Source organism: Helicobacter anatolicus, assembly GCF_021300615.1.
GTDB classification, from domain to species: Bacteria; Campylobacterota; Campylobacteria; order Campylobacterales; family Helicobacteraceae; genus Helicobacter_H; species Helicobacter_H anatolicus.
The window spans coordinates 1-57671 of the sequence record NZ_JAJTMY010000005.1 but is presented as its reverse complement, the minus strand read 5'-3'; the positions used below and the strand labels follow the sequence as shown (position 1 = coordinate 57671).

Sequence of the window (57671 nt, the reverse complement as noted above, 5' to 3'; positions counted from 1 at the left end):
AACCTTACTTTGATCTCCAGCATTAATTATGTTAAACATAGAAGTACCTAAAGTATTTAAAACAGCATTTGAAGTTCTAAGGACAATATTTGTAGCTCCATTGTTTCTATTAATCAGCGTCCCTGATGGAATTTCTGGAAGATTTCCACTGGTTACTTTTTTCATATCTGTAGTTGCAATGTAGTTAGGTAGCCAGATACTGTTTTCAAATATAATATTTGTATTGCTTTTATGTCCATCTGTGGTGATATTTCCTGCAAAGAATGAAAGATTTTTTAGATCCTCAGAAGTGTTAGTACTATTGGCTTTACTAGAGATCTGGATATTGGTTTGACTATTTCCGACAAAATTACTCTGCTTAACCCCAGTGGTTGTGATGTCTCCAATAATTCTATGGACAGGATTTGTATTTGTTGTGTCACTTTTAAAAGTAATTGTTGCTGTTCCTGCTGAAGTATTAATATTTCCTGTGATGGTATTAGAAATTTTTCCGTTGAAAGTTATGTTGTTTTTTGAGTTATAATTTCCTTCTGTAAGGATATTTCCTTTGATTGCATTTGTTTTAGTTTGGTTGCTAAAGGTGATTGTATTGCTTCCTTTAGAATCTCCTAGAGTACGATTTGCTGTTGCGATAATCTTACCCTCGATTGTATTTGTGGAGTCATTTCCTTGAAAATTAAGAATATTTTCTGCTGTTTTTCCACTTTGATTTGCATTTGCTTGGACTGCTATTCCTTGTGAATTTTCTTTTGTATTTTTGATTAGGCTTTGCATTCCTTTGAAGGTAAAAGTAGCTTTAGCGGCTCCTTTATTATTTTGCCACCATCCTGTATAAATTACTTCATTACCAGATTGCATTGTAGCATTCTTTTCAAAGATAGTTTCACTAACCCCTTGAATTGTCCAAATTTTTTGTGTAGTAGTGTCTTCTTTATAGATGAAGCTATTCTTCGCATTACTTGCAGCATTGACCATAATATCTGTTTTAAATTGTTTAGAAGAACTTCGTGCATTGGCTTTTGCTGAAGTATCTCCAAAAACAAGAGTAGTGTTGACACGAGAGAGGTTGTCAGCAGTTCCGATTTTGATTGTTCCTGTTACTCCCTGTTCAAAAGTCCCATCAAATTTGTTGTTATCGCCACTACCATAAATTGTTATATTCCCCTTAAATTCTCTTTCTGCAGTGAAATTGAAGGTTTTATTTTTCATTTCATAAAAATCAATAGTCATAGTATGGTCTGAAAAATCAAAAACTTTTCCTTTACCTAAAATATTTAGATTAGCCGTACTCATTTGCTCTTGAAAGATTATGGTGTTAAAATATAGATCTATTTGAGTGTATTCCTTTCTTTTCCCAAATATAAAGGAGAAGTCTTTTTTGAGATCACTTATACAGTTATGATGATTAATCTTGCAATTAGCATCATATGGAAACTCAGTTTTATCCTTATATAATATCAAACTTGTTACAGGGCTTGTCTGTGGATCAGTTTGAGTGTAATCTAAGTAGCCATCATTTGCATATGCATTCCCACAACCTAAAGTTAAAGCCAGTGAACTTGCTATAACTGGTTTGAAAAGTTTGAATTTTTTTATTTGGTTTGTTTTCATGATTATTTCTCCTGAAAAAATATATCATTAATTTTTAATAAAAAATATCTATTATATTACAGCATTTTAACAAATATTGAGCGGGGGGGGGGGTGTAAATTATTATAATTTTAGAGTTATTTTTAAGATTTGTAACAATAATTTAAATATTTATTAAATTTTGTCGTGTTATAAAATAGAAATGGTGTGCAAAGAATTATTAATGTTATGTTAGAGGTAAGATTCATTAAAACTTATCTAGTTTAAAAGAAAGCAATAAATCAATTATAAAATATCGATAATGCTATAAATAGATGTAAAATGTAAGATAGTTTTTTAGTAATGTATGAGGTAATTTTTGTAAGGGGGAGGGATCCCAATTAGGGATCAAAATGCAGGAATCACACTTCCTTGGTAAGTTTGCATGATAAAATCCTTTGTTTTTTGGCTATGGAGAGCCTGCATAAGTACTTGTATTTTTTGGGAATTTTTATTTTTTTCTTGTGTGGCAATCACATTTGCATAAGGAGAGCGACCATCTTCTTGCGCAATGGGATTTTGTAGGTGGTTTTGCAATGCGTAGTTGCCATTAATGATAATAGCTTTTACTTTTTTATCATCAATATTTTTTGCAAGCATTGCTGCTTCTATGGGGATGATTTTGAGATTTTTGGGGTTATTTGTGATTTCTTGCATAGTGGCATTGAGATTGTTTGGATCTTTTAGGGTGATAAGTTTTAGGTGGTCTAATAAAATCAATGCACGGGCAAGGTTGCTAGGATCATTAGGAATAAGGATAGTGTCATTTTCCTGTAAGGAATCTAAATTTTTGATTTGATGAGAATAAATAGATAGTGGTTCAATATGAATTGTACCTACGCTTATAAGATTTGCATTTTTTGCTGTATTGAATGCTTGCAAAAATGGGGCATGTTGGAAAAAGTTTGCATCAAGCGATCCATCTTTAAGTGCTTCATTAGGGGTTACATAATCTACATAAGACACGATTTTTAGTTCATAACCGAGTTTTTGTAATTCTGGCTTGATAGATTCTAGAATTTGGGCATGGGGGAGTGGGGTGGCACCGACTTTGATTGTATGTTCTTTATCTTGATGATTGTTACAACTATTTAGCAAAAAAGCAAAAAGCACAAAAAAAAGTAGTTTTAAGATTTTCATTTTTAATCCTTTAGAGATGAGATTTTAATTTTTTTACGATGTAATCACCAAGGGTTTGAATGATTTGCACCATAATAATGATAATAATAACAGTGTAGAATAGCACATCTGGCTGATTTGATTGATAACCCACGCGGATTGCTATATCTCCAAGCCCACCTGCACCAAGTGCCCCTGCCATTGCTGAATAACCAATAATATTGATAATAGCAATAATAAATGCGTGAATAAGTGAGGGGAGAGTCTCTGTAATAATCATTATAATAATATTAAATTTATTTGCCCCAAGACTAATACTTGCTTCAATAAGACCTTTGTCTATTTCAGATAATGCTCCTTCAAAAAGTCTTGCAATAAATGGAATAGTAGCTACAGATAGTGAGATAATCGCAGCATTTACCCCAATGCTTGTTCCAATCAATAATCGTGAGAGAGGTAAAAGTAAAACAATTAAAATAATAAAGGGAAAGGAACGCGTAATATTTACTATAAGCCCTAAAATTTTATTGACTAGTGGCATAGGTAAGATAGAGTCTTTTTGTGTGATAAATAAAAAAACTCCCAAGGGAAGACCAAAAAAGAGGGCAAAGAGTGATGAAAAAAATACCATTATCAATGTATCTAGTGTGCCCTCAAGTAATAAATCAATCATTATTTTTCCTTTGAATGGATTCTATTTCTACATTTTGTGCACGGATAAAAGCGAGTGCTTCTTCTATTTCTTCCCCCTGAATATCCAAAATCATTCTGCCAAAAGATTGCGAAGGAAGGGTATTAAAGTCTGCAAAATGGATATTAAAAGTTACTTTGAATTTTTGTAGAGCTTGAGAGATAATAGGAGAATCTTTTGCTTCATTGATAAATATAAGTTCATAAAGATTTGCAGAATCAGGGAGAAATTGTAAATAATCTTGATTTTTTTTATGCGGCATTGTTGCGACAAGTTCTTGTGTGATTTGGTGTTTAGGGTGTGAGAGAATTTTGGCTACCTCACCTTCCTCAATAATTTCACCTTTATTAATTACGCATACTTTATTGCAAATTGCACGAACCACTTCGATTTGGTGCGTGATTAAAACGATGGTAAGAGACATTTTTTGTTGGATATCTTTAAGTAGGGCTAGGATTGATTGGGTAGTTTTTGTATCTAGTGCACTTGTAGCTTCATCACAAAGCAAGATTTGTGGGTGATTTGCAAGGGCCCTAGCGATGGCAACGCGTTGCTTTTGCCCGCCACTTAGTTGATTGGGGTAGAAATCTTTTTTATCTTTTAGTCCTACTAGGTCCAATAATTCTAAGACGCGTTGAGCGCATTCTTCTTTTTTCCAACCTGCAATTTGTAGAGCAAAAGCAATATTATCAAAAACATTTTTTCTACTTAAAAGATTGAAATGTTGGAAAATCATGCCAATTTTTTGGCGTTGTTTTTGTAGAGCTTTAGGATTTAAATTAAGAATATTTGTATTATTAATCAAAACCTCTCCATTTGTGGGTTCTTCAAGGCGATTGATAAGGCGGATAAGAGTAGATTTTCCGGCACCAGAATAACCAATAATGCCATAAATATCACCTTTTTGGATTTGTAAATTAAGATTTTTAATCGCGCAAAATCCATTGGGATAGGTTTTTTGAATATTTTTTAGTTCTATCACAATTAGCTCCTGATAAATATTGAGGATTTTAATTAAATAAAGTAAATACAATATGTGTTTATATAATTTATATTTTATGTGAATGATTGTAGATAATTTTATGTAGGGCATAAGGAGAGTGATTTTATGGGGAATATTATGGAATATGAGTGTGTCTTTTTATTTTTTTGGTGGTGTGATGAGTAGTGTGAATTAAAATGCATATTTTTGCATGGGTCTGTGCTTTTTGTATTTTATAGGGGAGAAAATAGAAAAATATGCTATAATTTTTTTGCCTTTCTTCAGACTTATGCAATAGCATTTATAGGCAAAGCTTCAGGATGGGAACATAGCAGAGCACTTATATTTGTTATGTGCCGTAAGTATCTGGAGGAGGGTTTATCTTTTATACATTTATACAATTAGTTTTTCATGATTTATTATTTTGATTTGTTTTTATTTGCAGCATAATATCTTGTAAGATTTTTTGCAAGGGGTTGTTTGCATTAATAATGAGATTGCAAGTTTTTTCATAAATTTTTTGGCGTTGTAAAAAAAGTGCATAGGCCTTGTTTAAATCTGCAAAAAGTGGTCTTGTGTGGGAATCTTCTATGCGTTTTTGGATTATATTAAAATCTGCTTTAAGATAAATGATATAACCCATTTGTGTGATGTCATTATAAATGGGCATACCTCCGCCTGTAGCAATGACACTATAGGAATTTTGTCTATGGCTTTGAATGAATTCTTTTTCTAGATTCCGGAAATATTTCTCTCCATTTGTTTGAAAAATTTCTGAAATTTTACGCCCCTCTTTTTTTTCAATAAAGCAGTCCGAATCAATAAATTTATAATCAAGTAGAGTGCTTAATTTTTTTCCTATAGTGCTTTTTCCAGAGCCCATAAAACCGATAAGAACGAGATTATTGCACACTTAGAATATAGCCATCATCATTAGAAGTTATAGAATATTTATAGCGACCATCTAATGTGATATAAGCACGGAAAAAATCCTTATGTGCATTTAAAAAGATAGAGGAAAAATATTTTTGTTTGAGTTCTAAAAGCTCATCAGCATCAACGGCATCCTTACTAAAATCGATAACAATTCTAAAAGGTTCAGGCAAGATAAAATTGCGCTTCATTGTGCGTTTTGTGGTGATGTAGAGTTTATTGTCTTTGGCAAAAAAGATAATTTTTTTTGCAGAAAAATATTGCGTGTCCTCACTTTCATTGATTTTTGCATCTTTTTGTGTGATAGCAATAGGATAGTGCCAATCAATACTTTTATCAATCTGTAGGGTTTTTTCTTCCAAACCCCCATTGAGATTTTGATAAACAACTTTAATTTCTTTAAGAATTCTTGCAGTAGAAGGGAGTTTGAAATCAAAACTTTCAAAAGTTTTTTTGATTTCACTGGGGTCGCGATTAGAATCCATGTTAGGATTGATTGCGGATTCAAAGGGATTTTCTCTAGCATTAAGTATAAAAATAAAAAGTAGAAATACTGAAAATAAATGTCTCATGGTTCTAATCCTTTGATTTCAAAAAGCTCTTTTCTTAACTTTGCATTTTCCAAGCGTAATTCTAAAATTTCATTATCAAGTTTTTTTTCAAGATTTTGATTTTCTATAAGAATGCGTAAAGAATATTTGCCAGTCATCGTAATAGAGAGGATGTAAAAGCAAATAATGCCAATAATGCAAAGATAAATTAAAATTACACGCTTATGATAAATTTTTCTTAAAATTTCCAAAAAAATTCTCACTTTTTAAATAGGGTTTTTCCTAAATATTCAGAAATTACTAATTCTTCTTCAATTTCTAATAAACGATTGTATTTTGCAATTCTCTCACTTCTTGCAGTAGACCCTGTTTTAATTTCGCCTGTATTGAGTGCTACCGCAAAATCTGCAATAAAGCTATCTTCGCTTTCTCCGCTTCTGTGGCTCATAATGCATTTATAGTTATTGCGTTGGGCTAGGCGGATAGTTTGCATGGTTTGGCTGATAGTGCCGATTTGATTTGGTTTGATTAAAATTGCATTAGCAATATTTTGACTAATTCCTTCTTGTAAGATTTTTGCATTAGTGACAAATAAGTCATCACCTACAAGCTGAATTTTATTGCCTAGTTTTTGTGTGAGAAGTTTCCAGCCTTCCCAATCATCTTCGCTTAAGCCATCTTCAATTGATACGATGGGATATTTTGCTACTAATTTTTCATAATATTCAACAAGTTCTGCTGCGCTTAATTTTCTTCCTTCCCCTTTGAGATTGTATAAGCCATTAGATTCTACAAGTTCACTACTTGCAACATCAAGTGCAATAGCAATATCATCTTGCGGTTTATATCCAGCATTTTCTACGGCTTTTAGGATATACTCAATAGGTTCTTCATTGGTCTTGAGATTAGGTGCAAAACCACCCTCATCGCCAATACTTGTGATATGACCCGTATCTTTTAGAAGTTTTTTAAGATGATGATAGATCTCTGCACTTGCTCTTAATGCTTCTTTAAAATCAGAAAAACCAACAGGCATAATCATATATTCTTGAAAATCTACGGTATTATCGGCATGAGATCCGCCATTGATGATATTTAGCATTGGTGTAGGTAATGTGAGAGCATTTGCGCCACCTAAATAGCGATAAAGTGGAAGTTTTAAGCTTTCTGCACTTGCTCTTGCTACTGCCATACTCACACCAAGTGCAGCATTTGCACCGATATTTGAAAAATTATCTGTGTTATCAATTTCTTGCAAGATTCCATCAATTTGATTTTGATTATAAGGAGAGAGACCAAGAAGTTGTGTGGCAATTATCTTGTTGACATTTTCACAAGCTTTTAAAACTCCTTTACCTAAATATCTTTTAGGATCATTGTCTCTAAGCTCTAGGGCTTCTCTTTTTCCTGTGCTTGCACCACTAGGGACAATAGCACTTGCTTGTGTGCCATCAGAAAGGATAACATTGGCTTTTATGGTAGGGTTTCCACGACTATCCATTACTTCTTGCGCAAAAATATTTTCTATATATATCATTGTAAAATCCTTATTTTTTATTCTTCTTCAGGTTCATCAGGTAGAGGTAAAATCTCTTCTGTAGCACCGATTTGCTCTCTAATTTTTTGTGTAATTTCAGCAGCTAGGTTTTTGTCTTCTTTTAGTAATAATTTAGCATTTTCTCTACCTTGACCAAGCTTTTTGTCCCCATAGCTAAGCCATGCGCCACTTTTATCAATAATATCAAGCTTAATTCCATAATCAATAATTTCACCCTCACGGCTAATTCCTTCACCAAACATAATATCAAATTCTGCTTCTCTAAAGGGCGGCGCCACTTTATTTTTTACTACTTTGGCTTTGACGCGGTTACCAATTTGTTGTTCAGATTGCTTAAGGGTAGCAATTCTTCTAATATCAATACGCACACTAGCATAGAATTTTAGTGCATTTCCTCCAGTGGTAGTTTCAGGGCTTCCATATCCCATTGTGCCGATTTTCATACGAATTTGGTTGATAAAAATAAGGGTAGTATTCATTTTGTGTAAAACACCGGTAATTTTACGCAATGCATGGCTCATTAAACGCGCTTGTAGCCCTACATGTTGATCGCCCATATCACCATCAATTTCAGCTTTTGGGGTAAGTGCTGCTACAGAGTCAATAACAACTAAATCTACGGCTCCACTGCGTGTAAGTGTTTCTAAAATTTCTAAGGCTTGTTCGCCATTATCGGGCTGGCTTACCAAAAGATTTTCGGTATCTACGCCTAGACGCTTAGCATAATACACATCTAGCGCATGTTCTGCATCAATAAATGCGCAGATTCCGCCATTTTTTTGGCATTCTGCAACTATTTGTAAGCTTAGAGTGGTTTTACCACTAGATTCTGGACCATAAACTTCAATAATTCGCCCCTTTGGTACACCATTAATCCCTAATGCCATATCAAGTCCTAAAGAACCTGTAGAAATGGATTCTATTTTTTCAACTTGTTTATCTCCAAGTCTTACTAATGCACCCTTTCCAAAGGCTTTATCAATTTGTTTTAATGCAAGCTCAATGGCTTTTTGTCTTTTTTCATCTATCATAATAACTACCCTTGCAAAATTTTTAGTCTAAATTCTACCAAAAAAAGCAACGACTATAGCGTAAAAAATGGTGTTTTGGGTTTTTATTATGTTTATTAGTTATAATTTTGGATCAAAAATAAACTTAAGGAGTCTTTATGCAAAAAAGAATGATGTTAACTTTAGGGTTGTTTTGTGTAATGGCATATGCGCAAAATGGACATCATAATCATCATGCACATATGAAATCTACACAACTAAAATGTCCTGTTGTTGTCATGAAAGAAAAGCAGAAAAATCCTTCAGAGGAGATTCTTAATTTGATGCATGCACCAATGATGTGTGACAAATGGGTGGAAAGTAAGAATGTTGATAGAGACTTTTTGTTAAACATGATTCCGCATCATCAAGGAGCAATTTTTTCTTCTCAAGCATTGTTAAAATATTCTCAAAATAAAAAAATAAGAGAAATTGCAAAAAATATTATCAAAACACAAGAAGAAGAGATTAGGGCTTTTGAGAAGGTTTTAACTTCTTTAGATAATGAAGTAAGTATAAATTATGAAGCATTTAATAAAGAAGCAAAAGAAGCTATGGATATGATGATGCAAGAAATGGCAAAAGTCAAGCCTAGTGGAGATGTAGATAAAGATTTTGTACTTGCTATGATTTCGCATCATCAAGGTGCAATCATAGCTTCCGAGCAGATTTTAAAAGTTAGTAAAAATGCTAAAGTAAAGAAATTTGCAGAAGACATTATTAAAGAACAAAATAAAGAAATTGTAATTTTTAAAGATTGGTTAAAAACATTAAAATAAGGAGGTTGTTTTGAGAATAGCGGTTTTTGGCGGAGGTGCTTGGGGCAGGGCATTGGCTTTTGCGCTTTCTCATAAAAATGAGGTTTTTATTGTTTCAAGACAGAATCTAAAAGAAAAGCTTTCTTTATTACAATGCCCCTCTCCTGTTGTGCAAGTGGATTTTCAAGAATCTCTAAAGGCGGATTTATTTGTTAATGCAATTACTACATCTGCATTGCGTGGATGGTTTGAAAGTTGTTTGCTACCAAAAAATATTAAAATGCTTTTTGCTTGTAAGGGGATAGAGGTAGAGAGTGGAGCTTTTGTAAGTGATATTGCACAAGAATTTTTAGATTCTACAAATTTATGTTTTTTAGCAGGACCTTCTTTTGCTGCAGAAGTGCTGCAAGGACAATCTTCTGCGCTTTCTATTCATAGCAATAATAAAGAAGTCGCCAAAATTTTTGCACAATGTATGCCAGATTTTATTAAAACTTATATTGAACAAGATGTTATTGGTGGTGAAATTGCAGGGGCTTATAAAAATGTTATTGCAATTGCTAGTGGCGTTTGTGATGGATTGCAATTAGGAAATAATGCAAGAGCATCTTTGCTTGCAAGGGGTTTGGTAGAGATGCATCGTTTTGGTGCGGTTTTTGGTGCACATATGGAAACTTTTTTGGGATTATCTGGCGCAGGAGATTTATTTTTGACAGCAAGTTCAAAACTTTCAAGAAATTATCGTGTAGGGATTGCTTTAGCACAAAATAAAGATATCGAAGAAATTTTATTTGAAATTGGTGAAGTTGCTGAGGGGGTAAAAACTACAGAAGCACTTGTAAAAATTGCAGAAAAAAAAGGGATTTATATTCCTATTGCGCAAGAAATTTTCAAAATTCTAAAAAAGCAGAGTTCTCCACAACAAAGTCTTAGGAATTTGATGTGCTAAAACGCATTTTATTTTATTTTATTCCAATTTTTACACTTATTTTGGTATTTTTTTTCGATCGTTCTAGTATTGATTATAAACAAGGAATCCAAAATATTTTCACACATTTTTTATATCAAGAAGCATTAAATACAGATGGTTTGATTTTATATGAAGTGCGATTGCCTAGAATTTTTTTGGCCATTGGGGTGGGAATGATTTTATCAGGCAGTGGTGTGATTATGCAAAATATTTTTCGTAATCCTTTGGTAGATCCGTATTTATTAGGAGTTTCATCAGGTGCAGCATTTGGGTGTGCAGTTTGTATTGGAATATTCTCTCAAGAATTTTTAGGGTTTTTTGCATTTTTTGGTGCAGTGGGTGCGGTATTTGCTATTGTATTTTTTTCACGATTTACAAGTAAGACACCTGTGTCTTTGATTCTTGTAGGGATTGTTTTATCTTCACTCTTGAGTGCTTTGGCAGGTTTGATAAAATATTTTGTCACACCAGATAAGGCACAAGCCATCGCAATTTGGCTACTAGGGAGTGTTTCTTTGGCTACTTGGAGAGATGTGGGACTTGTATTTATTGTAATTTTATTGGGGTTTTTGCCACTTTTTTTATTGCGTTTTCAATTAAATGCACTTGCACTTAACGATATTGAGAGTAAAAGCTTAGGGGTAAATCCTGTTTTTTTGCGTACAGTGTGTATTTTTTTGGTGGGGCTTATGTGTGGCATTGCTGTGAGTGTAAGCGGGACAATTGGTTGGATTGGTTTGATTGTGCCACATTTTGTGCGGATACTTGTAGGGGCAAATTTGATAAAATTATTGCCGGCTAGCATATTTATGGGGGGATTTGTTTTGTTGTTGATGGATTTTTGTGCGAAAAATTTAAGTACAAATGATTTGCCTGTTGGTGCAATCTCTGCCATTGTTGGTGCACCTTTGTTTTTAGTATTTTTGATTTTAACACATAAATCTAGGACATTTTGATGGATATTTTTAGATTAGAAAATCTAAACATTACCCTATGGGGTAAAAAAATTTTAGAGCAAATTTCTTTGCAAGTACCCTCAAATTCTTTGATTGCGATTCTTGCACCAAATGGAAGTGGAAAGACAACTTTAATGCAAAGTATCCTTGGGATGCATGCAATTTCAAGTGGAGCTATTTATTTTAATGAAAAAGATTTTTTGTCTTTAAACTATTTGGAAAAATCAAAAATTTTGGCTTTTGTACCACAGGAGTTTTATTGTGCATTTGATTATAGTGTGCTAGATTTTGTCATGCTTGGTGGAATTAATCAGGCTAGTTTTTTGGATCATGAAAATAAAGAATTGCAGCACAAGGCTAAAAAGATTTTAGAGGAACTTGGGATTTTAGATTTGGCGATGCGAGGGGTTTTTACATTAAGTGGGGGACAAAAACAAATGCTACTTTTAGCAAGAGCACTGTTTCAAGAATCTAGAGTTTTATTGCTTGATGAACCTACCGCGTGGCTTGATTTAAAAAATCAATTTATATTTTTTAAGGTTTTGAAAGAGCAGATTAAAAAGCGTGGACTTTGTGTATTGATGAATATTCATGATCCTAATTTAGTATGTTTGTATGCAGATGGGGTAGTTTTTTTGAAAAATGGTAAAAAAATTTATGAGGGTAGTGTAGAGGATGGGATAAAAAGCACGACTTTGTCTTTGCTTTATGATATGCCTATTGAAGTGTTAAGATTAGAAGATAGAATCCTTGTAACTTATTGAATGGAATCCTTTTTGCTTAATTTTTTGAGAAATTAATTTTAAGGATTTTGCAAATGATGCGTTCTTTATATTCAGCAACTACAGGAATGCTGGGGCAACAATTACAAATTGATACGACTTCAAATAATATTGCTAATGTTAATACCGCAGGGTATAAAAAACAAAGAGCAGAATTTAATGACTTGTTTTATCAAAGTTTGCAATACGCAGGGACAGCGACAAGTGAAACAACGCTATCACCTACCGGTATTGAAGTGGGGCTTGGTGTGCGTGCAGGTGCGATTACAAAAATGTTTTCTCAAGGTAGTCCAAAAGAAACAGAAAATAATCTAGATGTAGCAATTACAGGTAAGGGGTTTTTTCAAGTACAACTTCCTGATGGGACGACTGCTTATACAAGAAGTGGAAATTTTAAGCTTGATGATAATGGAAATCTTGTTACTTCTGAGGGGTATGCTGTTATCCCACAAATTGCGATTCCTCAGGACGCAACACAAATTAACATTGGAAATGATGGTACTGTGAGTGTGGTGCAGGGGAATCAGGGGGCTAGTAATGTGGTTGGACAAATTGAACTTGCAAATTTTATTAACCCTGCGGGATTGCATAGTTTGGGGGACAATCTCTATTTAAATACAAATGCTTCAGGTGCCCCTATTGTAGGGGTTGCAGGGACCAATGGTATGGGACAAATTAAACAAGGATTTTTGGAGCTTAGTAATGTAAGATTGGTAGAAGAAATGACAGATCTTATTACAGGACAGAGGGCATATGAAGCAAATTCTAAATCCATCCAAACTGCTGATGCAATGTTGCAAACTGTTAATAGCTTAAAGAGATAAGATTAATTTAGGCTTTTGATTCTAAGTTTAAATTTTTTGTGATGCTATGCAAAGCATCACTTTTTAGTAAATTTATTTTTTGATATTTGATACAGGTATCCTAAGAGGGAAGATTTAGCTTTTAAAAAGAGATTCTAAAGCATCTGCCCCTAGTTTTGCGGTATTGGTACTATTTTCTTTAGTGGCATCAGATTCTTTATTTTCAATCTCCTCAATTTCAATATTATATCCTGTGAGCATGGAAACTAGTCGGATATTTACACCATTTTTACCAATTGCACGGCTTTTTTGATCTGACATGAGTTTAACTTTTGCTTTTTCTTCATCTTGTTTGATTTGCACACTAATAATATTTGCAGGAGAGAGGGCTTTTGTTATAAAGATTTCAGGGACTTCAGAATATTCAACACAATCAATATCTTCGCCATTTAGCTGCTTACCTACAGCATTAATTCTCACACCTTTGACGCCCACTGTAGAGCCGATAGGATCAATTTTTGGATTTGAGGTGTGGACAGCGACTTTGGAGCGTACTCCTGGGATTCTTGCAGATTTAAAAATACTAACCTCGCCATCTTTGATTTCTGGTACTTCTAACGCAAGGAGTTCTTCTAGCATTTTTGGTGTAGTGCGTGAGAGTTCAAGATAAATACCATTTTTATCCATTTTGACAAAATTTAAAATTGCTTGGACATTATCACCTGTTTTAAATTTTTCACCTTTGATGCGGTTTTTTAGTGGAAGAATGGCGCGAATATCGTTGATTTCTATAAAAGTATTTTGTGCTTCATCTACGTTAAGCACAACACCATTTACAAGTTTTCCAATTCTTTCTTTAAAAGATTTAAAAAGTTGATCTTCCATACTTCTTTGGAGGTGATATTCTAAATCTTGAAAGATTTTATTAACTGCGCTACGACTCATATTTTCTAAAGTGAGTTCAGATTTTATAATATCTCCAATACTAAGAGAAGAATCAATTTTTTTTGCTTCACTGAGACTTATATGATTTGCCTTGTCTTGTATGAGAATTGGATCATTATCTTGGCAAACTAAAACATTATGTACAAGTTTTAGGGTTTTTTCTTTTTGATTTTCTTCTACACTATAATCAATATCTTCCCCAATTTCTTGTTTTGCGGTTTTAATAATGAGGTTTTTCACAATATCTAGCACTAATTCATAAGGAATTCCCTTTTCGTAAGCCAGAATCTCGATAATGTCTAAAATTTTTTCCATAGATTTTCCTTTGTCTTTTTGTGTAGCGCTTAATGGATTAAAAAGCAAACTGAAGCATTTGAAATGGCGTATTATAACTAAAAAATGTATATTTTTAAATAGTTTAAAAATTCTTTAAGAAAATTAGAAAATTTATGCTAGAAAAGTGTAGGTTTAGGCTAATGCTTGTGCTATAATGGATATATGATTTGTATTTTTGATATTGAGACGATTCCAGATGTTGAGCTTTTGAGGGGAAAATTTTCAGAAGACTTGAGTGATATTGAGCTATGTGAATATGCCTTTAGGGAGCAAAAAGAAAAAACAGGTAACGAGTTTTTACCTTTGTATCTGCATAAAATTGTGTGTATTTCTAGTGTGCTTGCAGATGAGTATGGCAATTTTATTAAAGTGGGGAATTTTGGAAAACAAGAGGAAGAATCCCATATTTTACAAGAATTTTTGTCTTTTATGGATAAGGAAAATCCAAAGCTAGTGAGCTTTAATGGGCGTAATTTTGATGTGCCTACGATCTTGTTAAGAAGTATGCGTTATAACCTTACCGCCCTTACATATTATGAAGTAGATAATCCTAAATATAATAAAAATAAATGGGACAATTATCGTCAACGTTACAGCGAGAGATTTCACACAGATTTGCTAGATGTATTGGGGAATTTTGGAAGTGTACGAGGATTGCGATTAGATGATATTTGCCAGATGTTAGGCTTGCCAGGAAAATATGATATTAGCGGTGATGTGGTGCATAGTATTTATTATGATGCAAAGCTTAAACATTCACAAAAAATGGAAAAGATTCAAACTTATTGTCAAAGTGATGTTTTAAATACTTATTGGGTGTATTTGAAATATGAACTTTTAAAAGGTTCTTTAAGTAGGGAAGATTATTTTTCCATTTTACAAAGATTTTTAGAAAAAATTCCAAAAGATAAAGAATATAGCACATATTTTACTACATGTTTGCAAAAAGAGATTTCGCGTGGATGAGGTAAAAAAAGAAGAAATCATCATGGAAATTGAGCAGTTGCTTAATAATTTGTGTATGCAAGATGATTCTATGCAAACTTATTTTGATTATTCTATGATGAAAGAGCTAGACCAAGAGATATTATGGAAAATTAAAGAAAGCCTAGAAAAAAGAAAAAATTATATTGACAAAGATTGGCTTTTTGCTTTAGTGTGATGGGATTTGATGAGGTTTAAAAAAGTCTATATTGAACTTAGCGATATTTGTGGACTTTCTTGTAGTTTTTGTCCGCATCCAAAAAATCTTCGTAATACAATGTCAAAAACATTGTTTGAAAAAGTTTTGCAGGAAATAAGGGGAAAGACACAGAGAGTATGTTTGCATGTTTTGGGAGATCCTTGTAGATTAGGGGAATTAGGGGAGTATTTAGCATTATTAAAAAAATACCAACTCGGGGTGGACTTGGTGACAAGTGGGTATTATTTGTCACAAAAAGAGATTTTAGTAAAGCCGCCTGTGCATCAGATTGCTTTTTCTTTAGATGCAGGATATGATGGTAATAATCCTAAAAAATTGGACTATTTGGACAATGTGTTAGATTTTTGTAGTTTCCGAAAGATACAAAATAGTAAAACTTTTGTAAATTTGAGAATACAAGATTCTCGACAAAATCCAGAAGTGATTCAAAAAATTTTTGATTTTTTTGGATTAGATCAAAGGGTGCAGAATTTTTCTGCTTATCAAAGAATTAAGCTTGATGAGTATATTTTTTTAAATATTACAAAAACTTTTGAATGGGCAGATATTGAAGCAAAAAAGATAAATACTAAAAAGTATTGCCATGCTTTGCGTGAACAGATTGCAATTTTAGCAAATGGTGTGGTTACTCCTTGCTGTATTGATGCAACAGGGGAGATTGCTTTGGGAAATATTAAAGAACAGAGTTTGGAGGCAATTTATTATTCTTCGCGTGCACAAAATATTTTGGAGGGATTTTGTCGTGGTGAGCCTAGGGAGGAATTATGCAAGAAGTGTTTTTTCCCTGCAATAAGGCAAAATAGATTTTAAATTTTTTATTTAAAATGGTATGATTATAAGGATATTTTTAATTATGTGCATTAAGGATTATTATGTCAAATTTAGCTCAAGTAGATCAGGTTACATCCTTACATAAAAATAATGAATTACAGCTCCTTTGTTTTCGTCTTGAAGAGGATAAAGATTTATATGCAGTGAATGTCTTTAAAATTAGAGAGGTTGTCAAATATAATGGCACTCTTAATACTGTAAGTTTTGAAGATAATGCGCTTGTAGAAGGTTTAATTACAATTAGGAGCATGACACTTCCTTTGATAGATATGAGAAAATGGTTTCACTATGATTCTAATTTTCCAAATAGAAGTCTAAGGGAATATCAAATTAAAAGAACAGAAGATCAAGATGATGTGATTATGATTTGTGAGTTTTCTCGCTGGACAATTGGTGTGCGCATTTTTGAAGCAGATAGAATCTTGTCTAAGAAGTGGACAGAGATTGAGCAAGGAGTGAGCATTACAGGAGGTGCTTATAATAATAAACTTGTAAGTTATACAAGATATTTTGATGGTAGTTTGGTGCAAGTTGTGGATATTGAAAAAATGCTTGTAGATGTTTTTCCATGGATTGAAGATGAAAAAGAGTTGGAGCTTGATGGATTAAAAAGAATTGGTAGCAACAAAATAGTGTTGCTTGCAGATGATAGCCCAAGTGTTTTAAAAACTATGGGGCTAATTTTAGATAAACTAGAATTGAAACATATAGATTTTACAAATGGTGAAAAATTACTTGATTATTTATTTGATAAAAAAACAAATTTGTCAGAAATTGGTTTGGTAATCACAGATTTAGAAATGCCAAGGGTAAGTGGATTTAAAGTAATCAAACAAGTAAAGAGTAATCCTGAAACAGCACATTTGCCAGTGATTGTTAATTCCTCTATGAGTGGTAGTAGTAATGAGTATATGGCACTTTCATTAAAAGCGGATCGTTTTATTTCTAAATCAAATCCGCTTGAAGTAAAAGATGCGATACAAGATTTATTGCTTGAAAAATAAATTATGAAGCTTTTTTCTATCCCCTCTCCTTGTTATGTACTAGAAGAGGAAAAATTTTTAAAAAATTTAGAAATTTTAGATTCTGTACAAAAAAATAGTGGCGCAAAAATTTTACTTGCACTTAAGGGATTTGCATTTTTTCAGAGTTTTGGTTTAGCAAAAAAATATTTAAGTGGTACTACTGCTAGTGGGATACATGAAGCAAGGTTGGGGTATGAAGAATTTGGTAGTAGAGAAGAAGATAAGGAAGTTTGTGTATTTTCTCCTGCTTATAAAGAGCAAGAGATGGAAGAACTCGTAGAAATTGCCACACATATTATTTTTAATTCTTTTTATCAATGGCAGCAATTTAAACATATTATTGATAAAAAGAATTTTATTTTAAAAAAACAAGGTAAGCCATCAATTTTAATTGGCCTGCGTCTTAATCCTTTGTATAGCGAAGTATCTCCTGCAATCTATAACCCTTGCATTCAAGGAAGTAGATTAGGTATCACTCCTAGTGAATTTGAAAAAGGTGTAAAGGAGTTTGGGTTAGAGGGTATTACAGGGTTACACTTTCATACGCATTGTGAGCAAAATTCTGATGCATTGGAAAGAACTTTAGTGCATTTTGAAAAATATTTTTCAAAATATATAAAAAAGATGCAATGGGTAAATTTTGGTGGAGGACATCATATTACACGCAAGGATTATGATCTTGAACTTTTAAATCAAGTAATTTGTAATTTTAAAAAGCGTTATAATGAGATTGAAGTATTTTTAGAACCTGGTGAGGCTGTTGGCTGGGAAAGTGGATTTTTAATTGGTGAGGTAGTAGATCTTGTAAATAATGGTTTAAATATTGCTATTTTAGATATTTCAGCAACCGCACACATGCCAGATTGTTTAGAGATGCCTTATCGTCCAAGAGCAAGAAAGCTTAGCAAGGATTTTGGAGAAGAGAAAGATTTGGGTGAACGGGTAGGAAAATATTGTTATCGTTTTGCAGGGCCCAGTTGCTTGGCAGGAGATGTGATCGGGGATTATAGCTTTGATACACCTTTGCAAAGAGGTGATAGAATCATTTTTGAAGATATGATTCATTATACCATTGTTAAGAATACAACTTTTAATGGAATTCCTTTGCCTGCTTTGGGGATGATTGATAAAAAAGGGTTTAGACTTTTAAAAAGTTTTGGATATTCGGATTATAAAAATCGCAATGGATAATGATATTATTGTAGGTTTGGGGGGACATATTGACCATGGTAAAACCTCTTTGATCAAGGCTTTAAATGGTTTTGATGGCGATGAAAGTTTGCAAGAAAAAGAGCGGGGGATTACGCTAGATATTAGTTTTTCAGAGTTAAAACTCCCTAGACGAAGAGTGGCATTTATTGATGTCCCAGGGCATCATAAGTTAGTAAAAAATATGATTGCAGGAGCTTTTGGAATTGATATTTTATTACTTGTGGTGGCAAGTGATGATGGTATTATGCCCCAAACTATTGAGCATTTAGAAATTGCAAATTTTTTAGGGATACAAAAGGCAATCTGTGTAATTACAAAATGTGATTTAGTGAGTGATTCTACACATTTAGAATCTCTTAAAAAAGAAATTGAACAAGTTTTTGCTACATTTAAAAATATCTCTTTGGAGGGAATTTTAGAATTTAGTATTTATAACAAATTTTCGCAAGAAAAAATTTTAATGATATTGGATTCTTTGACTAAGCCACAAAAAAGTGATAAAGGGTTTTTTAGATATTACATAGATCGTAGTTTTTCACTTAAGGGGATTGGAAGTGTTGTGAGTGGAAGTGTTGTGAGTGGAAGCATAGAAGTGGGGCAAAAAATTTTTGTATGCGAATTGCAAAAGGAGGTGTCGGTACGATCTTTGCAAATGCATAATCAGCAGATTCAGCAAGCTTTTCCCTCTCATCGTGTGGCAATAAATTTATCAGGAATTAATAGTGCGGAATTACAGAGAGGGTTTTTATTAACACAAAAAGGTTTTATGCGTGGTTTTGATCGTATTGATGTGATACTTTATGGACTTAGAGATGAGGATATTCATAATAAAACTTTACATCTTTTTATTGGAGCAAAAAAATGTAGAGCTAGAGTAGTGATTTTAAAGCAAGATTCTAAGGGAAGTTTTGCAACACTTTGTTTAGAAGAAAAAATTTTTGCTATTTTTAAAGAATGTTTTATTTTAAGAAATGAAACAAGCAATGTTGCAGGAGGCAAGGTATTAAATCCTATTACCGATCCTATTAAAAAATCTCAAAAGATCTTGCTTTTAGAGGCATTACTGCAAGAAGATTTTGCAACGGCATTTTATGAAATTACACAAGCACATAAAAGGGGATTTGGTCTTATTTCTGCAACACAAAGGTTTGGACTGACTCATGAAGAGGCTTTAGAAATTGCTAGAGATATTAAAGATGCATTTTTAGATTCTAAAAATTTGGTGCTTTATCATCAAGAAAGTTTAGCGCTTATTGAAAAAGAAGTTTTGCAGATTTTTACAAAAAACCCTTTGGCACTTTTATCGGCCAAAAGTTTAGCACTTAAAATTGTTTGGGCAAGCGAGTGGGTGCTAGATCATATATTAAACCAGCTTCTAGAGCAAGGAAAAATTGAAAAAAATAATGGTTTATTTATTGCAAAGGATAATAAAATCAAAGACCTACAAGCTTATGTAAGTGATAAAATTTTTACATTATTGTTACAAGAGGGAAAGACACCTCAAGCCCCTTATAATTTGTATGATTCTTTGGATATAGATCGTGAGATTGGAGATCGAGCATTTAAAAAGCTTTGTGCAGCACAAAAAGTTGTGCGTTTGCAACACAATTTATTTGTTCCTAGTGCAATTTTACAAAATATTGTTACTTCTTTGCGTGATTTGATACAAAAATATGGTTATGTAGATTTGATGGTTTTAAAACAAGAATGGGGAATTAGTAGAAAATATTTGATTGCTTATCTTGATTATTTAGATCGTTTTGATGATATCATAAATCAAGAAGGGAGGAGAATGTTACGCTATACATAGGCTTGTTTCTTATTTGCAGCAACTTTTTGTATAATACCTATTTATAAAGTTAAGGATAAGTGAATTCATGAAACATTTGATAACAACACCAATTTATTATGTTAATGATGTTCCTCATATTGGACATGCTTATACAACAATTCTTGCAGATATGTTAAAAAAATATTATCAGTTATTAGGAGATGAGGTATTTTTATTAACAGGGACAGATGAGCATGGACAAAAAATTGAGCAATCCGCCCAAAAAAAAGGAGAGACACCTAAAGAGTATGCAGATTTTATTAGTAAAAAATTTCGAGATTTGTGGGATGAATTTGGGATTGATTATGATTATTTTATTCGTACTACCGATAAAGATCATATGCTTGGTGTGCAAAAAGCTTTTGAGGTAATGTATCAAAAAGGAGATATTTATAAGGGGGAGTATGAGGGAAATTATTGTGTGAGTTGTGAGAGTTTTTTTACTGCTTCACAAATACAAGAAAATAAATGCCCAGATTGTGGAAGAGAAACAAATATTATAAAAGAAGAGAGTTATTTTTTTGCTTTAAGCAAGTATGAAGAAAAATTATTGCAATGGTATGAAAATAATGATTGTATTTTGCCAGCTTTTCGAAAAAATGAGGTGATAAATTTTGTCAAAAATGGTTTAAATGATCTTTCGATTACAAGGACAAGTTTTGCATGGGGAATTAGTCTTCCTGAGAGCATTAAGGATCATAAACATGTGGTGTATGTGTGGCTTGATGCATTGATGAATTATGTAACAGCAATGGGATATGGAAAAGATGGAGGATTGGCAGATTATTGGCAAGATGCATTGCATATTGTAGGGAAGGATATTTTACGATTTCATGCAGTGTATTGGCCAGCATTTTTGTTAAGTTTGGATTTGCCTTTACCAAAATGTATTTATACACATGGTTGGTGGCTTATTGATTCTGTCAAAATGAGCAAGAGTTTAGGGAATGTTGTAGATCCAAAAGAAATTGTTGATTTGTTTGGAGAGGATAGTTTGCGTTATTTTTTATTGCGTGAAGTGAGCTTCGGACAAGATGGAGATTTTTCAAAAAAAGCTTTGGTAAATAAGATTAATACAGATTTAGCAAATGACTTAGGAAATCTTATAAATCGTGTGCAAGGAATGGCACAAAAATATTTTAATCTTGCCTTATATGCAAAGAAAGAATTTTTACCACAAGAAATGCAGATTGTGGAGGAAAATTTAGAAAAGATTCCACAACTTTTACAAAGTATGCAACCTTCAAAATATCTTGAGGAATTGTGGAAGAATTTTGTTTTGGCAAATGTGATGATTGCAAAGTATGAGCCTTGGAATCTTATGAAAGAAGGAAAAGTGGAGGAAACGCAAGGATTGCTTGTGGGAATTTGTAATATTTTAATCAAAAGTGTTTTGTGCCTTTACCCCATTATGCCTAAGACTTCGCGAAAAATTTTAAGTGTTTTTGGTTTAAATCCAGATACCGCTACTTATAAAAATTTTGTAAGCAATAAAGAAAAAATATTAAATATCATGTTGTTAAAAATTGATGCCTTGTTTCCAAAAATTGAATGGCAGGAAAAAAAATCCTCTTTAGAAGATATGAAAAAAGAAAATAATAACAATGAGCTAAAAATTAAAAATGATGCGAAACAAGAAAAAGTAAAAGAAGAGCATATAATTGGTATTGAGGATTTTGCAAGGGTTGAGATGAAAATAGGAAGGGTTGTGCAAGTAGAATCTATCCCAAAGAGTAAAAAACTTTTAAAATTGCAAGTAGATTTGGGCGAGGGAAGGTTAAGACAGATTTTATCTGGTATCGCAGAATATTATCAAGCAGAAGATTTGTTACAAAAACAAGTTTGCATCTTGAGCAATCTTAAACCAGCAAAAATAATGGGTGAAATCTCTGAGGGAATGATTTTGGCTGTGAAAGATCATGAAGGGTTGAGTTTATTAAGTATAGATAAACAAAGAGAAGATGGGAGTAGGGTAAGCTAGTGAAATTAACACAAATTGTAGAACTTATGCAAGGGGAGTTGAATAATATCCCCGCTATAGATGCATTTAATGGTATTGCTTTTGAGATTTCTCGATTAAAAAAAGGCAACTTATTTTTTGCAAAAAATACAGATGAAATTGATGTAGCAGTTGCTATGGGGGCTTATGGGATAGTGTATGATCAAGATGTGGTAATAAGTGATGTAGAAATTGCTTGGATACAAGTAAGAGATATTCAAGAATCTATGATGCGATTATTACGCTATCTTTTGTTGAGTAAAAATATAGAGGTTTTTTGTTTACAGGATAGGGAGTTTGAAATTTTTTCTCAAATTTGTAATGACGATAGTTTGCTTTGTTATGATGATAATGTAGATTTTTTGCTTGAAAAACTTTTTTATAACGATGCATATTTTCGTTATATTGTATTTGCAGAAAGTCGGCCATTGCAATATATTTTGGATTATACGCCAAGTATTGTGCCTCAAGAGCAGATTATAGATATTCGTGTGGCTACGCTATTTGATATACAATTTTATTACAACCTCTTGTCTTATCGTTTATATTTACCCATTTTGTTTGTCAAAGAATTGCGTGCAGTGCTTTATTTTTGTGCAAACTATAAGATTAGTTTTGATTTAAATTTGTTTAAAACATTAAGGAGTGTTCAACCTAATTTTATTGATTCCACCCCAAAAATTCTTGAATATGGAAGTAGCGACAAGGTAGTAATTGCACAAGACAACTTGCAGGATTTTATAAGATATGTAGATTATATTGCACAAAATGGTAAATGGGGTAAAATGATGATTTTTATACCAGAGGATTGTCAAGAGGAGTTTGTATCCTCCGTTTTGAAATATTGCAATGAAGATGAGCTTTTAGAATTTTTAAAAACAGAATATTTTAATTTTGGCTTAATTTTTGGCCTAAGTAATATAGAGCTTATGAAGCTTATGGAAAATAAAACCCCTAAAGTTAGGACAAGTCTTTTTGATGATTTTGAATAATCCTAATTTGCAAAAACTTTTTATATCTCTACAGGATTTACCAAAGATTTCTGCAAGTTATTTTTGCGAAGATGGTGTTAAAATTAAACTAGAAAATGCAACTCCAAAAGAAAAAGAACAAATTGCAATGGTGGCAAAAAATTTAAAACCTTGGCGTAAGGGGCCATTTTATCTAGGAGAATTATTTATCGATAGTGAGTGGCGAAGTTTTGTAAAATGGAATCAAATTGCTCCATTTGTGGATTTAAAAGATAAAGATGTTGCAGATATTGGCTGTAATAATGGTTATTATCTTTTTGAAATGTTAAAACATCAGCCAAAATCTTTGGTGGGCTTTGACCCAGGGGAGATTTTTTATATACAATTTCATTTTATCAACCACTTTTTAAAGACAAATATTGTTTATGAACTGCTTGGGGTAGATGATTTGCGTGAATATAAAAAAAAGTTTGATGTAATTTTTTGCTTGGGGGTATTATATCATCGTAGCGATCCCATTAAAGCACTAAAATCTCTTGCGCAAGGGTTAAAAAATGATGGTGAATTAATTTTGGATACCTTGATTATTGATCATGAATTAGAATTTGCACTATGTCCAAAAAAAAGTTATGCTAAAATGAAAAATGTATATTTTATCCCATCAATTCCTGCTTTGTTGGCATGGTGTGATAAGGCAAAGTTGGAATTAGTGGAGATTTTAAATATCAAAGAAACGACCTTAGATGAGCAACGCAAGACTGAATGGATTGATACTTTAAGTTTAGATTCTTTTTTAGACTTGCAGAAGCAACAAACTATTGAGGGGTATCCGCTTCCCAAAAGGGCTTATTTTAAATTTAAAAGGATGAAACATGGATGAGGGTTTGGAAATATCTCCTTCTTTAATTAAGCCAAAAGATAAGTTATTAATTTGCAATGCAATTAATTCTGATTTATGTGGCGAGTTAAAAGATATTCAAGAAGGTAGTGCTCAAGTTGTTTTCACGGCTTCTTCTATTATGTTAAGTGATGGTGAAAAATCTATCCATATGGGGTTTGTTTTTAATAGTGCATCTTATGCAGCATTATGTGCGATTAATAAAAGAAATAGTATTGTTATTGCCTCAGATATTAAATTTTTAGCTCCTGTGGAATTAGGGCATGAGATTTTATTTAAAGCTACAGCCTTGCAAAACGGCTTTAAAAAATGTGAGGTAAAAGTAGAAGGATTTTTGTTAGATATTAAAATTTTTGAAGGTATGTTTTATATTGCAATTTTTGATAAAAAGTTGTTTAAATTAAAATTAATGGAGGATAAGGATGAAAGAAAATGAGATTTCAAAGTTGAATAGTATTAATGGTATTTTATTTGTTGGGGTAATTGTTTTTGCATCTTTATATTTTGCAAATTTAGAATTTATAAAAAATCTTCATGTCTCTGCACTTCTTATTGGGGTTATTATTGGGGCATTGCTTTCACCAGTTTTTAGAAAGAGTAAGAGTAGTCTGGAAGCAGGCGTGATATTTAGTGCTAAGAAACTTTTACGTTTTGGAATTGTGCTTTATGGATTTAATGTTACGCTTAATGAAATTAGCAGTATTGGTTTACCTGGCTTTTGGATTTCTTTGATTGTGGTAATCGGGGTTTTTTCTATTGGTAGCTATATTGGTGTGAAATTTTTTGGCTTAGATAAGGAAACTGCAATGCTTGTTAGTGGAGGAAGTGCAATTTGTGGCGCAGCAGCAGTTTTAGCATTAGAATCTTCTATAAAATCTGAACCTTATAAAGGAATTGTTGCAGTTGGGACAGTGGTGATTTTTGGTTTATTGGCTATGTTTTTATATCCAATTTTATACGCATTGTTTTTACATAATTATTTAAGTGATACGCAAATGGGTATCTATATTGGTGCGACTTTGCATGAAGTGGCAAATGTGGTGGGTGCAGGAGATGCAATTAATCAAAATGCTAGCAGCGTGGCAATTACTGTGAAAATGATTCGTGTGATTTTATTGGTTCCTTTGCTTTTATTAGTGCCATATTTGATGATGCACAATCACCAGGCAGGAAGAAAGAAACAATTACATATTCCATGGTTTGCCTTCATGTTTTTGTTTGTAGTAGTGTTAAATTCTTATATTTATTCTTTATTAGATGGGATAGTTTCAGCAGAAGTAATTGCAAAAATTATTGATGTATTGAAATTTGTTTGTAGTCTTTCTTTGATTTTTGCAATGAGTGCGCTTGGATTGCAAATTGATCTAAAAAAATTTGCAGAATCGGGAGGAAAGGCATTTGGATTGGCATTAGTATTATTTGTTTTATTGCTTGTTGGTGGTTTTGTTTTGGTAAAAATATTTGTTTAAATGCGTTATACTCATTTTCATTACTAAGAAGGAGCGCATATGGAAAGTATTACAGAAAGCAATTATGAAGCAAAAACAAGAAAGGGTTTGGTTGTTGTAGATTTTGGGGCATCATGGTGCCCTGATTGTGTAAGAATTCAGCCGATTATGGAAGTGCTTTCTCAAGAATATGCACAAAAAGTGCAATTTTTCAAGGTAGATATTGATGCACAAGAAGCATTAAAAGATCGTTTAAATATTCGTAGAATTCCTACCTTATTATTTCTAAAAGATGGTGTTGAGGTTTCTGAGAGATTGGTAGAGCCTGATAATCGCATGTTGATTGAAAAGGGTATTAAGGAATTATTAGGTTAATTCCTTAATTTTGTGTATATAGTTTATTTGTGGCTTGAGGTGGGATTAAAGATTTGATGGAATACAGGTAGCAATATAGCGAACTTTTCCCTCAAAGGTAATCCCATCATCTTGTAGGGTAAAATTTAAAATTTCTTGACTAGGTGGAATACAGGTGAGCTGTTTTGGTGCTTTGTGAATAAGTTGGTGTACCACGCTAGATGCTGCCATCCCTGTTCCACATGCCAGAGTAATATCTTCCACCCCTCTTTCATAAGTTGCTACAAAAAGAGTTTGCAAATCTTTGATGTAAACGATATTAATATTAGAATCAAATTTCTCTCTAAGCTCTTTTAATTCTTGTGTTTTGAATTTGGGAAGCATGGTTTGTGAAGGGACAAAAATCACAAGATGTGGTACTCCTGTATCTACACTATAAGCAGTAGTGTTAAAGCTTGTTTGTAAATAGTGGGTTTGGATAACGCTAGGTTTTCCGAGATAAGTTTTTACAATATTGTTATCTTTTACTTCTATATTAATTGCACGTTTTCCTGCCCAAAATGTATGGGTAGAAGCTGCTAATTGATGTTTAAAAGCATAAAGTCCTACACATCTACTTGCATTACCACACATCAAAGCGCTTGATCCATCAGAATTAAAAAATAGCCACTCATAGGCATATTTTTGATGAGGTCTTAATATAATAAAGCCATCTGCACCGATTCCTAAATGTCGATCACAAAGCTTTTTGGCAATCTCATTTGGGTTTTGGTAATGACACATATGTGTGATTAAAAAATCATTTCCGCTACCAGAGTATTTCTCTAAAATCATATTTTTTCCTAAAATAAAAAATATTAAATTATTTTTTTTATTTATTTAATTTAGTATAATGCAAAGCGCAGTATTTTACAATATTGTAATTATTAACTCAAGGAAAGACAATGAAAAAAATTTTAGCTTTAACTTTAGGTGCAGCGTTTTGTTTTGCAGCTCCAGCTCCAGCGCATGGTCCTAATCATCCTCCAGCACATGGTCCTAATCACTGTGAAGCACTTCCAAAAGAGGCACTAGTATTGGTTCCAGGAAATTCTCTTATTACGGCTACTCCAGAAGAGGGAAGAAAATTGGCAATTACATTAGCACAACATACAATTCATAATATCCAACCTTGTTTAAATAAACTTAAAGAAGGTAGAGGAAAATATTCTAATAATCCAGCAGATTTAATTCAGGCGGCACAAGTAATTGCAGCGGAATTTGCAACAATTGCAGCAGCAAATAATTATTGGAAAAAATAATGTTATAATTACCTCCTATACGCAGTTGGAGGTAGTGTGAAATTCAAGCAAGTTCTTTTAATTTTTTTGTTTATCCTTTCTTTAGGAAGTATTTTTTACCTTTATAAAGATTTTCTTATAAATATTTTAATTGCGGGTCTGATTTGTATTGCAACTTTTGGAATTAAACAAAGGTTGGATTATATTTTTACTTCAAGATTCTTAAATTCTATTTTGAGTGTTTTTATTCTGACTTTGTTTTTTATTGTTCCTTTATTTTTTGTAGTACAACAGGGTGTCAAGTTTTTTTCACAATTTCAAGTTTCACAGATAATGTACTATATTGATTCTAGTAAAGAGGGATTAAGGGAATTTTTAGCAACTTTCCCTGTAGTAGAAAAAGTTTTTACAAATTTAACTCAAGATATTACTTCACAAAATATCGCAAACTGGGGATTAAAGTTGAGTTCTCATATTGGAAAGGAGAGTTTATCTCTTGTGATAGATTTGGGGTTTATTATTTTATTTTTATTTGTCTTTTTTTATTACGGTCGCAGTGTTTATATTTATATTTTAAAACTCAGCCCATTAAATGTTCGTGAAAGTCATCATATTTTTGAAGAGGTGGTTGGAGTATTAAAAATTGTACTTTTTGCTTCGATTGCAAATGTAGTTTTGCAAGGGTTATTTTTTGGAATTTTTATTTATTTTTTTAATTTTAAATATGTATTAATTTTAGGAATTTTGTATGGAATTGCAGCGCTTGTTCCTGTGGTGGGGGGAGCATTAGTATGGATTCCTCTTGTGGGATATGAATTGTTTTTAGGAAATACTTGGCAGGCGATTGGAATTGCAATTTATGCAATTGTCTTTATAGGCTTTGTAATTGATAATTTGCTAAAACCTTTGATTATTGGATTTGTAAATCATAGAATTTTGTCAAAACCTTTGAATATTAATGAAATTATTATATTTTTTGCAATTTTTGCAGGTTTTTCCACATTTGGATTTTGGGGTATTATTATTGGACCCGCTATTACAGCTTTTTTTATTGCTTTTGTTAGACTTCAAAGGAGATTGTATTAAAGATTTATTTAACTAGAATATAATAATCTTCATCTATTTATAGAGATTTATTTAAATTTGAAAGGTTAGATTATGAAAGTAAAATTTCACGGACAAGATGTTAGTTTATCAGGAAGTGTAAAACAAATCGGTGATATGGCTCCAGAGGTGACTTTGGTGGGTAAAGATTTATCAGATGTAAAAGTAGGTGGTGCACAAGGTAAATATCAAGTAATCAATATTGTACCAAGCTTGGATACTGGTGTATGCGCGGTACAAGCAAGAACTTTTAATAAAAAAGCAAGTGAAATTGCTAATGCAGTGGTTTATGTAGTTTCTATGGATTTACCTTTTGCACAAGGAAGATTCTGTTCTACAGAAGGTATTGAAAATTTAGTTGTTGCGAGTGATTTTAGAAATCGAGATTTTGCAAATGCTTATGGGTTAAGAGTTGCGGAAGGACCATTAGCAGGTGTATTGACAAGAGCAGTGATTGTTGTAGATCCACAAGGCAAGATTGTTTATCAAGAAATTTGTGAAGAAATCACAAATGAGCCTAACTATGATGCTCCATTACAAAATATTAAGTAATTAAAAATTTTTTGCTTTTTTAGATAGGGCAAGAACCAGCCCTATAGCAACACAATTGGCGAGCATTGAGCTTCCGCCATATGTGAGAAAGGGGACAGCAATTCCTTTTAGAGGGATTGCCCCTGTTACTCCGAGTGCATTAGTAAAAAATGCAATTCCCAATAGCAAGCAGATTCCTATACAAAAGAGGAAGTGTCGTTTTTCTTCCATGCGGTTAGCAATACGCAAAATATGGAGTAAAATTAATATAAATAAAATAAGGCAAATCAAAAATCCTAGAAATCCTAATTCTTCACTTAATCCTGCTAATACCATATCTGTATGTACATCGCTTAAAAAACCAAGTTTTAAGATTCCTTCACCAACTCCTTGTCCAAAGAATCCGCCATTATAGATTGCATAGCCAGCATTGTGGATTTGATAAGGTTCGGGAACATTTTCAATACGAATGAGATTTGCAAGTATATTGGGAAGATAAGCAAGAATCGTATCTTGAAAAGATCCCCACCATAATAAAATACGCCCTAAACGATGTGGATAGGATGCTATTAGGAGGGATATGCCAATTAAACCAATTCCCAAAAATCCAAAAATAAGACGCAACCTTCCACCAGACATTGCAAATAACACTACAAGAATAAGTCCTAGTACAACGGTTTGTCCAAAATCATTTTGGCGGAAAGCAAAGATAAAAACTACAGCTCCAAAGATAAAAATATAAGGGATAAGTTTTTTTAGCTGTTCAATTATGCTATCCTGCTTATTAATTTTTCTTGAGAAACTCCAAGATAAGAAAAAAATAAAACCAATTTTAAAAAACTCTACAGGAGCAATGGAAATAGGTAAAATAGGGAGTTTTATCCATCTTTTTGCACCACCTATTGCAGGGGCGATAGAATCAGGAAGGAGTAAAAGCAATATGCTAAGCATAGAAAAAAAGAAGAAAATACTAAAACCTACGCGTTCAAATGCTTTGTCCATATTAAGATAGGAAAGGCCATACATGAGAAAAATCCCAATAATTGCCACGATTGTTTCTATACCCAAGAAGCGAAATTCTCCATAACCATGATAAATTGTCGGATATGTAGAGAGCGAATAGCTCATAACTGTTCCAATAGTAATGAGGGCTACTGTATATAAAAAAAGTTTGGTATCTGCCATTAATCCTCTTGATGCTTTAGTTTCAAAATTTTATCAAAATTTTTAGTTTAACTATATAAAATAGGATAAAAGAGATAAAAAAATATAATACTTTTTTTGATAAAAAATATAAAAAATGGAATATATTTTGCTTGATAATTTATCAAGAATTTTGGGAGTATGTAATGAAAGTGAATATGATGTTTGAAACTTCAAAAGCACATCCGCTTGTGTATGAAGCATTGGATTATCGCTCATTAAGACAAGATATGATTGCAAGTAATATTGCAAATGTGGATACACCTTATTATCGTCCAAGAGATATTGATTTTGAACATTATCTCGCAAGGGAAAGTGCGAGAATTTTTGATAATCAAGCATCTTTGCAACTTGAAATGGCACAAACTTCTAGGAATCATTTGTCGGGATTGATAGAAAATAATCAAGAAGATGGTATGCCAACAAATTTTTTCCGAGATGGACACTTGGCTCGCAATGATGGAAATAGCGTTGATTTAGATGTTGAGACTAGCGAAATGGGAAAAAATAGTATTATGTATCAAGCATTGACTACGGCATTAAAAAAGCATAAGGGGATTTTCGCTTATGCAGTAGATTCTGGAAAAAATTTATAATTAGAGGTTGAAAAATGTCTTTTTTATCGAGTTTTGATATTAGTGGATATGGGTTATCTGCACAGCGTTTTAGAACAAATATCATTTCTAGTAATATTGCAAATGCCAATACAACAAGGACTGATGAGGGAGGACCTTATCGAAGACAAGAGGTTGTTTTCAGGGCATTTGATTTTAATAAGGTTTTGAACGAGAGAATTGCAAAAAATAATAATTTGGCATACGAAGACCCTCTTGATGAAGGAGAGTTTGGAAAATTACCAAAACCTGCTATAATGGGAGTGTATGTTGATAAGATTGTACGGGATGATAGAGAACCATTAATGAAATATGATCCTAGTCATCCAGATGCGAATGCCGAGGGATATGTAGCTTATCCTAATGTAAATCCTGTCGTAGAGATGGCAGATTTGGTAGAAGCAACACGTGCCTATCAAGCAAATGTGGCAGCATTCCAGAGTGTAAAAAATATGGCAAATAATGCCATTACAATGCTACAAGCATAAATAAATGAGGTATGAAAATTTATGGAAAAATTAGATACAAAAAATTTTCTTAAAATAGACTCAATAGAACAAAATAAAAATATTTCCAACACTAGCAATACTGCAAAAATCAATGGTGGTGATTTTTCTAAGCTTTTAAAAAAATCTATTGATGAGCTTAATCAGGCACAAGAAAGTTCCGATAAGGCTTTAGTGGATATGGCAACTGGTCAAGTAAAAGATTTACATCAAGCAGCTATCGCTATTGGCAAGGCAGAAACTAGCATGAAGCTAATGTTAGAGGTGAGAAATAAGGCGATTAGTGCTTATAAAGAGATTTTAAGAACACAAATCTAATATGGATGGAAAAAGCAAACAGGTTATTAAAGTCTTTTTAGTCTTTTTAGTCTTTTGTCTTGCTGCGTTATTTTTATCTTTTTTGATGATGGAAAAGATTCTTAATCCTAGTCGTACTCCATTTTGGAAGACTAAAAAAATTGAAGCAGCTGCTCGTGGATCTATTTATAGCAATGATGATTTTAATCTTGCATCTAGTCAGATTCTCTACAAAGTAAGTGTTAATACTTTTTCTATTAGTCCTGAAAAAAGAGAACTTTTTGTTAATCTTTTTTCAATTTATAGCGGAATTGACGCTCAAGAAATTGTAGCAAAGCTTAAGCAAAAAGGTTATATTGTTTTGTCTTATAATATTCCAGCAAATATTGCTACAAATTTAAAGCAGTTGGGAAGTAAGCTTTTAGCTTATGATGTTTTTAGGGAATATCAAGATAGTAGCGGTAGAATTGTACAAAAAATGGGTATTGATGTAGAAGTAAGTGGAATCAATAGAAGTTATGCTTATGTGGATGTTTTAGAGCCTATATTGGGGTATACGCAAAAAAGAGAATATAAAGGCATGACAATACCAGATGGAATCAAGGGGCTTGAAAAATATTATAATGAAGAGCTTTTTCCTCGTCAAAATGGTATAGAGAGCGGAGTAAAAGATATTCGTTCAAATATTATTCGAAATAAAGCTGCAATTTTGAAAGATCGAATTGATGGATCAGATATTTATTTACATATTAATTTGAGTTTTCAAAGAAGAGTGGAAGTCGTGCTTGATAGTTTTTATGAAAAATACCAAGTAGATGAGATTGTAGCAGGTGTGATGGACCCACAAACTGGTGCAATTTTGGCACTTGCAAGCACTAATCGTTTTGATCCTAAAAATATTATTTCACATAGTGCTCTAAATGCAGCAGTTACTGAAAAACCTTTTGAGCCCGGAAGTACGATAAAGCCTATTGTTTTTTCAATTTTATTGGACAAGAAGTTAATCAACCCTTTAGAGTCTATTGATTTGAATAAGGGATATTATCAATTAGGAAAATATACAATTAAAGATGATACTTTTCCTGCAAAGAATTCAGTTACACAAGACGTATTGATACGATCTAGTAATGTGGGCATGGTGAAATTGGCCAAAAAACTTTCAGGACAAGAATTTTATGATGGATTTAAAAGATTTGGAATTTCAGAATTTAGTGGGATAGATTTACCCTATGAGCGCAATGGAATTATTCCTAGTGCCAAAAAACTTTCAGGTGAAATTTATAAGGCTAGTGCATCTTATGGTTATGGATTAACTACTACTTTTATACAACTTTTGCGTGCTTATGGGGTGTTTTGTAATGATGGCGTTTTGGTTACTCCTCATTTAGTAAAAAAAGTTGTTAGCCCTACAGGAGAGATCTATAGACCACAATTTAAGCAACAGCAAGCTATATCTGCGCCTACAGCAAGAAAGATGCAAGAAATACTTATTAAAACCGTAGAAGAGGGAACGGGAAGAAAAGCGAGGGTAGATGGATTAGTAATAGGAGGGAAGACAGGGACTGCAAGAATTGTAAAAAAAGGTGGTGGTTATGATAATCTTTACAATGGCTCATTTTTTGGTTTTGTAAAAGGTGGTGGAAAGACTTATGTAATTGGTATTGTAGCATTTGGGACGCATGGTAAGGAAGATTATTATGGAAGCCAGACCGCGGCTCCTGTTTTTAAAGAAATTGTACAAGTGATGCAAAAACAAAATTTTTTACAAGGAAGTAAATGAAAAAAATATGTTGCATAGTATTAATAAGCGGAATCTTATTTGCGGAAAATGTTTGGGAAAATATAGTAAAGGCTTTTGATAGTGAAGATATAGCAGTCAAGGTTGTTGAAGTACAGGAGTTAAATAAAGGACTTAGCATAGCTATTGTCGAGCAAAAAAATGGCACACAATTACCAATTTTTATAACCAATGATGGAAAAAATATTATGGGGATTGGTGAGCCTTTAATTTTGAGTAGTGAAACTTATCAGGATAAGGTACGCGAGTTTTATAAAAAAACTTTAGAGCATAATCAAAAAAATACAGATATTAAGATTTTGAACAACACACCAAAAGAATCTTGGATCGCGTTACAAGGAAGAGGTAGAAAAGGAAGCATATATTTTGTTTTGGATGCAAATTGTGTTTATTGCAAGCAGGAGATGGAAAATATTGAACAAATATTGCAAGATTATAAGAGTATTTTTATTGTATTTGTAGGATTTTTGAAGCAAGATTCGATGTATCGTGCTGCTAAAATTTATAATGAAATCATAAAAATTAAAGATCAGGATAAAAAAATTATATTTCTCAAAAAGGCTTTTGGAAGCAGTTTTGCAGGTAGTGAAAAGATAGATTTGAGTTTTGTAAAAAACCATACCAGGATTATTGGGCAAACAGGAATTAGAGGTGTGCCGTATATTATCAAAAAAGATTGATGGCGACCCCTGAAAGATTTGAACTTCCGTACCTACCGAGAAAGGGTAGTATCCTTGGCCACTAGATGAAGGGGTCTAACTAAAATTGAAAATATTTAAGAGTGGCGGAGCGGACGGGGCTCGAACCCGCGACCCCCTGCGTGACAGGCAGGTATTCTAACCAGCTGAACTACCGCTCCAAAGAGGTGGTGGTCGCTACAAGACTCGAACTTGTGACATCTACCTTGTAAGGGTAGCGCTCTACCAACTGAGCTAAGCGACCAAACAATGTGAAGTAACTTAGGAGGTAAAAGTGGTGACCCCTAGGGGACTCGAACCCCTGTAGCCACCGTGAAAGGGTGGTATCCTAACCGCTAGATGAAGGGGCCACTTCTACACTTAAAATGAAACAAATGGTGACCCGTGTTGGATTCGAACCAACGGCCCATTCCTTAAAAGGGAATTGCTCTACCTACTGAGCTAACGGGTCATAAAAAAATTTCAAGTTATTACCGAGTGCTGTTCTTCAAACTAGGAAGCAGAATTATATAAATTTTTTTTCATAAAGTCAAGAAGTTTTTGAAAAAAAATTAAGGTAAAGCAAGAATTCTTGTAGAATTAGTATACAACCTTGTGTTTGTATTTGTCTTCTATCTCCATCAAGATGATATTCCATAAGCCTTTTTTCTCCATTTTTATGCTTTATACCCAGAAATATTTTTCCTACATTTTCTCCATCAGGACCAGCAAAGCCAGTAGATGCAAGTGCAAAGTCTGTATGAAATTGCTTTAGTGCGCCATTTAACATAAGTTCTAAAATTTCTTTACTCACTGCATTGAATTTTTCAATAGCAAGATTAGGGATAAATAATAGTGTATTTTTTGCTTGATTGCTATAGCTAACAATTCCACCATAAAAACATTGTGATGCATTGGGGATTTGGCTAATGCAATGACTAATTAAACCCCCAGTAAAACTTTCTGCACAACTAACCGTTTGTTTTGTTTCTATGAGTTTTTTTACAATTTTTTGAGCATTTGAAAAATTTTTTTTCATTTAGATTCCTTGTATAAGAATTTGCCAGAGATGTTGGACTTGCGTATCATTGAGAAAAATTGTGCTCTTTTGGTGAAGATATTGCAAAATTAAATCCTTGTTAAAAATATAAGGTGAGTGTATGCAATGAGTATGTGCAGGCAAAAAAGCGCGTGCAAGATGAATGTGGTCTTCAAGAGGAGAAGTGCAGATGAAGCAAAAAGAATTGGGCACTCTTCCTTCTAGATGGAGTAGCATGGCATACATTTCTAAAATTACGCGGATGGGGTTTTGATGATAGAGTTTGCTAGCACCATAATCTAAAATTTGATAATATCCTTCATCAACTTCTTCGATATCAAAAAAATGTTTATGGAGTAGTTGGAGATAATATTGCCAGATTCTTAAGCGATTCATGTCTCTTTCCCAGGGAAAATTTAATCCCGTGATATTGCGAAGTTTGGGGAGAAAAACTCCATTATATTCTACTTCAAAATCAATTTTTTTACCAAGCTGTATAATGCTATGTTTGGCACCATAAAAACGGTAGAGTTTTTTGATTTTTGTGGGCGTAAGAATAGTTGTAATAATATCTTCATTTTTTTGTGGGGTGATGTTGATAATATAGCCCTGCAAGTTTTGCCTTAAGTTTTTGTAATTATACAATAGTGGTAGATTGTTATATAGCAATTGTGTAAAAAAGCATTTTTTTAGTATTGTAAAAGTTTTATTATATTTTATATTTGTGGCTTTAAAATTATTTTGGTATATTAGAATTAAGATATATTAAATTATAAAGGAGCTAATATGTTTCATGAGCATCGTGAGGAAATCACAACACTAAAAGGGCAAAATGCGCATTTCGAAAAAATTTTTAATGAGCACAATGCATTGGATCAAAGGATACAAAATGCAGCATCTGGCATTGAGATGCTTAGTAATATTGAAATTGAGAATCTTAAAAAGCAAAAACTTCGCCTAAAAGACGAAATTTATGCCATGATTATGGAATTCAAAAAACAAAAAAGTTAGATTTTTTGATAGGGCTTTTGCCCTATCTCATAAAAGTTGTTTCCAAAACAATCAATTGCCACAATCGCAGGAAAATCTTCCACGCTTAATCTTGCCACAGCTTCTGGTCCAAGTTCTGGATAAGCTAAAACTTCATATTTTTTAATACTTTGAGAAATTAGTGCAGCAGCGCCACCTACGGCAACCATATAAACTACTTGATGTTTGATCATAGATTCTATCACTTCTTTAGAGCGGTAGCCTTTGCCAATCATTGCACTAATGCCTTGTTCAATAATTGTGGGGGTATATTTGTCCATTCTACCGCTTGTAGTAGGACCAGCGGAGCCGATAGCTTCGTTAGGTTTTGCAGGACTTGGTCCAAGATAATAGATTGTCTGATTTGTGAGATCTATTGGTAGTTTTTCTCCGCGTGCTAGGGTTTCAGTTAGAACTTTATGTGCCGCATCTCTAGCAGCAAGAATTGTGCCGCTAATAAGGACATTATCTCCTGCCTTAAGAGTTTTTACGATTTCTTTTGTAAAGGGTGCTTGAATTTTTATAGTAGCCATATTTTTCTCCTTAGATTTCTTTATGTGCATGACGTGCTGCATGGCAATTAACATTAATAGCAACAGGTAGCCCAGCAATATGTGTGGGATACCATTCTATATTAACACCAAATGCAGTGGTGATGCCGCCAAGTCCTTGTGGTCCAACCCCAGTTTGATTGGCAAGTTGTAATAATTCTTCTTCGAGTGCAGCATAATTTGGATCGGGATTTTTAGAATCAATAGCACGAATAGCAGCTTTTTTTGCTAGAATTGCTGCCATTTCCATTGTGCCTCCTATGCCTACACCAAGCACCATGGGGGGGCATGCATTAGGTCCAGCTAATTTTACTGCTTCCAAAAAAACCTTTTTTACTCCTTGGATTCCATCAGCAGGTACCAACATTTTTAAAATACTTTTATTCTCACTCCCAAAACCTTTTGCAGCTACAGTAAGATGGATTTTATCTCCTGGAATAATTTTTGTGTGAATAATTGCAGGAGTATTGTTGGTTGTATTTTTTCTTTCAAAAAGAGGATCATTTACAACAGATTTCCGTAAATATCCTTGCATATAGCCTTGTGCTACACCTTCTTGTATAGCAGATTCAAAATCTCCTCCCACAAGGTGTACATCTTGTCCGATTTCTGCAAAAACAACACACATTCCTGTATCTTGACAGATGGGCTTCATTTTTGTTTCTGCAATTTTTCCATTTTCTATAAGAGTACTAAGTATACTTTTTCCAAGAGGAGAGGTTTCGGTATTATGAGCTTTTTGAAAAGCTTTTTTGATATCTGGTGTTTGGATGCAACAAGCCTCTATGCAGAGGTTTTTTATTTCTTGAGTAATTAGGTCGCAGTGAATTTCTCTCATATCCTATCCTTTAAAAATGTTGATTTCATTCATTATAGTAATGTTTTTAAAATTTTTATCCCTTGCTATAAATATTTTAAAAAATATTATAAAATTGTAAAGATTTTTTACTTTAAGGTCTGTAATGTTTGGATTTAATATTTTTGAAATATTGGTAATTTTAGTGGTGGCAATTATTTTTTTAGGACCTGATAAATTGCCACAGCTTATTGTAGATATTGTAAAGTTTTTTAAAATGATTAAAAAAAACATCAATGATGCCAAAGAGACCTTTGATAAAGAGTTGCAAATCAGTGAAATTAAAAAAGAAGCTTTGGAATATAAAGCACAATTTGAAAATACTTTTGATAAAGTGACAAAAGAAATACAATTGCAAGATATTAATGAAATGTTTAAAGAATATAAAGAAGAAGTGCAAGAAAATATCACAGAGATTGCTCAAAATATTCAAAAAAATGAAACACAAGAAAAAAATACAGAAACTAATTCTTCTATAGTTTCTCAAGATGAAAAAGAAGAGCAGACACAAGAAGATTCTAAAGAAAGTGATAGAAAGAAAAATAACGCTACTCCTAATATAGGCAAGAAAACTAGTTTTAAACCAATAAAAGAGGGTGAGAATGTTTGAAGATTTAAAACCACACATTCAAGATTTGCGTAAAAGATTAATGATTGCTGTAGGCACCTTGATTGTTGTTTTTATTTGTTGTTTTAATTTTTGGAGGGATATTTTTGAGGTAATTAAAAAGCCGATTGAAATTGCATTTGATCATCAAGTGCAAGGAATGCTTATACAAACTGCCCCTGCTGAAGGTATTATTGTGGCATTGAAAGTAAGTTTTTTTGTTGCATTAGGATTATCAATCCCTGTGATTTTTTGGCAAATTTGGGAATTTGTTGCTCCTGGACTTTATAAACATGAAAAAAAACTTGTTTTACCTTTTGTGTTCTTTGGTAGTTTGATGTTTTTTACTGGAGTGGCATTTGCATATTTTTTAGCCTTTCCTTATGCAATTAAATATATTTTAATGTTTGGTAATGATGAGTTTACTGCTAATATTACAGCAGCAAATTATATTACCTTTTTTACACGCTTTATCTTGGGATTTGGAATTGCTTTTGAATTGCCGGTTTTGGCATATTTTTTGGCAAAAATTGATATCATTACTGACCAAACGCTAAAAAGAAATTTTAAATATGCTATTGTATTAATTTTTATTGTTGCAGCAATTGTTACCCCTCCTGATGTGTTATCCCAAATTCTTATGGCAGTGCCATTGATTGGACTTTATGGTTTATCTATTCTTATTGTTGGATTTGTAAATCCGGAGAAAAAAGCAGAAGATAAGGAAGAGGGAGAAGAGGGGTCTTGAAAGAGTTTTTACTAGAAAGCTATGATTATGATTTGCCTCAAGAATTAATTGCTACATACCCTCTTACCAATAAAGAGGATGCAAAATTATTAATTTATTATAAAGATACAGGAAGTATAGAGCATGTTTGTTTTAAAAATCTTTTTGACTTTATACCTAAAGATTATTTGATAGTTTTTAATGATACTAAAGTTATTAAAGCAAGAATTTATGGAGAAAAAAAAACAGGTGCTAAGATTGAAATTTTTTTTCATAAGGCTCTGAAAGAGGGATTTTTGGTACAGATGAGAGGTAGGGTGAGAATAGGTGATGTGATCTATTTAGCTCAAGGGTATCAAGCAAAAGTAAAGGCAATGTTTGATGGGGGGTTTAGGATTGTGGAGTTTTTTAAGGAAGAGCAAAAAATCCTTGATATTTTTTTAATGTTTGAAGAAATTGGACATATTCCTTTGCCTCCTTATATAAAAAGAGAAGATGAGAAAATAGATCTCGTAGAATATCAAAGTGTTTTTGCAAGTTATTATGGTGCTGTTGCTGCACCTACAGCTTCTCTACATTTTTCAGAATCCATGAAGTCATACGCATTGGAAAACTATCAAACGGCTTTTTTAACTTTACATGTAGGGGCAGGAACTTTTATTGGCGTGGAAGCTTCAGATATCAGAGAGCATAAAATTCATAAAGAGACATTAAAGGTTTCCAAAGAAAGTATGCAAAAAATTAAAAATTCTCAAAAAATTTTATGTGTAGGGACTACGGCTTTGCGTTCTGTGGAGTTTTTGGATTCTATTGAAGAAGATGATTTTTTTGGAGATTGTGATATTTTTTTACATTGCGGAAACCCTCCTAAAAAAGCACAGGCTTTATTGACAAATTTTCATCTTCCGAAGTCGAGCTTGATTATGCTTGTTGCTTCAATGATAGGGCTTGAGAATTGTCATAGAGTTTATCAGGAAGCTATAAGAAAAAAATATCGTTTTTATTCCTATGGAGATGGGATGTTGATTGTATGAATATTAGCTTAGAGATGAAAAAAAAATTTGATATTTATACGGAGTTTTTACTTTTTTGGAATAAAACACATAATTTAGGTGGAAATCTTGATTATCAAATTATTCAGACATATCTTTTAGATAGTATTTTTCCATTAGAATTTATTAAGCCATTTAAAAAATGTATGGATATTGGTAGTGGTGCAGGATTACCAGCTATAGCATTGGCAATTTGTAGAGAAGAAAGTCAATTTTTTCTTGTTGAGCCACGACAAAAGCGTTATGCTTTTTTACAATATATGTGTATGGAACTAGGGCTTGTTAATGTTAAAGTGTATAAAAAGCGTATTGAAGAGATGGATAAGTGTATTGTTGTGGATCTTATTACTTCAAGAGCATTGATGGCAACACAAAAACTTATTGCTTTGTCGCAGAATTTTTTAAGTGATGAGGGGTATTATTTGTTTTATAAAGGTGAAAATCTTCATCAAGAGATTGTAGATGATGTCTCAAAATACATACAAAAAGATCAGAGAATTTATTTTTATGAAAGGAAAAAGGTTTGAAGTATTTAGTTTTATTTGCATTAGTGTGTGTAGTGATTTGGTATTTTTTCGGTAGTAAAAATAAGAAAAAGACATCGCAAGAATTGGTGATGTTGGAGTGCCAAGGGTGTGGTACTTTTATAAGTAGTAATGAGGCATTTTATAAGGGGGGTAGGGTATATTGCTCCAAAAAATGCAAAAGGGAAAATCAATGATTATTGTCGGATATTATGCAATTGCTTCGGAAAAATTTAGCAAAATTAACGAGATTGAGGAAATTGAAAGAACGGAGGGGATAGTGTGGTTTGATGTTCGTGATGATAAGATGTATTCTTTATCTAGGCATTGTTTACAAAATTCTGTTTCTTATGCGGTGCGTATTGATAGTGTAAAAGATTTATTGGTGTATGCAAGTCTAGGCGCAAAGTATGTTTTGTTGCAAAAAGCTCCAGAGAGGTATCAAAAAATTGTAGAATCTTATATGTTGGATGTAAAGATCTTGTATATTATTGAAGAAATTGAAGAAATTGAAGAAATTGCTCAAATGGGTATTGATGGGGTTATTTTTGAGCAATTTCTAGAAAAAGATCGAGTGGAGGGTTGAGATTTAAAAATGTTTCATATAGACAAAATTTACTCCTAAATCATAGGGGGTGAAGGAAGGAGTGGAAGTTTTTGTAATGATATCTGTACCCCAGATAGGAATATGGGTTTTGATTTCAAATCCAAATTCTTGAAAAAACATTGTTCTAAAACCAAAATTTGCTCTAATGTCAAAAATCATATCAGGCATCACAGAATAGTTGTAAAAATCCATATTGATGCCAACCCCAGCGCCTAGTAAAAACTCTAATGCAATAGAAGAAGCGCTATAAACAGGTAATATCAAATCAAAATTAAAAGAGTGATTTGTATGAATGATTTTGTAGAATGAAGAATCTTGTGTCATTTCAAAATAACCACTATTAAAGCCATAATAATATTGAATACCAAAATATGTATGAAAATAATTAAAGCCACCAATTTCAAAATTAAAATTACCTGAATATTTTAATTCATTTTGTTTTGTGGGTATTGTGTTAAATCCTACGCCTCCACCAATGCTTAAAATTAAGGATATATCTCTTTGGTCATCATCGTCTTCTTCCTCGGCTTCTTTTTTCTCTTTTTCTAGACGTTTTTGTTCCTCTTTTTCCTGTTTTTTTCTTTCTTTTTCAAGTTTTGCTAAGCGGGCTTTCTCTTCTTTCTCTTCTTTCTCTTTTTCCTTCAGCTCTTTTGCTAAGCGTTTTTGTTCTTCTTTTTTCTGTTTTTGTGTTTCTTTTTCTGTTTGTATTGCTTCTTTTGGATTTTCTTGTTTAGATTTTAAGAGAGTATTTTGCTTTTTATTTTGTGGTAGAGTGGGTTTATTATCCTGTAATGGATTAGAAGGAGTGTGCATGTTAAGTGTAATAGCTTCTGTTTGATTTGGTGTAGGGGTGTTTGTAAATGTTTGTTGTGATCTATTTCTATTTGCAAGTTGTTGTTGTGTGGTTTGCTGATTAATATTTGGATTTGCTAAGTTGTTTCTTATTTGAACCTGTGGGGTTTGTTGGTAGTTCGGGGTAAAATTTGTTTGAGCAGTTTTATTGGAGTTTTTGATTCCATCTTGATATCCTTGGCGATATCCTTGGCGTAGAGCTTGTTGATAGCCTAGATTAAACATTTTTTGATAAGTATCATAGGTATTTTTGCTTCCATCATGATAGCCTTCTTGATAGCCTTGTTGGTAAGGATCTATATTGGTGTTTGGTGCTTGGAATTGTGAGGGATTGGTTTGGTAATTTGTTTTTATATTATTTTGTAGATTTGTGGTATTTGGCATAGAATTAGGAAAATTTCTTTGAGTTTGTTGTGTATTTATGGGTCTATTTATATTTTGTTGTGTCTGTGGATAATTGGAGCGAGTGTTATTAGTTTGTCTTGTTGGTATAGGATTATAATTTTGCTGTGCATAGGATCTTTGTGTTCTTGTATTTTCAGGTCTTGTGGCATTTGAGATTGATTGATTTGTATTGGTTGATTTTCCTTTTTGTTTTTTCTCTTCCAGTTCACGCTTTTTTGCTTCCTTTGCTTCTTTTGCCTTACGTGCTTTCTCTTCTTTTTCTTTTTGTTTTCTTTCTTTTTCTAGGCGTTTTTTCTCTTCCAGTTCACGCTTTTTTGCTTCCTTTGCTTCTTTTGCCTTACGTGCTTTCTCTTCTTTTTCTTTTTGTTTTCTTTTTTTCTCTTCTTTGGGATCAGGAGGTAGAGTTTCAAACGAAGTGTCAATTGATGCTTGTGGTTGATTGAATCCTTCTTGATACCCTCGACGATATCCTTCTTCATAGGCTTGGGACTGATTGTTTTTTTTGAGTAAAAAAACTTCATCTTGATAAAGAAAGGTATTTAGTCCATCGCTATATCCATCGCTATATCCATCGCTATATGCTGGATCGATAGTAGCTGCTTGTGTTACCAAAGCTAACAATAAAATTCCAAAAATTTTTTTAATCATTGCGCCTCTATCAAATATTAAAAAGTCTAATTGTATTTAAAAAATTACAAAAATAAAAGTTTTAAATAAGATATAATCGCCAAAATAAAAGTTTTCTTAAGGAAAAAATAATGGAATATGAGATTTATCCGATAAAAAAAGGGGTATGTGCCCCAGAAGGTTTTGTGGCTGATGGGTATAGTGCAGGGCTTAGAAAGTTGGATAGTAATGGCAATCCTAAGCTTGATATAGGGTATATTTTTATGCAGGAGCCTTGCATGGTTTATGCAACTTTTACAAAAAATAAATTTCAAGCCGCTCCTATTGTACATTTTAAAAATTATGTTCATGGTAAAAAGAGTAATTTTATTTTGATTAATACAAAGAATGCAAATGCTATGACAGGACAAAGAGGAGTGGATGATGTTTGTGAGATTATGGAAAAGTTACAAGAAAAATATCCACAGATTCAAAATCCAATTATGTGTAGCACAGGGGTTATTGGATGTTATTTGCCGAAAGAAAAGATTATTGAGAGTTTTTGCCATATAAATTTTATAAACAAAGATGAAGATTCTCATTTTCGTGCAGCTCAAGCAATTATGACGACAGATCGTTACGAAAAAGAAGTAGCTTTTGAAGTTGTTTGTCCTGATGGTAAGAGATTTAGAATCGGTGCTATGGCAAAGGGTGCAGGGATGATACAGCCATCAATGGCAACAATGTTATGTTTTATTACTACGGATGCAAAATTGCCACAAGAAAAAACGCAGACATTATTAGAAGAGTGCGTGGAAAAAACCTTTAATACTATTAGTGTAGATGGAGACATGAGTACAAATGATACAGTGATGTTATTACAAAGTGCAAAAGTAGATGATATAGACCTTGAAATTTTTAAAGAAGTTTTAATTATGGTGATGGAAAAGCTAGCAAAAGATATTGTAAGAGATGGTGAGGGGAGCACAAAGCTTGTTGGTTTTGAAGTGTGCGAGGCAAAGAATGATTTTGAGGCTATGAAGGCAGCAAAAGCGCTTAGCAATTCCCTGCTTGTAAAAACAGCAATTTTTGGGGGGGATCCAAATTGGGGGCGTATCGCTTCGACAATTGGCGCTAGTCAAATTACTTGCGATGCAAAAAAATTGCAAATTTTTATTGGTGATGTTTTAGTTTATGATAAAGGTGTAATTTTATTTGATAAAGAAAATGAAAAAAAAGCAAGTTTGCAAATGCAAAAAGAAACCTTTTTGATTCGATGTAATTTGGGCATTGGTGAGGCGAGATATTTAGCTTATGGATGTGATTTAGGTTATGAGTATGTAAAAATTAATGCGGATTACAGGAGTTAAGAAGTTTTAAATCCGCAAAATATTAAGAGCATCTTTAAGATGCTTTAAAAAATTATTGTTTTAGATTTAATAGAGTGTTGAGAACTTGATCAGAAGTTGTTACAGCTTTGGAGTTTGCTTGGAATCCTCTTTGAACAACGATTAATTGTGTGAGACTACGGCTTAAATCCACATTACTCATTTCAAGTTTTGATCCTGAAACACTACCTCTTCTTCCTGTATTTGCTGCACCTATGATAGGATCCCCAGAGTTACCACTTGTAGAGAAAACATTTTCACCAATGGCCTGTAAGCCAGCGTTGTTGGCAAAGTTAGCAAGTGCTACTTGTGCAAGTGCTACAGTTTTTCCATTGCTAAATCCACCTAATAATGAGCCATTAGAGTCAAATCGGATATCTACTAAATCTCCTGCCTGGTAGCCATTTTGGCTGATTGCGTAAGTTTCGGATTGTTTATCTACGCTGGTAAGTCCACCAAAACCACCACTTTTTCCAAATGCTAGATCAATTCTTTGTGGCGCATCTGCACCATTTTTGGGGTCAAATTGAATGATTGGTGGGTTCATTCCTGCTAAACTTCCATCAGAGTTGAATTTTACGGTTCCACCTTCAAAGATATTAGGACGAGATGGTGATGCACCATAAATTTCAGATGGTTCAGGAACAATGGCCCTAAAACTCCATTCTGCTTGATTAGTCTTGTAAAACTCAAATCGAATCATATGTTTTGTACCCAAACTATCTACAATATCTACACTTGTACTATGAATAGCATGAGTGATTTTTGCAGTGGATGCAGATACCCCACCTTCCACAAGTGCCGCAGTATTAAGTGCTCTCATTGTATCTTTAAATAAAATATTGCTTGTGACATTTTCAGAAGCATAGCTACTTACAAAAATATTGAGATTTTGCTTGATTTCATCACCATTATCTTTATTAATAATTTCAAACATACCATATTCATTTAGTTTTACAGAAACGCTTGCAGTGCTGTCTGCATAGGGTTGTGATGGATCTTTAATAAGGTTTGCATCATATTGCATTAATGCGCGTAAATCTTCTGTAGTTCTGAATTGTCCTGTTCCAGAATCAGGACTTCCTGAAGTGGTGTAGCGATATCTGAATGATGTAATATCCGCATCACCTTCTAAAAAGTTTGCAAAAGCACCAGTTCCATCCATAGTGATACGAATATTTTTTACACGCTCATCACCATCAAGATCATTTTTATTTTGTAGTCTCAACATATTATTATCAATAAAAGCCTCTACACCGGTTTGATCTTTGAGTGCATTGACAGCATTTTGTGCCGCAACTAAAGAAGAAATGCCAGTGGTTGCAGAATCGTTAGTAAAAGAAATACGAGTATCATTGATTTCAATCATGCTTTCTTCATCAGAATCTTCAATTTCATTAGTCATTTCAGCAGTTTTATAGCTTATCCAAATTCCTTGATTTTCTGTTAGGCCAAATGCATCTCCATTTTGATTAAATAATGCACCAAAATCTTCAGCTTTTTGTGTGAGAGTGGTATCAGAATCATAAATAGGATTTACACCATCAGCAGGGGTTTTTGTCGTAGAATCTAATGCAAAAGAATTCGCAATTTGCTCTGCATGTCTTCCAGCATTAAGATTTGCTCTTAATGAGATTTTACTACTTGCGCGTGCAGGCATAACCATTGCAGGGTCGATTTGAATATTTTGGATTGGTTTAGTATTGTCCACTTTAAAAAAGTCATCTTCTGTCATTTTTGAAGCATTCTTGAAATCATCTTTGAGCCATCCTTGTACGACATAACCTCCAGAGGTTACGAGATTTCCATTTGCATCAAATAAAAATTGTCCATCTCTTGTAAAATTTTGTGAAACACCTCTATCGGGACTAATAATAAAAAATCCTTCACCATTGATTGCAAGATCTGTTTTTACATCTGTATTTTGCGTATTACCTTGAGAAAAAACTTTTGTTGTACTGTTTACCCCTACTCCAAGGCCGATGGAAAAATCATTCTGCCCACCTAGTCCATTTTGATAAGGAGAAGTTGCCATAAGCTTGGTTTGTGATATCATATCAACAAATGATGCTCTAGAGTATTTAAATCCCACAGTATTGACATTTGCGATATTGTTGCTTTCTACATCAAGTGCTATTTGGTGTGCCTGCATACCACTTACACCAGACCAAAGTGATCGTAACATATTCAAATCCTTATAAAAAATTTGTAAAATAAAAGCAATAAGTGTTCCATTAGTTAATTAAATAGGTAAAATTTAAGGAAAATATTTGATTTTTGAAGATATTTGCAAGAAAATACATAAATCCTGTTGAGTAAAAAAATTTCGTAAGTAAAAAATCTGTTGAGGTAATATAAAAAAAGATTCCCCTTATATTTTATATATTAAAAAATAAGGGAGAGCAGCTTGAAATTAGCAAGAATAAGTCATGATAAATTCATAAGGATGAGGGCGAGCTTCAATAGGCCATACTTCTGTTCTAAATTTTACATCTTTATAAGTTTGGATAAAATCTTCACTAAAGACATTACCTTGTTTGAGATATTCGCGATCAAGAAGCATTTCTTCAAGAGCGGTTCTTAGGGTATGAGGCATTTGTTTGATACCTTTTTCTCTGATTTCATTAAGAGTGAGTTTGAAGAGATTGATATCCATAGGGTTACCTGCATCAATTTTTTGTTGCATGCCATCAAGTCCTGCCATGAGAATAGCACAAAATGCAAGATAGGGGTTTGCAGAGCTATCTGGGAATCTAAATTCTAGACGCGCACTTTTGCCTTTACTATTGTAGGGAATCCTTACACTAGCACTGCGGTTGTTGGCGGAATATGTGAGGATAGAGGGTGCTTCAAACCCTGGGATTAATCTTTTAAAAGAATTTGCAGAGGCATTAGTAAAGGCAGCGGCTGATCTTGCATGTTTTAACACACCGCCTAAAAAATATAATGCGTCTTGACTGAGGTTTTGGTATTGATTTCCAGAAAAAATATTTTTTTGATTTTTCCAAATGCTTACATGGGTATGCATTCCACTTCCATTATCACCATATAGGGGTTTTGGCATAAAAGTAGCGGTTTTTCCATTGAGGTGAGCAACCATTTTTACGACATATTTGAGTTTTTGCACATTGTCTGCAGTTTCTAATAAGTCTCCAAATTTTACGCCAATTTCTCCTTGTCCTTGTGCTACTTCATGATGGACTACAAAAGTCTCAAGTCCCACTTGATGCAATACCTTCACAATTTCTGCACGAATATCTACCATGCTATCTACAGGAGGGACGGGAAAATATCCACCTTTAGTACCAGCACGATGCCCGATATTAATGCCATTTTCCATTGCTTTATCTCTTTTCCATTCCCCTTCTTCGCTATCAATCTCATAGTATTGTGAATTCACAGAATCTTTGATTCTCACATCATCAAAAATAAAAAATTCATTTTCTGCACCGATAAATACTTGATCACCAATTCCTGTTTCTTTGAGGTAGGCCATTGCTTTTTTTGCGATACTTCTAGGGCATTTTTCATAAGGAGTATTGTTGTAGATATCCCAAATATCACAAAACACAATAGCGGTAGAATCTGCACTAAAGGGGTCGATAAAATATCTGACTAAATCTGGTTTTAATAGCATATCAGATTTTTCTATTGGTTGCCAACCTTGCATAGAACTTGCATCAAAAGGGATACCCTCTTGAAACATTTCCTCCTCAATTGCATTAATATGGTAGGCAAGATGGTGCCAAACCCCTTTGATATCACTAAATCTAAAATCTACAAACTCTACTTCATTTTTTTCACAAAATTCAAAAAAATCTTTAATTTGGGATTGTATAGACTCCATAACCTTCCTTTTTTATTAATGTTAGTAAGTTATTTTAGCATTTATTTTTTTATTTATTAGATATGCGATGATGGATTTTTTTGCAAAGAGAATTGCTAAAAAGACATTTTATTTGTGGATGTGTGGCGAGATTTTTTGGCGTGATATAAAAGATGGTTTTTAGGTTGTGGTTTTTGACATTGATAATGAGTTTTTTTGGATCAAGGAGTAGGGAGCATTGCGGGGTATTTTTGATATTGTGTTGGTTAAAAATAGTTTGAATATCTTGGATTTGCACAGATTTTCTTGCAAAATATGCAGTGGTGAAAAGATTTGCAAGATGATTTTGAAAATTTTGTAGATTTTGTGTGATGCGATAATTGCAAAGTGTTTCTTTAAAAGAGGCATGTTTTAGTATAAAAATACCAATGATGCCTAAAAGTAGAATCACAAAGAGTGTTTCTAATAAAATAAAAGCGTTAGAATTTGATGCTGGAAGTTTCAAGAGGGATTGTAATTGGTGTGGGATAAGCTATTAGAAGTTTTTGACAAAGTGGCGAAGTGATAGTGGAATCTACTTTTAAAACAAGGTTGTTGGATATAAAATCAATGGATAGGCAGTTATTTTGCATGTCAATAGCATTGTTTTTTGCAAGTTTTACGCCTGTATTTGTGGCAATCCATCTTGTGGGGCTAAGCCCTGTTGTTTGCATAATTGTATTGCCGTTAAGTTGGGAGGATTGTAGATCTTCTAGTATAAATTTTTGTTGCATTGCATTGAGGATATTTTGTGTGTCTGCAAGGATTGCAGCGTATTGTGCATCACTGCGCGTGAGTGAAAATCGTGGAATAGCAATACTTGCAATGATTCCTAAAATCACAATAACAAAAACAAGTTCTATCATACTAAAGGCAGGTTGCATAGATTTTGATGAATGAAGAGGGGATTTTTTCATACTAATGCTTCTATAATTTCTTTAACAAAAATTGCTGAAGTATTTGCTGCTTGTTCTAAAAAAGTATCAAAGCTAATATCTGCTTCTTGATCTGCGCTATCACTAATGGATCTAAAAATGCAAAATGGTATATTAAAAAGATTGCATACTACTGCTACAGCAGCACCTTCCATTTCAACAGCATCTGCTTTGAACTCTTTAATGAGAAAATGTTTTTTATTGGCATCGTGGATAAATTGATCTCCAGAAGCAATAACTCCTTCTTTTAGTAAAATCCCCTTTTTTTGTGCAATTTGTTTAGCAAGATTGTTGAGTGTAGAATCTGTTGTAATATAAATACTACTTTCAGGGATAAAGCCTAGGGGGTGACCAAAAGCACTGATATCTACATCATGCTGACAAAGTTTTGTTGCAAGCAGTAAATCTCCCACTTTTAAATCAGGATGCAAGCCTCCTGCAACTCCACTAAAAATGATTTTTTCACATTTAAAAAGTGTAATGAGTGTAGTGGCGGTAATACTTGCATGCACTTTACCAATTTTGCTATAAGCAATAAAAATTTTAATATTTTTATGGGTGATTTCATAAAAAGTATTATTTGCAATTTTATGAATTTTGTAATCTTGAAACATTTTTAATAAAGGGGTGATTTCTTCTTGCATAGCCCCAATGATACCAATAATCATTTTTTTGCCTTATTTGTGTAATTTTTCTAAAACTTCTTTTAAAGAAGTAGTATCTGAAATACTAAAAGTTTCTTTTTGACTTAAGCGTTTGTTTAATCCTTTAAGAACACTACCATGACCAAATTCAATATATGCATCAATTTCAGAATCTATTTTATAGATACTTTGCTTATATAATACAGGATTTGTGAGTTGATTACTTAAGACTTCTAGCGCTTCTTCTTTTGTATTATAGGGATTTGTAGTAACATTAGAAATTACTGGTAGAGAAAAATTATCCATCAAAATAGGGGTGATAATTTCTTTAAAATCTTTATTAATGCTTTCTAATAAGGGACAATGGCTTGCTACAGACATTGGAAGCAATAAAGCGCGTTTTGCTCCTAGTGTTTTGATAGGAGATTCAAGCTGTGCTAAATCTGCTTTTTTTCCAGCAAGTACAATTTGTCCCTCACCATTGTAGTTGGCACACCAAACCGACATTCCTTCCTCTCTTTTTTGTGCACAAAAATTTTCTAAAACCGAATCTTCAAGCCCCACAATTACCATCATTCCTGCATCTTTTCCCTCACAAGCTTGTTGCATGAGCATTCCTCTTTTATGTGTCAAAGCAATAGCATCTTCAAATTTTAAACCATTTGCAGCACAAATAGCACTAATTTCTCCTAGCGAATGTCCAAGTGCTAAATGTGCTAGTATTGGAGATTCTTGTTGTAGAATTGTGTGTGCAATATAGCTGACAAGGAAAATTGCAGGTTGAGTAAATTGTGTTTGGTTTAAAAGTTCATTTTCTTCAAAGCAAAGTTTTTTCATGTCGATATTAAGAATATTGCTTGCTTTTTCAAAAAGTTCTCTAGCTAAGTCAAAATTATCATAAAAATCTTTTCCCATAGAGATGGATTGACTTCCTTGACCAGGAAAAATAAAGGCATAATTCATAGTTTTTTCCTAAATAAAATAATTTTTTTAATTAGATTGTATCAAACTTCCTATTAAAAAGTTATAAAAATTGTTTTTTTAAGTTTTATTTTATAAAAATTATTTTACAATAGCATCTCTAGTTGTTCAGAACTAGAAAAGGCAAAGGACCGGTGGGTGAGTTGGCTGAAACCACATCCCTGCTAAGGATGCGTAGCCGCAAGGTTACCGAGGGTTCGAATCCCTCCCTGTCCGCCATTTACTCATTTCACACTAATTCTAAAATCTCTCTAAGCCCCTTAAATGCAATAATTAAAATTTTTTTGATATTACAATTCCTGGTAACATAGATTTTTGTGTCTTTAAAATACGATTAGTTTTTAAATTTTAGAATTGTTGCTATAATTTTTTCACAAGTGACGGGAGCCTATAAATAGGTTGAGAGTAAGCTTTGTAGCTTAGACCGCACCGGATCTAGATAATGCTAGCGTCGGGAATGCTTAAAACTCTGTTCTATAGACCTCTGCATTTGTTCTCTAAAAATATTTTAAGGAACAAAGATGAAGCAAATTTTCTTTTTTATTGGTAGTGTTGTTTTGGCACAAGAATTCGTGCTTGAGGAAATAAAAAATATTGAAGATTCTGCACTTTTAAGTCGTGTGGAAAAAGAGCAATCAAGTTCAAAAGTCAAAAGTGAAGATATAGAAAAATACCTTATTAAATCTACGACAGATTTAGTAAAGTATTTTCCAAATTTGAAAATTTATGCACAGGGTTCTGATACTTTTCCACTTGTTTCTTTTAGGGGTATTTCTAGTCCAGATTATTATTCTTCTGTTTTGGGAGTATATGTTGATGGAATTCCTCAAAGTCCTAATTTTTTAATTCAAAATCTCTCAGATATTGAAGATATTGTATTAATTAATGGAAGTGAGGGGCTTTTGTATGGAGAAAATGCCCCGCTTGGATTGATTTCTATTACCACAAAAAATCCTATGCAAAAAAATTATGCTTATTTGGGTTTGCAGGCTTCTGTCCTTCAAGAAGATATAAATGCACAAGTGGGTTGGAATCTTATAAAAGATAAATTATGGGGAAAAATACATTTTAGATATCTTCGAGACAATGGTTTTATTAAAGATCCTATAACTAACAAAATGCTTAATTATAGCGATTCTTTTGTTATGGGAACTAGTTTGTATTATCAAGCAACAGAAAATATATTATTAAATGCAAATTATAGTTTTTATAAAACTTTTAGTCGCAAGGATTTTTTTCTCACTCAATCACAAATTGATAATTTAAAATTACCGAGTAATGAGGGGATAAGTTGGGAAGATTTTTCTTCAGGGATACAAGATAAGATTCTAAATAAGACTCCATATATTGATTTATATGCACATCATCTAAGCTTAAAAATGGATTATTTTATGAATAATTCTACACTAAGCATTGTAAGTGCATTGCAAAAAAATAATACATTAGCTAATTCTTATCCAGGTATTTATGTGAAAGATGAAAAAAATGATGGATATTATTATGATACTACGCAAATTATTGGTGAGGCAAAACTGCAAACCAATTATAAAAATGGTATGGAGAGCTTGCTAGGAATTTATTATAAATATCTTGTAATAGATAATGGTATGAAAGATGTTCCGACAGAGGTTTTGGGATATAGCGGAAATTGGGATGCAAAAGAAGATGTAAATACTGCTGCAATTTTTGCAAATATTTCTATCCCGTTTAAAAAATGGGTTTTGCATACAGGGTTGCGTTATCAATTATTTCATAATTTTATTATCTCCAAACATCCTCCAGTTACGGATATTTTGCCCTATCAAGATTCTGAATTTTTTCATGCAATTAATCCAAGAATTTCCCTCTTTTATCATTTTAAACCTTATAGCAACTTTTTTGTAGAGCTTTCTAACTCTACAAAACCAGGAGGATTTTCTAAATTTCCTTTTGCAGATACAGATACCATTCCTTATTATTCTGAACAAATTTACAGCATAGAAGTAGGAAATAAGACTTTTTTACTAAATAATCATTTGAAATTTAAGAGTGCATTTTATGGAATCTTGAGAACAAATACACAAAGCTATGTGGGGGTGGGTTATTACAAAAGTATAAAAAATATCGGCAATGCGTATGCCATGGGGCTTGATTTAGAGATAAGTTATACAGGTAGATATTTTAATTTTTTTACAAATCTTAACATAGGAACATCGAAATTTTTTAATGGTGGAAAAAACAAAGGAAGTATTACAATTTTAGGAAAAGTTGGAGAATATGACCTCTCTAACTTAAGGCCAAAATTCTCTCCTGTCTTAAGTTTTGATACTGGTTTTGATATTTTTTTATTCAAAAAACAAAGACATCTTTTAATTCTCTCTATACTTTCACATTTTACTAGCTTATATTATTTAGATGATTTTAATAGAGAAAAAGAGTTGATACAAAAAGCTTTTGTTTTGCTTGATGCTGCATTGAGTTATGAATTTGGCAAAAAATACCAAGTGGCATTATTTTGTCAAAATCTTACTGATACGCGCTATATTACAACAGCTTTATGGAATGAGAAGGGTAAAGCATTTGTTGTAGGGAATCCTGTGAATATTGGGGTAAAATTTCTAGTAAATTATTGAGTTTTATGGTATCCTTTTTGACTGAAACTAATCGCAGGATTTTTGTATAAATGAGAAGCCTTTTTTTGTTTTTTTGTTTGGTTGTATCACTACATGCCTTAAAGATTGATATATCCTATGGTAAAGAACAAGGCAAACCTTTTTCAATTATTACACTTACGCATAATAGTCCTTTTAAATGCAAAAGTATTTTGAGAGAGGAGTGGCGTTCAAGCTTTGTACAATGTATTATAGATTCTATTCCAGAAAGTGGTTTTTTGCCATTTGATACAAAATTTTTTGATGTGTCTTATCAGATGATTGACAAAAAATTTCATCTCATTATTAAAGAAAAAGATAAGTATAAGCAGCAGCTTTTTTATATTCCTGATGATATTCAAGAAAGTGGTTTTTTTCTTGGTGTAGAAGAAGGGTTATCTAAAACTTGGCAAATTGTGGGTTATGATAAAGAAATACCATTTCTTTCAGAAAATAAGAATAGAGGGATTAATTTTCCTATTGAACTTGCAGAAAATAAATATCATTATATCGGAGAGATTGATACCGATAAAAAACCTGTTATTACATCGCTTGGTGCAGATTATTTGGAATATCTTAAAGTGAAAGATTTTATTGAAAGCAACTCTTATGGACCAGCTTTAAATGCAATTGCTGCAACTTTTAAAAAATTTCCAAATACACTTTTTGCAAAAGATTTATTATTTTTTCAAATTAAAGCGTTATATCATTTAAAGCGTTATGATAGCGTGATAGATTATGGGGATAATTGGATTAACCATTATGCTTCGGATTCTAGCGTTCCTGAAGTGCTTTTTATTTTAGGTAAAACTTATATGCATTTAAAATTCCCTAGTGAAGCTATGTATTATTATCGTAGAATCATTGATGAGTATCCAGAAGATCGTTTCGCACCTCTTTCTAAAATGAAAATTGCTTCTCAACTGGCGCAAGGGGCAAATACTGGTTTAGCGCGTATTTATTTTTCTCAAGCTTATCAGGAAACAAAAAACACTAATGATGCAATTGAAATTGCAATTGAGTGGGCAATTTTTGAAATACAAAATAATCATATACAAAATGCAGAAGAGCTTTTTGATAAGGTTGTAAAAACTCATCCTGAATATTTTGCAAAAGAGCAGGATAAATCTGTGAGACTTTTGGCATTTTTGAGTGAAAAGCAAATGTATAAAATTGCAGCATTAATAGGGCAAAAATTTGTAGATCATATCAATAAAGAAGAATCTTCTTATGAAAAAATATTGTTTTTGCTTGGAAAATTTTATGAAAAATCTCAGCAATTTGATGATGCACATAAGGTAAATTTGCAGTATTTGAAAGAATATGATGGGTATCCAGGGGCAAAAGAAGTGCTTTCGCGAGATGACAAATTGCTTTTTAAGGTTAGTGGTAGTGATAAAGAAAAAATAGAGCGTTATGACTATATTTTGCAAAAATATGCTAATACTCCCGAAGCATTGAAAGCTGCTACACTAAAAGCAGAGATACTTATTAATGAGCATAAGTATGAAGAAGTTTTGAATATGAAAAAAGTTTTGCCAAAAGATAATGAGCTCTACAATAAGGCATTGGCACTTTTAATTAATCAAAATATTAAAGAAGGCCATTGTTCATTGATTTCTCAATATTTAGCTGAGATTGAGGATTTTAAATATATTGAGAATAAAATGCAAGCATTTGATTGTCTTTATGCGTTACATTTTAATTCCAAGGCTGAAAATTTAGTAAAAAAAGAAATGGAGAATAAAGAATCTCCACTTTATTTAGATTGGCTTTATCGCGATGCAAAAAATCTCTATAAACTTGGAAAATATCAAAATAGTATTTTGGCAAGTAAGGATGTTTTAAGTTTAGCAGAGGCAAAGAAAAAACCACAATATAGGGATATTTTATTTACAATGTTTGATGCATTAAATCGCTTAAATTCTCCCGATACTATCAAAATATACGGAGAGCTTGAAAAACGATTTGAAGGTGACAAAAGAATGCTTAAGGTCTATGTTACATTATTGGAGAAAAATACAAATGTTAATACTGCTAAACTTGTGTATGCGCAAAAGCTTTATGAATTACAGGAAAAACATAAAATAAAGGATTATACACCATTTGTAGAGTTTATATGGATTGATGCATTAAAAGAAAATAATGATTTTCAAAAAGCCTATGGGATTGTTGCAAAACTGGTTGATGAAAACTTAGGAGATTCTGAAAAACAAAAGGCGTTTTATTTGAAAGCAGATTTGGAATTAAAACTAGGAGAAAAGGTATCAGCAGCTAATTCATTGCAACAATGCACAGATATTGTTGCGGAGTCATCTTGGAAAATTTTGTGTGAAAAAAGCAAGGATTTACTAAAGGAGTAAAGATGAGTATATTTAGAGAGTATGATATTAGAGGAGTTTTTCAAAAAGATTTAGATAGAGGTAATGTATTTGCAATTGGCTATTATCTTGCTGAAGCAATAAAAGAAGTGGGGCAAAATCAGGTTTATATAGGTTATGATGCAAGAGTGCATTCTAAAGAATTGTTAAAATGGTTGAGTGATGGCTTGATTTATAACGGTATTGAAGTTTTTTCTTTAGGGATGATTCCTACTCCAGTGGCATATTTTTGTGTATTTAATCAAATCGAAAAATTAAAAATTACAAGTTCTATTATGATTACAGGTTCTCATAATCCACCAGAATATAATGGTTTTAAGATCACTATAGATCAAAAACCTTTTTATGGACATATGATTCAGGGTTTGAAACAAAAGATAGAAAATTTTATGCCTACTTATAAAGAAGCCGATCGAGATTTGCAAGATATTGATGGTTTAAGTGTTTATGTGGATTATTTAAGTAAGCATTTTGTAAGACTTAGGGATTTTCAACATATTGTTGCATTAGACTATGGAAATGGTGTGGGGGGCATTGCAATGCAAAAGATTTTAAAATCTTTGAATGTTAAACATCAAGCTTTGTATGAAAATCCAGATGGTAATTTTCCAAATCACCATCCAGATCCAAGCGAGGAAAAAAATTTACAAGACCTTAAAAAAGTAATGCAAGAAAAGGATATTTCTATAGCTCTTGCTTTTGATGGAGATGCAGATCGTATTGCATTGCTTACTAAGAATCATAGCTTTAAAGGAGATGAACTAGGAATCTTATTTGGAAGAGAAATTGCTAAGCAAAAGCCAAATCCATTGGTTATTGGCGAAGTAAAATGTTCGCAAATTATGTATGATACAATTAATACATTTGGTAGAAGTCTCATGTATAAGACAGGACATAGCAATTTAAAAGTAAAACTTAAAGAACTTGATGCAGATTTGGCAGTAGAAATGAGCGGACATATTTTTTTCAATGATCGTTATTTTGGCTATGATGATGCAATTTATGCAGGATTAAGAATCTTAGAATTATTTTTGAGTTATAGTGTTGATGAGATAGAGGGGATGATTAGCATATTGCCTAAAATTTTTGCAACACCTGAGGAAAAAATTAGCGTTACAGAGGAACAAAAATTTATTTTGATTGAAAAATTAAAGCAAAAATTAAAAAATCCTCCTATAGATTTTCCCAAGATTTTGGATATTGTAGATATTGATGGCGTGCGTGTGATTTTTGAAAAAGGATGGGGGCTCGTGCGTGCGAGCAATACTACTCCTGTGCTTGTTACACGCTTTGAGGCTTCAGATGAGAAAAATGCTTTGTTTTATAAGAAAAAACTTATTGATTTATTGGAGGTAGATGGATTAAAATAATAATTATTATATTATTTTAATAATCATTATCATTTTTATTTTATTTTAAGGAAAGAGTTGTTATAATTCCCTCGTGCTACAAAGAAGTTTTGTAGTTATTCTTAAAGTAATAAAATTTAGTTTTTACATCGTCTTCCTTATGTTCCCTCGCTTAAAGCGAGGGTTTATTATCTTCTTTTTCATACAATAATTATTTTAAAAATAAAATCATATGGATTAATTGTGTTACAGATTAGAGAAATTAGATATCTAGATTTGCCGCTTTTAGAAAAATTGTATACTCAGTGTATTAAAGATAATCCACTAGGTTTTATACAACGTCTGGATTTATTGCCAGATTTTAAAGACACAGTAAGAGAGATTCAAAAAAACGGTGGAGGTTTTTTTGGTGTTTTTAGAGAGAAGGAATTAATAGGAATGTGTGGGGTAAAAAAACTGCAACCTAAAGAAGTGGAGTTGTGTAAATTTCATATTGCAAAAAAATATCAATCAAAAGGATACGGCTTAGCAACACTACAATTTATAGAATCTTATGTTAAAAAAAGAGGCTTTAAAAAAATATCATTACATGTTAGCAAGTCCCAATATAAGGCAATCTCTTTATATAATAGGTTTGGTTTTATGAAATTAAAAGAGGAGTGTTGTAGAGTAGAGCTTCAAGGAGAGGTGGTATTTTTTGATACCATTTTTATGGAGCTGGAAATTTAATAGCTATAAATTATTTACGAGATAAATTAAAAATACTCCGTATGGTTTTGAGGTTTTTGAATTTTGGCA

General features: G+C 32.6%; 59 protein-coding genes, 6 tRNA genes, 1 other RNA gene and 1 pseudogene (1 of these 67 running past the window's edge). 39 read left to right on the top strand and 28 right to left on the bottom strand.

Annotated elements, in window-relative coordinates; genetic code table 11:
• The 4 genes and pseudogenes from LW133_RS06935 to LW133_RS06920 all read right to left on the bottom strand — a co-directional run.
• Window positions 1–1611 (bottom strand): annotated as a pseudogene (locus tag LW133_RS06935) (hypothetical protein); its annotated part reaches 1333 nt to the left of the window's first position; the annotation flags it as partial.
• A gap of 366 nt (window positions 1612–1977) precedes the next feature.
• A complete protein-coding gene (locus LW133_RS06930; RefSeq protein WP_233077704.1) occupies window positions 1978–2769 on the bottom strand; it encodes a MetQ/NlpA family ABC transporter substrate-binding protein in 792 nt (263 codons plus the stop codon).
• A 10-nt stretch (window positions 2770–2779) separates the two neighbouring features.
• Window positions 2780–3424: a methionine ABC transporter permease gene (locus LW133_RS06925; protein WP_233077709.1), complete on the bottom strand. Its 645-nt coding sequence runs from the start codon at window positions 3422–3424 to the stop codon at window positions 2780–2782.
• On the bottom strand, window positions 3414–4424 hold the full coding sequence (locus LW133_RS06920) for a methionine ABC transporter ATP-binding protein (RefSeq protein WP_233077708.1): 1011 nt from the start codon (window positions 4422–4424) through the stop codon (window positions 3414–3416). The genes LW133_RS06925 and LW133_RS06920 overlap by 11 nt, the downstream gene beginning before the upstream one ends.
• 275 nt (window positions 4425–4699) lie before the next feature.
• Here LW133_RS06920 and ffs point away from each other — a divergent pair.
• Window positions 4700–4797, top strand: an RNA gene (gene ffs / locus LW133_RS06915) — signal recognition particle sRNA small type.
• A gap of 33 nt (window positions 4798–4830) precedes the next feature.
• Here the strand turns inward: ffs and LW133_RS06910 are convergent.
• From LW133_RS06910 to recA, 5 genes are read right to left on the bottom strand one after another with little or no spacing between them, the layout of a single operon-like run.
• On the bottom strand, window positions 4831–5334 hold the full coding sequence (locus tag LW133_RS06910; RefSeq protein WP_408610470.1) for a shikimate kinase: 504 nt from the start codon (window positions 5332–5334) through the stop codon (window positions 4831–4833).
• Entirely contained in the window at window positions 5324–5926 is a 603-nt protein-coding gene (locus LW133_RS06905; protein ID WP_233077701.1) for an AMIN domain-containing protein, read from the bottom strand. Before LW133_RS06905 ends, LW133_RS06910 begins: the two co-directional genes overlap by 11 nt.
• Window positions 5923–6168, bottom strand: coding sequence for a hypothetical protein (locus LW133_RS06900; RefSeq protein WP_233077699.1), 246 nt, complete (start codon window positions 6166–6168; stop codon window positions 5923–5925). The genes LW133_RS06905 and LW133_RS06900 overlap by 4 nt, the downstream gene beginning before the upstream one ends.
• Entirely contained in the window at window positions 6165–7442 is a 1278-nt protein-coding gene (gene eno, locus LW133_RS06895; protein WP_233077698.1) for a phosphopyruvate hydratase, read from the bottom strand. The genes LW133_RS06900 and eno overlap by 4 nt, the downstream gene beginning before the upstream one ends.
• 17 nt (window positions 7443–7459) lie before the next feature.
• On the bottom strand, window positions 7460–8497 hold the full coding sequence (gene recA, locus LW133_RS06890) for a recombinase RecA (protein WP_332908899.1): 1038 nt from the start codon (window positions 8495–8497) through the stop codon (window positions 7460–7462).
• A gap of 134 nt (window positions 8498–8631) precedes the next feature.
• Between recA and LW133_RS06885 the strand changes: the two genes are divergently transcribed.
• From LW133_RS06885 to flgG, 5 genes are read left to right on the top strand one after another with little or no spacing between them, the layout of a single operon-like run.
• Window positions 8632–9291 carry a DUF305 domain-containing protein gene (locus LW133_RS06885; RefSeq protein ID WP_233077696.1) on the top strand — a complete coding sequence of 220 codons (660 nt, stop codon included), beginning with the start codon at window positions 8632–8634 and terminating at the stop codon, window positions 9289–9291.
• 10 nt (window positions 9292–9301) lie between these two features.
• Window positions 9302–10219, top strand: coding sequence for an NAD(P)H-dependent glycerol-3-phosphate dehydrogenase (locus LW133_RS06880; RefSeq protein WP_233077695.1), 918 nt, complete (start codon window positions 9302–9304; stop codon window positions 10217–10219).
• On the top strand, window positions 10213–11196 hold the full coding sequence (locus LW133_RS06875; RefSeq protein ID WP_233077693.1) for a FecCD family ABC transporter permease: 984 nt from the start codon (window positions 10213–10215) through the stop codon (window positions 11194–11196). Before LW133_RS06880 ends, LW133_RS06875 begins: the two co-directional genes overlap by 7 nt.
• On the top strand, window positions 11196–11960 hold the full coding sequence (locus tag LW133_RS06870; protein WP_233077691.1) for an ABC transporter ATP-binding protein: 765 nt from the start codon (window positions 11196–11198) through the stop codon (window positions 11958–11960). Before LW133_RS06875 ends, LW133_RS06870 begins: the two co-directional genes overlap by 1 nt.
• A gap of 53 nt (window positions 11961–12013) precedes the next feature.
• Entirely contained in the window at window positions 12014–12802 is a 789-nt protein-coding gene (flgG, locus tag LW133_RS06865; protein ID WP_233077689.1) for a flagellar basal-body rod protein FlgG, read from the top strand.
• A 114-nt stretch (window positions 12803–12916) separates the two neighbouring features.
• On the opposite strand, the gene nusA is transcribed toward flgG, so the two are convergent.
• Window positions 12917–14041, bottom strand: a complete 1125-nt coding sequence (nusA, locus tag LW133_RS06860) for a transcription termination factor NusA (RefSeq protein WP_233077688.1) — start codon at window positions 14039–14041, stop codon at window positions 12917–12919.
• Between the two features lie 183 nt (window positions 14042–14224).
• Here nusA and LW133_RS06855 point away from each other — a divergent pair, with 183 nt between their 5' ends.
• The 12 genes from LW133_RS06855 (at window position 14225) to LW133_RS06800 (ending at window position 25856) form a co-directional block, all read left to right on the top strand.
• Window positions 14225–15028, top strand: coding sequence for a 3'-5' exonuclease (locus tag LW133_RS06855; RefSeq protein WP_233077687.1), 804 nt, complete (start codon window positions 14225–14227; stop codon window positions 15026–15028).
• Window positions 15021–15224 carry a hypothetical protein gene (locus LW133_RS06850; protein WP_233077686.1) on the top strand — a complete coding sequence of 68 codons (204 nt, stop codon included), beginning with the start codon at window positions 15021–15023 and terminating at the stop codon, window positions 15222–15224. The genes LW133_RS06855 and LW133_RS06850 overlap by 8 nt, the downstream gene beginning before the upstream one ends.
• Window positions 15225–15233: 9 nt before the next feature.
• Window positions 15234–16076 carry a radical SAM/SPASM domain-containing protein gene (locus LW133_RS06845; RefSeq protein WP_233077685.1) on the top strand — a complete coding sequence of 281 codons (843 nt, stop codon included), beginning with the start codon at window positions 15234–15236 and terminating at the stop codon, window positions 16074–16076.
• Window positions 16077–16138: 62 nt separating this feature from the next.
• Window positions 16139–17101, top strand: coding sequence for a chemotaxis protein CheW (locus tag LW133_RS06840; RefSeq protein WP_269843766.1), 963 nt, complete (start codon window positions 16139–16141; stop codon window positions 17099–17101).
• Between the two features lie 3 nt (window positions 17102–17104).
• Complete coding sequence (gene nspC, locus LW133_RS06835; protein WP_233077684.1) at window positions 17105–18313, top strand: carboxynorspermidine decarboxylase; 1209 nt, start codon at window positions 17105–17107, stop codon at window positions 18311–18313.
• Complete coding sequence (gene selB, locus LW133_RS06830; RefSeq protein ID WP_233077682.1) at window positions 18306–20144, top strand: selenocysteine-specific translation elongation factor; 1839 nt, start codon at window positions 18306–18308, stop codon at window positions 20142–20144. Before nspC ends, selB begins: the two co-directional genes overlap by 8 nt.
• Window positions 20145–20211: 67 nt before the next feature.
• Window positions 20212–22146 carry a methionine--tRNA ligase gene (metG, locus tag LW133_RS06825; RefSeq protein WP_233077681.1) on the top strand — a complete coding sequence of 645 codons (1935 nt, stop codon included), beginning with the start codon at window positions 20212–20214 and terminating at the stop codon, window positions 22144–22146.
• The gene (locus tag LW133_RS06820) at window positions 22146–23156 is read left to right on the top strand and encodes a hypothetical protein (protein WP_233077680.1); all 1011 of its coding nucleotides are present in this window, start codon (window positions 22146–22148) and stop codon (window positions 23154–23156) included. The genes metG and LW133_RS06820 overlap by 1 nt, the downstream gene beginning before the upstream one ends.
• The gene (cmoB, locus tag LW133_RS06815; RefSeq protein ID WP_233077679.1) at window positions 23143–24015 is read left to right on the top strand and encodes a tRNA 5-methoxyuridine(34)/uridine 5-oxyacetic acid(34) synthase CmoB; all 873 of its coding nucleotides are present in this window, start codon (window positions 23143–23145) and stop codon (window positions 24013–24015) included. The genes LW133_RS06820 and cmoB overlap by 14 nt, the downstream gene beginning before the upstream one ends.
• Complete coding sequence (locus tag LW133_RS06810) at window positions 24008–24469, top strand: PaaI family thioesterase (RefSeq protein ID WP_233077678.1); 462 nt, start codon at window positions 24008–24010, stop codon at window positions 24467–24469. Before cmoB ends, LW133_RS06810 begins: the two co-directional genes overlap by 8 nt.
• Window positions 24456–25502 carry a putative sulfate exporter family transporter gene (locus LW133_RS06805; protein ID WP_233077677.1) on the top strand — a complete coding sequence of 349 codons (1047 nt, stop codon included), beginning with the start codon at window positions 24456–24458 and terminating at the stop codon, window positions 25500–25502. The genes LW133_RS06810 and LW133_RS06805 overlap by 14 nt, the downstream gene beginning before the upstream one ends.
• Window positions 25503–25541: 39 nt before the next feature.
• On the top strand, window positions 25542–25856 hold the full coding sequence (locus tag LW133_RS06800) for a thioredoxin family protein (RefSeq protein ID WP_233077676.1): 315 nt from the start codon (window positions 25542–25544) through the stop codon (window positions 25854–25856).
• 45 nt (window positions 25857–25901) lie between these two features.
• Here LW133_RS06800 and dapF read toward each other — a convergent pair whose 3' ends face one another.
• Window positions 25902–26669 carry a diaminopimelate epimerase gene (gene dapF, locus LW133_RS06795; RefSeq protein WP_233077674.1) on the bottom strand — a complete coding sequence of 256 codons (768 nt, stop codon included), beginning with the start codon at window positions 26667–26669 and terminating at the stop codon, window positions 25902–25904.
• 110 nt (window positions 26670–26779) lie between these two features.
• On the opposite strand from dapF, the gene LW133_RS06790 reads away from it, so the two are divergent.
• The 3 genes from LW133_RS06790 (at window position 26780) to tpx (ending at window position 28771) form a co-directional block, all read left to right on the top strand.
• Window positions 26780–27136, top strand: a complete 357-nt coding sequence (locus tag LW133_RS06790; protein ID WP_233077672.1) for a hexameric tyrosine-coordinated heme protein — start codon at window positions 26780–26782, stop codon at window positions 27134–27136.
• Between the two features lie 36 nt (window positions 27137–27172).
• On the top strand, window positions 27173–28201 hold the full coding sequence (locus LW133_RS06785; protein ID WP_233077670.1) for an AI-2E family transporter: 1029 nt from the start codon (window positions 27173–27175) through the stop codon (window positions 28199–28201).
• Between the two features lie 69 nt (window positions 28202–28270).
• Window positions 28271–28771, top strand: a complete 501-nt coding sequence (gene tpx / locus LW133_RS06780; RefSeq protein WP_408610471.1) for a thiol peroxidase — start codon at window positions 28271–28273, stop codon at window positions 28769–28771.
• On the opposite strand, the gene LW133_RS06775 is transcribed toward tpx, so the two are convergent.
• Window positions 28772–29935 carry an FtsW/RodA/SpoVE family cell cycle protein gene (locus tag LW133_RS06775; protein ID WP_233077667.1) on the bottom strand — a complete coding sequence of 388 codons (1164 nt, stop codon included), beginning with the start codon at window positions 29933–29935 and terminating at the stop codon, window positions 28772–28774.
• A 164-nt stretch (window positions 29936–30099) separates the two neighbouring features.
• Here LW133_RS06775 and flgB point away from each other — a divergent pair, with 164 nt between their 5' ends.
• Genes flgB through LW133_RS06750 form a run of 5 tightly spaced genes read left to right on the top strand, consistent with a single transcriptional unit; the run spans window position 30100 to window position 33848 of the window.
• The gene (flgB, locus tag LW133_RS06770) at window positions 30100–30549 is read left to right on the top strand and encodes a flagellar basal body rod protein FlgB (RefSeq protein ID WP_233038245.1); all 450 of its coding nucleotides are present in this window, start codon (window positions 30100–30102) and stop codon (window positions 30547–30549) included.
• Between the two features lie 14 nt (window positions 30550–30563).
• Complete coding sequence (flgC, locus tag LW133_RS06765) at window positions 30564–31055, top strand: flagellar basal body rod protein FlgC (RefSeq protein ID WP_233038246.1); 492 nt, start codon at window positions 30564–30566, stop codon at window positions 31053–31055.
• Between the two features lie 21 nt (window positions 31056–31076).
• Window positions 31077–31391, top strand: coding sequence for a flagellar hook-basal body complex protein FliE (fliE, locus tag LW133_RS06760; RefSeq protein ID WP_233077666.1), 315 nt, complete (start codon window positions 31077–31079; stop codon window positions 31389–31391).
• Window position 31392: 1 nt separating this feature from the next.
• On the top strand, window positions 31393–33150 hold the full coding sequence (locus LW133_RS06755) for a peptidoglycan D,D-transpeptidase FtsI family protein (RefSeq protein ID WP_233077665.1): 1758 nt from the start codon (window positions 31393–31395) through the stop codon (window positions 33148–33150).
• The gene (locus LW133_RS06750) at window positions 33147–33848 is read left to right on the top strand and encodes a hypothetical protein (protein ID WP_233077664.1); all 702 of its coding nucleotides are present in this window, start codon (window positions 33147–33149) and stop codon (window positions 33846–33848) included. The genes LW133_RS06755 and LW133_RS06750 overlap by 4 nt, the downstream gene beginning before the upstream one ends.
• On the opposite strand, the gene LW133_RS06745 is transcribed toward LW133_RS06750, so the two are convergent.
• The 7 genes from LW133_RS06745 to recO form a co-directional block, all read right to left on the bottom strand.
• Window positions 33849–33924, bottom strand: a tRNA-Glu gene (locus LW133_RS06745).
• Window positions 33925–33950: 26 nt separating this feature from the next.
• Window positions 33951–34027 (bottom strand) — tRNA-Asp (locus LW133_RS06740).
• A gap of 7 nt (window positions 34028–34034) precedes the next feature.
• A tRNA-Val gene (locus LW133_RS06735) sits at window positions 34035–34110 on the bottom strand.
• 31 nt (window positions 34111–34141) lie between these two features.
• Window positions 34142–34216: transfer RNA gene (locus tag LW133_RS06730), tRNA-Glu, on the bottom strand.
• Between the two features lie 25 nt (window positions 34217–34241).
• Window positions 34242–34317: transfer RNA gene (locus LW133_RS06725), tRNA-Lys, on the bottom strand.
• Between the two features lie 78 nt (window positions 34318–34395).
• Window positions 34396–34884, bottom strand: a complete 489-nt coding sequence (locus tag LW133_RS06720) for a CinA family protein (protein WP_233077663.1) — start codon at window positions 34882–34884, stop codon at window positions 34396–34398.
• The gene (recO, locus tag LW133_RS06715) at window positions 34885–35499 is read right to left on the bottom strand and encodes a recombination protein RecO (protein ID WP_233077662.1); all 615 of its coding nucleotides are present in this window, start codon (window positions 35497–35499) and stop codon (window positions 34885–34887) included.
• Window positions 35500–35670: 171 nt separating this feature from the next.
• On the opposite strand from recO, the gene LW133_RS06710 reads away from it, so the two are divergent.
• Window positions 35671–35895 carry a YdcH family protein gene (locus LW133_RS06710; RefSeq protein ID WP_233077660.1) on the top strand — a complete coding sequence of 75 codons (225 nt, stop codon included), beginning with the start codon at window positions 35671–35673 and terminating at the stop codon, window positions 35893–35895.
• On the opposite strand, the gene LW133_RS06705 is transcribed toward LW133_RS06710, so the two are convergent.
• On the bottom strand, window positions 35892–36446 hold the full coding sequence (locus LW133_RS06705; RefSeq protein ID WP_233038257.1) for a Fe-S-containing hydro-lyase: 555 nt from the start codon (window positions 36444–36446) through the stop codon (window positions 35892–35894). The two genes, LW133_RS06710 and LW133_RS06705, sit on opposite strands and share 4 nt — an antisense overlap.
• Before the next feature lie 10 nt (window positions 36447–36456).
• Window positions 36457–37302, bottom strand: a complete 846-nt coding sequence (locus LW133_RS06700; protein ID WP_233077658.1) for a fumarate hydratase — start codon at window positions 37300–37302, stop codon at window positions 36457–36459.
• Between the two features lie 124 nt (window positions 37303–37426).
• Here LW133_RS06700 and tatB point away from each other — a divergent pair, with 124 nt between their 5' ends.
• From tatB to LW133_RS06670, 6 genes are read left to right on the top strand one after another with little or no spacing between them, the layout of a single operon-like run.
• Window positions 37427–37930: a Sec-independent protein translocase protein TatB gene (gene tatB / locus LW133_RS07390; protein WP_269843765.1), complete on the top strand. Its 504-nt coding sequence runs from the start codon at window positions 37427–37429 to the stop codon at window positions 37928–37930.
• Window positions 37923–38675, top strand: coding sequence for a twin-arginine translocase subunit TatC (gene tatC / locus LW133_RS06690; RefSeq protein WP_233077656.1), 753 nt, complete (start codon window positions 37923–37925; stop codon window positions 38673–38675). The genes tatB and tatC overlap by 8 nt, the downstream gene beginning before the upstream one ends.
• The gene (gene queA / locus LW133_RS06685; RefSeq protein ID WP_233077655.1) at window positions 38672–39688 is read left to right on the top strand and encodes a tRNA preQ1(34) S-adenosylmethionine ribosyltransferase-isomerase QueA; all 1017 of its coding nucleotides are present in this window, start codon (window positions 38672–38674) and stop codon (window positions 39686–39688) included. The genes tatC and queA overlap by 4 nt, the downstream gene beginning before the upstream one ends.
• Window positions 39685–40233, top strand: coding sequence for a 16S rRNA (guanine(527)-N(7))-methyltransferase RsmG (gene rsmG / locus LW133_RS06680; protein ID WP_233077654.1), 549 nt, complete (start codon window positions 39685–39687; stop codon window positions 40231–40233). The genes queA and rsmG overlap by 4 nt, the downstream gene beginning before the upstream one ends.
• Complete coding sequence (locus LW133_RS06675) at window positions 40230–40427, top strand: PP0621 family protein (RefSeq protein WP_233077652.1); 198 nt, start codon at window positions 40230–40232, stop codon at window positions 40425–40427. Before rsmG ends, LW133_RS06675 begins: the two co-directional genes overlap by 4 nt.
• A complete protein-coding gene (locus LW133_RS06670) occupies window positions 40424–40816 on the top strand; it encodes a hypothetical protein (protein WP_233077650.1) in 393 nt (130 codons plus the stop codon). Before LW133_RS06675 ends, LW133_RS06670 begins: the two co-directional genes overlap by 4 nt.
• 3 nt (window positions 40817–40819) lie before the next feature.
• On the opposite strand, the gene LW133_RS06665 is transcribed toward LW133_RS06670, so the two are convergent.
• Window positions 40820–42742 (bottom strand): hypothetical protein, encoded by a 1923-nt coding sequence (locus tag LW133_RS06665; RefSeq protein WP_233077648.1) that lies wholly within the window; start codon window positions 42740–42742, stop codon window positions 40820–40822.
• A 110-nt stretch (window positions 42743–42852) separates the two neighbouring features.
• On the opposite strand from LW133_RS06665, the gene argJ reads away from it, so the two are divergent.
• Window positions 42853–44070, top strand: coding sequence for a bifunctional glutamate N-acetyltransferase/amino-acid acetyltransferase ArgJ (gene argJ / locus LW133_RS06660; protein ID WP_233077647.1), 1218 nt, complete (start codon window positions 42853–42855; stop codon window positions 44068–44070).
• A 52-nt stretch (window positions 44071–44122) separates the two neighbouring features.
• Here argJ and flgE read toward each other — a convergent pair whose 3' ends face one another.
• From flgE to fabD, 6 genes are all read right to left on the bottom strand, one after another.
• The gene (gene flgE, locus LW133_RS06655; protein ID WP_233077646.1) at window positions 44123–46273 is read right to left on the bottom strand and encodes a flagellar hook protein FlgE; all 2151 of its coding nucleotides are present in this window, start codon (window positions 46271–46273) and stop codon (window positions 44123–44125) included.
• Window positions 46274–46501: 228 nt separating this feature from the next.
• Window positions 46502–47935, bottom strand: a complete 1434-nt coding sequence (gene glnA, locus LW133_RS06650; RefSeq protein ID WP_233077645.1) for a type I glutamate--ammonia ligase — start codon at window positions 47933–47935, stop codon at window positions 46502–46504.
• Between the two features lie 49 nt (window positions 47936–47984).
• The gene (locus LW133_RS06645; protein ID WP_233077644.1) at window positions 47985–48419 is read right to left on the bottom strand and encodes a pilus assembly FimT family protein; all 435 of its coding nucleotides are present in this window, start codon (window positions 48417–48419) and stop codon (window positions 47985–47987) included.
• Window positions 48394–48870 (bottom strand): type II secretion system protein, encoded by a 477-nt coding sequence (locus LW133_RS06640; protein WP_233077641.1) that lies wholly within the window; start codon window positions 48868–48870, stop codon window positions 48394–48396. Before LW133_RS06640 ends, LW133_RS06645 begins: the two co-directional genes overlap by 26 nt.
• Window positions 48867–49556 carry a 5'-methylthioadenosine/adenosylhomocysteine nucleosidase gene (locus LW133_RS06635; protein WP_233077639.1) on the bottom strand — a complete coding sequence of 230 codons (690 nt, stop codon included), beginning with the start codon at window positions 49554–49556 and terminating at the stop codon, window positions 48867–48869. The genes LW133_RS06640 and LW133_RS06635 overlap by 4 nt, the downstream gene beginning before the upstream one ends.
• A gap of 9 nt (window positions 49557–49565) precedes the next feature.
• Window positions 49566–50495, bottom strand: coding sequence for an ACP S-malonyltransferase (gene fabD / locus LW133_RS06630; protein WP_233077637.1), 930 nt, complete (start codon window positions 50493–50495; stop codon window positions 49566–49568).
• Between the two features lie 146 nt (window positions 50496–50641).
• Here fabD and LW133_RS06625 point away from each other — a divergent pair.
• The 5 genes from LW133_RS06625 to LW133_RS06605 all read left to right on the top strand — a co-directional run bounded on the left by LW133_RS06625 (window position 50642) and on the right by LW133_RS06605 (window position 57602).
• A tRNA-Ser gene (locus LW133_RS06625) sits at window positions 50642–50732 on the top strand.
• A gap of 302 nt (window positions 50733–51034) precedes the next feature.
• A complete protein-coding gene (locus LW133_RS06620; protein ID WP_233077635.1) occupies window positions 51035–53125 on the top strand; it encodes a TonB-dependent receptor in 2091 nt (696 codons plus the stop codon).
• Between the two features lie 50 nt (window positions 53126–53175).
• On the top strand, window positions 53176–55506 hold the full coding sequence (locus LW133_RS06615; protein WP_233077633.1) for a tetratricopeptide repeat protein: 2331 nt from the start codon (window positions 53176–53178) through the stop codon (window positions 55504–55506).
• 2 nt (window positions 55507–55508) lie between these two features.
• Window positions 55509–56894, top strand: a complete 1386-nt coding sequence (locus LW133_RS06610) for a phosphomannomutase/phosphoglucomutase (protein WP_233077631.1) — start codon at window positions 55509–55511, stop codon at window positions 56892–56894.
• A 231-nt stretch (window positions 56895–57125) separates the two neighbouring features.
• A complete protein-coding gene (locus tag LW133_RS06605; RefSeq protein WP_233077706.1) occupies window positions 57126–57602 on the top strand; it encodes a GNAT family N-acetyltransferase in 477 nt (158 codons plus the stop codon).
• Window positions 57603–57671 lie beyond the last annotated feature (69 nt).

What these genes read in the sequence shown, in the direction of transcription:
- LW133_RS06930 (WP_233077704.1), bottom strand. Translation starts at nt 2,769, where the DNA reads ATGAAAATCTTAAAACTACTTTTTTTTGTGCTTTTTGCTTTTTTGCTA.
- LW133_RS06905 (WP_233077701.1), bottom strand. Translation starts at nt 5,926, where the DNA reads ATGAGACATTTATTTTCAGTATTTCTACTTTTTATTTTTATACTTAAT.
- eno (WP_233077698.1), bottom strand. Translation starts at nt 7,442, where the DNA reads ATGATATATATAGAAAATATTTTTGCGCAAGAAGTAATGGATAGTCGT.
- LW133_RS06885 (WP_233077696.1), top strand. Translation starts at nt 8,632, where the DNA reads ATGCAAAAAAGAATGATGTTAACTTTAGGGTTGTTTTGTGTAATGGCA.
- LW133_RS06870 (WP_233077691.1), top strand. Translation starts at nt 11,196, where the DNA reads ATGGATATTTTTAGATTAGAAAATCTAAACATTACCCTATGGGGTAAA.
- flgG (WP_233077689.1), top strand. Translation starts at nt 12,014, where the DNA reads ATGATGCGTTCTTTATATTCAGCAACTACAGGAATGCTGGGGCAACAA.
- nusA (WP_233077688.1), bottom strand. Translation starts at nt 14,041, where the DNA reads ATGGAAAAAATTTTAGACATTATCGAGATTCTGGCTTACGAAAAGGGA.
- LW133_RS06855 (WP_233077687.1), top strand. Translation starts at nt 14,225, where the DNA reads ATGATTTGTATTTTTGATATTGAGACGATTCCAGATGTTGAGCTTTTG.
- LW133_RS06845 (WP_233077685.1), top strand. Translation starts at nt 15,234, where the DNA reads ATGAGGTTTAAAAAAGTCTATATTGAACTTAGCGATATTTGTGGACTT.
- LW133_RS06840 (WP_269843766.1), top strand. Translation starts at nt 16,139, where the DNA reads ATGTCAAATTTAGCTCAAGTAGATCAGGTTACATCCTTACATAAAAAT.
- nspC (WP_233077684.1), top strand. Translation starts at nt 17,105, where the DNA reads ATGAAGCTTTTTTCTATCCCCTCTCCTTGTTATGTACTAGAAGAGGAA.
- selB (WP_233077682.1), top strand. Translation starts at nt 18,306, where the DNA reads ATGGATAATGATATTATTGTAGGTTTGGGGGGACATATTGACCATGGT.
- metG (WP_233077681.1), top strand. Translation starts at nt 20,212, where the DNA reads ATGAAACATTTGATAACAACACCAATTTATTATGTTAATGATGTTCCT.
- cmoB (WP_233077679.1), top strand. Translation starts at nt 23,143, where the DNA reads ATGATTTTGAATAATCCTAATTTGCAAAAACTTTTTATATCTCTACAG.
- LW133_RS06810 (WP_233077678.1), top strand. Translation starts at nt 24,008, where the DNA reads ATGGATGAGGGTTTGGAAATATCTCCTTCTTTAATTAAGCCAAAAGAT.
- LW133_RS06805 (WP_233077677.1), top strand. Translation starts at nt 24,456, where the DNA reads ATGAAAGAAAATGAGATTTCAAAGTTGAATAGTATTAATGGTATTTTA.
- LW133_RS06800 (WP_233077676.1), top strand. Translation starts at nt 25,542, where the DNA reads ATGGAAAGTATTACAGAAAGCAATTATGAAGCAAAAACAAGAAAGGGT.
- dapF (WP_233077674.1), bottom strand. Translation starts at nt 26,669, where the DNA reads ATGATTTTAGAGAAATACTCTGGTAGCGGAAATGATTTTTTAATCACA.
- LW133_RS06790 (WP_233077672.1), top strand. Translation starts at nt 26,780, where the DNA reads ATGAAAAAAATTTTAGCTTTAACTTTAGGTGCAGCGTTTTGTTTTGCA.
- LW133_RS06775 (WP_233077667.1), bottom strand. Translation starts at nt 29,935, where the DNA reads ATGGCAGATACCAAACTTTTTTTATATACAGTAGCCCTCATTACTATT.
- flgB (WP_233038245.1), top strand. Translation starts at nt 30,100, where the DNA reads ATGAAAGTGAATATGATGTTTGAAACTTCAAAAGCACATCCGCTTGTG.
- flgC (WP_233038246.1), top strand. Translation starts at nt 30,564, where the DNA reads ATGTCTTTTTTATCGAGTTTTGATATTAGTGGATATGGGTTATCTGCA.
- fliE (WP_233077666.1), top strand. Translation starts at nt 31,077, where the DNA reads ATGGAAAAATTAGATACAAAAAATTTTCTTAAAATAGACTCAATAGAA.
- LW133_RS06755 (WP_233077665.1), top strand. Translation starts at nt 31,393, where the DNA reads ATGGATGGAAAAAGCAAACAGGTTATTAAAGTCTTTTTAGTCTTTTTA.
- LW133_RS06750 (WP_233077664.1), top strand. Translation starts at nt 33,147, where the DNA reads ATGAAAAAAATATGTTGCATAGTATTAATAAGCGGAATCTTATTTGCG.
- LW133_RS06720 (WP_233077663.1), bottom strand. Translation starts at nt 34,884, where the DNA reads ATGAAAAAAAATTTTTCAAATGCTCAAAAAATTGTAAAAAAACTCATA.
- LW133_RS06710 (WP_233077660.1), top strand. Translation starts at nt 35,671, where the DNA reads ATGTTTCATGAGCATCGTGAGGAAATCACAACACTAAAAGGGCAAAAT.
- LW133_RS06705 (WP_233038257.1), bottom strand. Translation starts at nt 36,446, where the DNA reads ATGGCTACTATAAAAATTCAAGCACCCTTTACAAAAGAAATCGTAAAA.
- LW133_RS06700 (WP_233077658.1), bottom strand. Translation starts at nt 37,302, where the DNA reads ATGAGAGAAATTCACTGCGACCTAATTACTCAAGAAATAAAAAACCTC.
- tatB (WP_269843765.1), top strand. Translation starts at nt 37,427, where the DNA reads ATGTTTGGATTTAATATTTTTGAAATATTGGTAATTTTAGTGGTGGCA.
- tatC (WP_233077656.1), top strand. Translation starts at nt 37,923, where the DNA reads ATGTTTGAAGATTTAAAACCACACATTCAAGATTTGCGTAAAAGATTA.
- rsmG (WP_233077654.1), top strand. Translation starts at nt 39,685, where the DNA reads ATGAATATTAGCTTAGAGATGAAAAAAAAATTTGATATTTATACGGAG.
- LW133_RS06670 (WP_233077650.1), top strand. Translation starts at nt 40,424, where the DNA reads ATGATTATTGTCGGATATTATGCAATTGCTTCGGAAAAATTTAGCAAA.
- LW133_RS06665 (WP_233077648.1), bottom strand. Translation starts at nt 42,742, where the DNA reads ATGATTAAAAAAATTTTTGGAATTTTATTGTTAGCTTTGGTAACACAA.
- argJ (WP_233077647.1), top strand. Translation starts at nt 42,853, where the DNA reads ATGGAATATGAGATTTATCCGATAAAAAAAGGGGTATGTGCCCCAGAA.
- flgE (WP_233077646.1), bottom strand. Translation starts at nt 46,273, where the DNA reads ATGTTACGATCACTTTGGTCTGGTGTAAGTGGTATGCAGGCACACCAA.
- glnA (WP_233077645.1), bottom strand. Translation starts at nt 47,935, where the DNA reads ATGGAGTCTATACAATCCCAAATTAAAGATTTTTTTGAATTTTGTGAA.
- LW133_RS06640 (WP_233077641.1), bottom strand. Translation starts at nt 48,870, where the DNA reads ATGAAAAAATCCCCTCTTCATTCATCAAAATCTATGCAACCTGCCTTT.
- LW133_RS06635 (WP_233077639.1), bottom strand. Translation starts at nt 49,556, where the DNA reads ATGATTATTGGTATCATTGGGGCTATGCAAGAAGAAATCACCCCTTTA.
- fabD (WP_233077637.1), bottom strand. Translation starts at nt 50,495, where the DNA reads ATGAATTATGCCTTTATTTTTCCTGGTCAAGGAAGTCAATCCATCTCT.
- LW133_RS06620 (WP_233077635.1), top strand. Translation starts at nt 51,035, where the DNA reads ATGAAGCAAATTTTCTTTTTTATTGGTAGTGTTGTTTTGGCACAAGAA.
- LW133_RS06615 (WP_233077633.1), top strand. Translation starts at nt 53,176, where the DNA reads ATGAGAAGCCTTTTTTTGTTTTTTTGTTTGGTTGTATCACTACATGCC.
- LW133_RS06610 (WP_233077631.1), top strand. Translation starts at nt 55,509, where the DNA reads ATGAGTATATTTAGAGAGTATGATATTAGAGGAGTTTTTCAAAAAGAT.